Raw genomic sequence first — 57,671 nt, 5'->3', positions numbered from 1 at the left:
CGCGCAGCATAGCTTTATCTTCAAATCCCGCCATTTTGGGATCCAGCCATTCGACATGGAGCGGATCAGCGCTGTTGCCAGCCCGCAGCGTTTCCGGGAAATCCGGGTCCTCGGTAGATGTGGATAAAGGATGAGACCGCATCGGCATCATCACGTTTTGGCCCAGCGTACCCTGGAACATAACGGGACGCGATGTTGCCAAGCCAATGCGCGCTGCGACGACAGTCTGCGGCAAACCGGTCAAGTTGATCCCGCCAATCTCAATGCGTCCAGACGTTGGCAGCATTTCCCGGGTCAGCAACTGTGTCAGGGCATGACGGTCTTCTTCGCTGGGCGCAGAGATACCGATGGTCTTGCCTGCCGGAAACGTCAAATCCAGGTCGTCTAGCACCTGATTTCCATCCATGTCACGAACAGATACCTGATCCAGTACAATGTCTCCATTCAGATGCGGGAGTTCCTCTGGCTTCGCATCAAAGAGGTTTTCATCAACCATGCCATCCGGAGCGAAGCGATCAACCACTACGTCCCACCGCAGAGACATATCCTGCGTCTGATTGTAATAAGTCAGCAGCTCTTTCCAGGGTGAACTCAGGTCCTTGTACGCTGCCAGCGCAGCCACAAGCGCACCCAGCGAAACCGATCCCTGCAACACCAGAAGGCCGCCAACCAGATAGAACATGAACGGCGTAAGCTGTGATATGAAGTTATTGATGAACTTCATAAAGAACTTTTTCTGGTAGATCTCGAACCGGATACCGAACAGCCGCCCCAATTGATGCGAGATCATTGCCCTCCGGTAACGCCAGCCACCATTGGCGCGCAGGGTTGAGGCTCCGGCCGCGTTCTCGCCGATCTGGGCGGCCAATATGCGCACTTCCTGAATGCGTTTCTTATTCAGCAGATTGATCTGGCGCTGCAATTTGGGGATCAGCCACGCCTGAAGCGGGATCAGCGCAACCGCAGCCAATCCGAACCAGACGCTTTGCAGAAACAGGAAGGACAGGATCGTGATCATCTGCCCGGCCTGCAGGACCGGCTGGCTGATCGCATCTCCCATCAAACCGCCCATCGGCTCGCTTTCGGCGGTGATCATAGAAACCATCTCGCCCTGGCTTACCCGTTCAAAATAAGGTTGCGGAAACCTCAGCGCCCGGTTGATCAACTGATAGCGAAAGCGGCGCAGCATTCGCTCGCTCAGAACACCCTTCATGGTGTTGATGCGCATTTTCATCAATCCGTGCGCCAGCACAGCAGCCAGAAATGCAAAGCATAGGATCATCAGAAATGTGGTCTGCTGAAGGCTGTACCCCCAAACATTAACAATCTGGCTGGTTGCACCGATCGCGTCATTGATGATCCGCTTGGGCAGTTCCAACGTCAGATACAGCAATGGAAACAGCGTTGCTGTCACGGCCAGAAGAATCAACTGATCGCGTTTTGAATATTTCCAGATGAACTGAAAGATCGTTCGTTCTATTGAACCCGCCCCTACTATCGATCCGCCGCTTAAGTCACTGATTTTGGCGTGAACACAACGGTCCGAATTTACCGCAATCGTGTCCTCGGACGCAAATGAAATTCCGAATTGCGCCTAATTTGGGTTGTGTGAACAAGTTCATTTGCGCGTCAGGCCATTACCCCCTAGTCTTCTGATTCAGGACGATATCGGGAGGATTCATTTGCCTGCCAGTTTTGGCGCTGTGTTTTTGTTGCTTTGCCTGCTTCAGATCAAACACATGTTCGCCGATTATTATTTACAAACGCCCAAGATGCTTTCAGGGCGAGGCACGTATTTCCATATGGGACGCGCGCAACATGCGGCTGTGCATGTTGTGGGTTCGATTGTGATTTTTGCGCTTTTTCGGGCTCCGATTGAGTTCATACTTATCATCGCCGCGCTGGAGTGGATTGTTCATTTCCACATAGATTTTGCCAAGGCCAGCTATTCTGATCGCAAAAAGTTACAGCCCAATCAGGCCGCTTTCTGGCGCGCCGCAGGTCTGGATCAGTTGTTTCACAACCTGACCTATATTGGCATGGCTTGGGCTTGGGTTGCATTCGCGACCTGAGCTTCAGGGGACGACCGGTCGGTTCCGCTTGATCGTGCGCAGGACAACATTGGTCTGCGCGCTGGCAACAGCGGGAAGCCGAAACAGGAATTCTTCCAGAAACGTGTTGTAAGCCGAGAGGTCCCGGCACAAAACCCGAAGGTGATAATCAGCCTGCCCCGTTGTGGCGTAACATTCCTGTACCTCAGGGCTGATTTCGACCGCTCGAATGAAATCAACGATTTTATCCGGGTCGTGCCGTGTCAGATGCACATGCACGATTGCCTCAAAGGTCAAACCCATCGCCGGTGGGTTCACCAACGCGCCATAGCGCTCGATTACCCCAGCCTCCTCCAGCGCCCGCACCCTGCGCCACAGGGCCGAGGATGACATGCCCACAGCATCCGCCAGCTCGGCATTTGAAATCCGGCTGTCATTCTGCAGCAATGTCAGTATCCGGCGATCTCGATCATCAAGAGAAGTCATCTTGGTTGTTTTCTCCAGAATCTTAAAAAATCTAGGATTTATCTACCACAAATCTCTTTATTCGCACACACTCTGGAACAGTTACCCAGCAGCTAGAGGTTAAAATCACCGGGAACCACAGGCAAAACCCATGGACCCACGACGATGAGCCATCACGACCCCGCACCTCGCACTTATCAACTTGAAGACCGCTACGCGCTGACCCAGGGCCGGGTCTTTCTGACCGGCACGCAAGCACTGGCACGGATCATGATGGATCAAGCCCGGCGCGACCATCAGGCGGGGTTGAATACGGCAGGATTTATCTCAGGCTATCGTGGATCTCCGCTTGGTGGGCTGGATCTGGAACTGTGGCGCGCAAAGGACCGGCTGGAGACGGATCACATCACCTTCATGCCCGCCGTGAACGAAGACCTTGGCGCCACAGCGGTTTTAGGTGCACAGCAAGCCACGCTGGACCCGCATTGCGAGGTCGAGGGCATCTTTTCCATGTGGTACGGCAAGGGCCCTGGTGTCGATCGGTCCGGCGATGCCTTGAAACATGGCAATGCCTATGGATCTGCGCCGAAAGGCGGTGTGCTGGTCGTTGCCGGTGATGACCATGGCTGCGTCAGCTCTTCGATGCCGCATCAATCGGATGTGGCTTTCATGGCCTGGTTTATGCCCACGTTGAACCCGGCCTCGGTCGAGGAATATCTGGAATTCGGCGAGTACGGGTTTGCTCTGTCTCGTTTCTCAGGCACATGGGTCGGGTTCAAAGCGATCTCCGAAACAGTCGAAAGCGCACGGTCGGTCGAACTGAACCCTGACCGCAGCTTTATCCTGCCGCAGATCGACCTGCCGAAACGCGGCTTGCATGTGCGCACTGCCGACCTGCCCTCGCCCGAAATCGAAACGCGCATTCAGCACAAGCTGCGGGCTGTGAGGGCCTTTGCGGAAGAGAACCCCATCGATCGACGCATCTATGACATCGACAATGCAAAGTTCGGCTTTGTCACCACGGGTAAGGGGCATCTTGACCTGATGGAGGCGTTGCGCCTGCTGGAACTGGATGAAGCAGCTTGCCGTCGCTTGGGAATAGACATCTATAAAGTCGGGATGGTCTGGCCTTTGGCGCGGCGCAACGCGTTGCGCTTTGTGAAAGGCAAAGCTGAGGTACTGGTCGTCGAGGAAAAGCGCGGCATCATCGAAAGCCAGTTCAAGGAATATTTCTATGACTGGCCCGGTGATAAACCCCACAAGATGGTGGGGAAATATGACAGCCACGGCGAACCGCTGATCCCGTGGACCGGGGAACTCAGCCCCTTGATGCTTGTTCCCATCGTCGCCGCCCGGCTGAACACGTTCTTTCCAGAAGAAAACCTGCCCGCTAAAGCGCAGGCTCTGACCGAGACCCCTCCACCTGTGATCAGCGTCTCTGGCGCGACCCGGACTCCTTATTTCTGCTCGGGCTGCCCTCACAACACATCGACCAAGGTGCCAGAGGGCTCGACCGCAGCCAGTGGGATTGGCTGCCACGTCATGGCATCGTGGATGGATCGCGAAACGGTCGGCTATGCGCAGATGGGGGGCGAAGGTGTGCCGCATGTAGTGGCTTCGCAATTCAATGGCGGCAAGCATATCTTCCAGAACCTTGGTGAGGGGACGTGGTACCATTCGGGCTCGCTCGCGATCCGTCAGGCCGTCGCCGCCGGGACAAACATCACCTACAAAATCCTGTACAATGATGCGGTCGCAATGACCGGAGGGCAACCGGTTGACGGGCCCGTCAGCGTCGCGGGCATTGTCCAGACTTGTCGCGCCGAAGGGGTCGAGCGGATCGCGCTGGTCTCGGACGATATCACCAAGTTCCGCCGTGCGGCATTCCCGTCCGGAACCACGTTTCATGACCGGACTGAGATGGACGGGCTGCAACGCGAATTGCGGGACATTCCCGGCGTCACGGTTCTGATCTATGAACAGACCTGCGCCACCGAAAAGCGTCGCCGCCGCAAGCGTGGGACTATGGAAGACCCATCCACATTTGCCTGGATCAACGATCTGGTCTGTGAGGGCTGCGGCGACTGTTCAGTGGCATCAAATTGCCTGAGCGTTGAGCCGCGCGAAACCCCGCTGGGACGCAAACGCAAGATCAACCAGAGTTCTTGTAATAAGGATTTTTCATGCCTGAATGGGTTCTGCCCAAGCTTCGTGACTGTGGAAGGTGCCGCCCGGCGCAAGCGCAGCATGGATCTGGACCTCGATACGCTCGAGGCTGGTCTGCCAACGCCCACCCTTCCATCTTTGACAAAACCCTTCGATCTGCTGGTAACCGGCGTCGGTGGCACGGGCGTGGTCACGGTCGGGGCCCTGATCACTATGGCGGCACATCTGGAAGGCAAAGGGGCCTCGGTTTTGGATTTCACCGGCTTTGCCCAGAAATTCGGAACAGTGCTGAGCTACATTCGTCTTGGCGCGGCACCTGATGCGCTCAATCAGGTACGGATTGATCAGGGGGCAGCAGATGCTGTGATTGGCTGCGACATCGTGGTCAGTTCGGCCCCCAAAGCCTCTGCCCATTACACACATGGCACACAAGTTGTGCTGAACCGCGCCGAGATGCCCACAGGTGATCTTGTACTGCGACGCGATGCGCAACTGCGGGTGGATGCGCGGGAGCAGGCCATTGCCGATGTGGTTGGGGCTGACAATCTGTCCAGCCTAGATGCAAACGCCATTGCCGAGGCGATGTTGGGTGATGCGGTTTTTGCCAATGTCATCATGTTGGGCTACGCGTGGCAAAAGGCGTTGGTTCCGGTGTCGAACACTGCGGTAAACCAAGCCATCCTGCTGAATGGCGTAGCGATTGAGAAAAACCGGCTGGCGTTCGCAATTGGTCGGTGCCTGGCAGCTGATCCCGGCAGGGTACAAGGGTTGGCACACCCGTCTGACACAGGTGAGACGCCGGACCAGATGATCGCGCGTCGCGTGGCGTTTCTGACGGACTATCAGGACGCTGCATATGCTGAGCGCTATAAGCAACAGATTGAAGACATACGCAGGTCCAAGCCCGAGATATCCGACCGGCTCGTTAAATCCGTCGCCCGCAGCCTGTTCAAGTTCATGGCTTACAAGGACGAGTTTGAAGTGGCTCGGCTGCAAACGTCCTCAGCCTTCGCAGACGAACTTCGGGGGCAATTCGAAGGTAATTTCAAAACCAAATACCATTTCGCTCCGCCCATGCTGAGTTGGCGCAAGGATGAACGCGGAAGGCCGCTTAAGTTCACGTTGGGTCCGTGGATACGACCGGTACTTCGCGGGTTAACACTGCTGCGCGGGCTACGAAGATCAGTATTTAATCCCTTCGGATATCACGCGGAAGCGCGTTTACATCGGGATTTGCTGAGATGGTATGAGGGTTTGCTGGACCAACTGCGGGCATCCTACTCCACTGAAAATGAGACCATTTGGTATGAGCTGCTTTCCTGCGCCGATGAGGTCCGAGGTTATGGTCCGGTCCGCATCGAAGCTGCCCGTGCCGCGCGGCTGAAAGCGGATGAAGTGTTAAAAACACTGCCCAGTCATGCAACTTGATCAAGGCATGAGGATCGATAAGCCGTAAGCCACAATCGATCCAGCCAATCGATCTCAGCTGGGTCAAATCGTTGGTCCACCTCCCAATAACGCCCGGACGGGACAAAGTACCCCAACTCGGCTTCACGCTTCAGCGCCGGTCGCATCGCAGAGATATCTGGCAATGGCGCGGCGGATAGTTCTCGCCGCGAGATTGGTGGAAACACCAACCGGCTATCCCCGCGCGACAACCGGGCAACTCGGCATCCCTGGGCCGCGCCAAAAAGAGCAAGCCGCGCCGATTTGGCCTCAAGCGAACGGAGCGTGATGTCGTCTCGCAACGGATCGGCAGTACCAGTGCCATAGAAATGAGTTTGACCCATCTTTGGATAAACCATGTCACAACCAAAATAAGCCAGCGTCGCTGGGCGCAGGGCGGCCAGCGCCCAATAGCCTGCGGTGAAAGCCATCGTCCCACCGGCATAGACAAAACCGCCATATTGATTTTGCAGCGGCACATAGTCATTCGCTGTGATTACGATTTTGTCGGCCGTGATTTCGTGAGGATGGTTCTCAGGCGGAAAATCCTCGGGGTGGATCAGGTAGTCCCAGTCGTTTCGGATACGCCACGCGTTGTTAATGGCAATGATATGCGTGAAAGGCGCGCGCGGCCAATCACGCGCCGCCATGGCCGAGGGTGCACTGCCTAGGATCAAAACGTGCGGGGATTGATCTGCCATAAGAACGGCCCTCTTTCCGGTTCATCGGAAATCTAGGTCGTTCCACTCTGTCGTCTAGCCCAGCACCGAGAAACTGCTTTCGTTATTGATCGGGCGTTTACGCGAGTAGAACCCGACATCAATGCTGCGCCCGATATAGGGCAGTTCGAACTGCAGCGGTTCTGCGTCGTGGTCTGCCCCGCCTTCGCAATAGCCGATCAGGGCCGCCATCATCTTGCCCGCAATCGGGGCGTTCTTGTACTGGTTTCCACTGGTGCCGCAAGCCATGTAGAACCCTGGCAGACTGGATTTGTCATAAATCGGAATCCAGTCGGTTGACGCATCATAGAGATCGACAACCCCGCGAGTTTTGGATGGAATGCCAAGGCTTGGAACCCGTTGTGCATATCGCATCGCCTGCGTGGTCCACTGATCCGTGAAATCGTGGATGTAAGTCTGATCGTCCTCGCACCACTGATGTGGATCACATTCCGGGTCTTCCGATCCGATCAGAATGTGATTGCCATGCTCAGGCCGACAATACAGTGAAATATCGCTGTCGGATACGATCGTGCCTTGGTTTTCGAAATCAAAGCCGTCGGGAGCGGGAACATGAACCACTTCCTGCCTCAAAGGGCGGGTTTCAATGGTCATGTCGTCCAATACACCCGCCATGCTGTTGATCATGGCCGAACCAGGACCCGCGACATTCACAACTACCTTCGCATGGATTTCTTCGCCCGATGCCAACCTTACACCCGAAACCCGTCCAGCTTCGGTGAGGATTTCAATCACCTCGGTCCCCGTACGCACGACTGCACCGTGCTGCTTGGCTGCGTCCATCAGGTTTTGCGCGGACAAGGCCGGGTCTGTCACATATCCCGCTTTTGGCCAGAATACCGCACCCTGAACTTTCGCCCCGTTTGGTTGCCCAAACTCGGGGTCATCCATGCGCTTCGCCGGGGCGAAGCTTTCGAGCGAATAGATCGGTAGATGCTGCTTTATGTCCTTTGGTGTCCATTCTTCGAACGGGCAATCCAATTCGGTGCTGTTGGTTTTGTGTTTTTCCAGATATCCGTTGGCTTCGGTTTTCATCACCAGGCAGCCGGTTTGCCGGAATTGCGCCAGGTTTGCATCCTCGGGCAGCCCGAGATACGAGGCCCAATCGCGCCAATAGTGATAACCCTCCCACGCGAAGGCAGTACCATCAAAGGTCGAATAGTGCATTCTGATGATGGCGCAGGACCCAGCTGTCGAGCCATGTCCAACCTGTGAATTGCGGTCCAGCGACAGGGTCTTCCATCCGACCTTTGACATCTCAAACGCGATGGCCGCACCAATCACGCCGGTGCCGATGATAATTGCATCTGGTTGGCTCATGAGGGGTCTCCTTCCCAATGGGCTCGAGAATAGGCGCTGAATTCTTCGACTTCCTCGTCGCGCGGTTCGACCCCGGTGAAAACATAGAGGTAGTGCGGAACCATCGCGATCCGTGCCGAGATGGGTTCGTTCAATTGCGCAAGGTCGTAACCAATCTGCATATAGTACAGGACACGCGCGCGGGTTTCGGCTTCAACTTCGGTATAGCCGTAGCGCGTGAACATTGCGCACAACGCTTCAAGCCGTCGTGCATCGGACTGGTCCAGTGCGCGTCGCACCTTGCCGGATTTGCGCGCCCAATCGCGAATGGCAAAATCGAGCGCGGTGTCGAACAGATCATTGTTCACCACGCAGCGATGCACGTTGCAGACCGCGCCTGTTATAGTCTCGGCCGGCGCCTCGGCCTGCGCGACCAGAGCCGCCGTGTTCATCGCCTGCCAGCGTGCAAGCAATGCGTCCAGCAGCTCCTGCCGAGATTTGAAATACCAATAGAAAGATGACCGCGACACGGCCATCCGTTCGGCCAGGTTCAGAACCTTGATTTGATCCACGCCGTCCGAGATTAACACGTCCATAGCCACGTTCAGCCAGTCGTCACGCGTTACTTTGACGTTACCGACAAGCGGCTCGGCCTTTGGGTCATCACGGTGGAGGATGGGTTTGGTATTCATTCAGCTCTCCGGTGGTGCTCCGCCCTCTTCCGTGCGGCGTGCGATAAACTCTTTCATGGCGCCAATGCGATCCGAATCTGACGACGGTGCCTTGAAATTTGCCAGGATGTCTTTCCACACGCCCGTTGCACGGTGATTGGCATCGATCGCGCCACGCTCGGTCCAGGTGCCGAAATTGGCATAATCATGCACGTGAGGTTCATAGAACGCAGTATTATAGCGCTCCATCGTCTGGCTGGTGGCAAAGAAATGACCGCTGGGCTCTACTTCGCGGAGGGCAGAGTCAAAGCCAATCTCTGCCCCACCGGCCTGCGCCCCGGCGCACAGCTCGGCCACCATGTTCAACACTTCGGCGTCACAGATCATCTTCTCGAAGGATACCGTCAGCCCCCCTTCTAGCCAGCCGGCTGAGTGAATGATCACCGTCGCCCCGGCCATCAAGCAACCCCATAGCCCGAACTGGTTTTCATTGGCCGCCTGCACGTCGTTGATGTTGGCCGCAGACCCGGCTGCTGATCGCCAAGGTAGTCCGAGATGACGGGCCAATTGACCGGCAGCCAGTGAGGCCTGGAAATGCGACGGGGTCCCGAACGCAGGTGCACCGGATTTCATATCCACGTTGCTGGTAAACGTTCCATAGCACACTGGCGCACCCGGGTTCGTCAATTGTGTCAGGGTCAAAGCTGCCAGCGCCTCGGCGTGTGACAGGGTAATGGCTCCGGCAACGGTGATCGGAGCCATCGCCCCCATCAGGGTAAAGGGCGTGATGATCGACATCTGCCCATGGCGCGCAAAGTCAATTAGCCCCTGCGCCATCGGAATATCCAAGGTTCTGGGGCTGTTGGTGTTGATGATCGTATAGCAATGCGGATTGGCCCGGAAATCATCGTCGCTGAGGCCGCGTGCGATGGACAGCATCTCAAAACTATCCATCACCTGCGGTGTTCCGCGTGAGAAGAAGAACGGGAACTTGTCCGTCAGCTCCATCTGCGCCTGCGTCGTAAAGTAGTGCCTCACATTGGTCGGCACGTCCTGCGGCTCGACCTGGGGTGAGATCATCTGAAACACATCAAAGTGGTGCGTGAGCTTGAGAAACTCCAGATAGTCCTGAGCGCCCGCCGCTCTGCGCCCGCGTTCCAGATCGGTCGCGTTCGGCGCCCCTGCCCCGGGCTGAAATACCAGCGAGCCCAGTTCCAAGGTGAAATCCCGCCGTCGCGCGCCCGCACGACAGGCAATGGATTTGGGGGCTGAGGCGACTGCGGCCTCGACCATATCCCGCCCGATAAAGACCATCTCGCTGGCTTCATCCACGCGCGCACCACCCTGCGCATAAATCCGACGCGCCTCGGGCAACAAGACCTTCACCCCCAGCTCTTCCAGTGTGCGCAGGGCTGTTTCGTGCATGTCCGCGATCTGATCCGCCGGGAACACTTCCATCTGCGGGAATGGATTGCGAAGCTGGCGATAATTCACGTCACGACTTGGTTGTGGGGCCGCCTCGGCCCCGCGCGCCCGACGACGACGTCTTCCGACCTCTGCCTCCATGATCAACCTCGCATCGCTTTGCCCTGAGGGTCATAGGGCGACGCCGCAATCACACGTGCCGGGCGTTCGACGCCCACAACATGGACCGATAGCTCTGTGCCCGGTTCGACCCTGTCGCGATCGACCAAAGCCATAGCCAGCGACTTGCCGGTATAGTGGCCGTAGCCGCCCGAGGTCACAAAGCCCACACGCTGATCACCGGCCCAAATCGGCTCATACCCGCTGGCGTCAGCATCTTCTGCATCGACCTCAATCGTTACTTGAATCTGCGCCGGGCCATTGCCATCGCGTTCTGCCAGCGCGGCCTCTTTGCCCACAAAGTCTTTATCCCAGTCGATCCAGCGATCCATCCCGGTCATGCCCGGCGTGTAGAGCTGAGTGAACTCGGCCGACCAGATGCCAAAGCTTTTCTCAAGACGCGTAGAAAGCATGGCATTGAAACCGCACTCGCGAATGCCCTCGTCAGCCCCTGCCTCCAGCAGCATGCGGCGCAGTTTGATATGATCGCCATAGCGGCAGTTGATCTCATACCCTTTTTCGCCGGTCACCGACATCCGCGCAACGCGGGCACGCACCAGACCGATGTCGAAGTTGCCGCAGCCCATGAATTTCAGACCCGAGATATCCTGTTCTGCCAGTTTCTCGACGACTGCCTGCGATTTCGGGCCTACCACGGCAAAGCCGCAATATTCCTCGCCCAGATCACGGACAGTGACGCTGTCCATCATGTGATCGTCGAACCAACGCATATGCCAGGCGCGCAGGTAATAGCTGCCCATGATCCACCAGGTGCCATCACCCCAGTTCAGTACAGTCAGATCCCCTTTGAGCCGTCCATTTTCGCCCAGCATCGGGGCCAGCTTGGCCCGACCCGGCGCAGGCAGTTTCGACGCCATGACTTTGTCCAGCCATGCTTCGGCATTGGGTCCGGTGACCTCGAACCGCGAAAAGCCCGAGATATCCAGCAAGCCCACACCTTCGCGGAGTACCTTGCATTCCTCAGCCACAATATCATGCGCGTTCGAACGCTTGAGTGTCGGCGTTTCTTCAAACCCTTTCGGCGCGAAATAGAGCGGCACTTCGAGGTCCCAGCTGACACCCCATTTGCACCCTGCTTCGGTCATCGCGTCGTGCGCGGGTGCCATTTTCAGTGGACGACCAGCGGGCAGTTGCTCGTTCGGATAGGTCATCACGAAACGGCGGGAGTAGAATTGCCCCGTCGTCTCGCGGATGTAACGCTTGTTCTGCGCAAAATCGCCATAGCGTGCCACGTCCATCGGCCAAGCGTCTGCCTCTGGCTCGCCGTGGATCATCCACTCGGCCAATGTTTTACCAACGCCGCCGCCTTGCAGGAACCCGGCCATCACGGCACAAGCCGACCAATAGCCGCGCTTGCCCGGCACTGGGCCAACCAGCGGATTGCCGTCGGGCGAGAAGGTAAATGCGCCATTCACCCATGTTTTGATGCCAACATTCTGGATCGATGGATAACGCTCAAAGCCCAGCGTCAGCTCGTTTTCGATCCGATCGAGCTGTTCCTGAAACAGCTCTTCGCCATAGTTCCACGGCGCACCGTCCATGGCCCAGTGCTCGTGATCGACCTCGTAGATGCCAACCAGAACGCCCTTCTGGTCCTGCCGCATATAGGTGAAACCTTCGAGATCCACGGTCATCGGCATCTCAAAATCCGCCTCAGCCACCTCCGGCACCGTGTCGGTGATCAGATAGTGGTGTTTGAGTGGCGATACCGGCAGTTCCACCCCGGCCATGCGCCCGACCTGCTTGGCCCAGAGACCCGCGGCATTGACCACATGCTCACAGGTAATGGTGCCCTTATCGGTCACGACTTCCCAACCATCGGCAGTCTGCGTCAGACTTTCGACCTTGGTTTCCTCGTAATACTCGGCGCCCCGCTTCTTGGCGGCGGTTGCATAGGCCTGCACGGTCCCGGTCGTATCGATATAGCCTTCGCGATCCGCCCACATCGCGCCTAGAACACCATCGGTGGACATGATCGGGCAACGTCTCTGCGCTTCTTCCGGGCTGAGCAATTCGCAATCGTCGATGCCGATGGACTGGAAAATGCGGTAATTGGCCTGTAGCCACTCCCACCGCTCAGGCGTTCCCGCCAATGTAAGGCCGCCGGTCATGTGCAGGCCGATGTTCTGCCCCGATTCCTTCTCGATCTCGCTCAGCAGGTCGATCGTGTAGGCCTGCAGGGATGCCATGTTTGGATCAGCGTTCAGCGCATGGATGCCGCCAGCGGCGTGCCAGGACGAGCCTGAGGCCAAACGCCGCCTTTCAAGCATTACCACATCCGACCAGCCGAACTTGGCCAGATGATACAGAACCGAGGCGCCAACAACGCCGCCACCGATGACTACGACACGATACTGAGATTTCATCTCGCGCTCCCCTGAATGACTCGCAAAGGACGCTAGAGGTACTGTTCACTTCTGTCTAGACATTTCTGTACAGTTCAGGTTTGACGCCGTGCAAAATATCAAATCTGCGCACTCGGCCGCGCCTGAATTGCGTTGTACCAAGCCTGTGTCGCCGTATTTTCTTCAGGGATGCGCATCTTGATGACCCGCGCGAAATCGACAAATACAAACGTGGTGATATCGGCCAGAGTGAACTCATCCCCGGCCATGAAATCATTTTCGCTTAGATGGGGTTCCAGCAGATCAAAGAAGACGCTCAGACGCGCTTTGCCCCGTTCCGCCAGTTCGGGGATTTGTTCATAATTCTTGGGCCCAATGATCGCGCGGCCTTTGAACGCGGGATGCGTGTTGCGCAGCGCATCTGCGATAGGGGCCCCGCATTGCTGTTCGGCAATAGCGGTCCACATCAAAACCTTGCCCTTCTCATCCGCAGTTCGCCCCATCAACGGAGGTTCTGGAAAGCGCGCCTCCAGATACGCTGCGATACCTAGGTTTTCGGTGAGCGTCGCGCCCTCATCTGTGACCAGTACCGGGATCGTCGCGCCTGGGTTTACGGCGCGAAACGCGTCGCTCATCTGCTCGCCCTTAGCGATTGAGATGTCTCGGGTTTCAATCTGCAGCCCCTTTTCCGCGATAAACATCCGGGCGCGCCGGGGGCTTGGCGCGGTCGAGCAATCATAGAACAACATGTTTACGGTCCCTTCTGAAACTTCATGTCTCAGACGTTAGACCGGCCCACCGTCGCAGCGCGAGTCAGATCGCAAAATGACCCAACGGCAGATCAGCGCTGATAGATGAAACAGCGCCCTTCCACCGCGCCTTCGGGCAGTGGCAATTCGGTCAGCGCGTCAAAATACATGCGATCACTGGACACCATGAGCCCACCCTGCGCCAAAAGTGGTTCGATCAATGGCGAAACGAGGCGGGCAAAGGCATCGTTCTTTTGTCGGTTGTGCCCACCAAGGTCGGCATGGATCAGACTGGCAGTCGCGCCAAATCGCGCGACAGACGCAGGCAATGTCTCACGCACATCACCAAGAATCACCAGATCATCTGGCGGCGTCGAATCGGGATGAGACGCAACAGCCCGTTCGAAAACATATACCGGCCGGTCCTGAATATGCTGCATCATGTGGTGATAGGTGCGTCCATTGCCCAGCCCCAGTTCAAACACCGGGCCGGGCTGGTCCGCTGTTTGAGCGATCGCGAAATCCAGACAAGCGCGTTGCGAGACCATGCGGTCGATGAACAGATCCAGGCGACTTTGAACTTCCGGCACAGCTATAACCTCTATCTATTGAAACGACACCTTATCTGTGCCCTGCGATCTGGTAGTGGCAAATTCTCAAGGGAATGTGTAGCCGCGCCGCAAAGAATTCACGAATTCGCGACAATTCGGGTAAAGAAGGTGTTTGACTACGCCGCCCCAACCGCGCGAGACTGCGCAAAAAAGACAGGGAGTTCACAAAGCCGATGTTTTCTAACGGCCAGACGGGTGGAAAACCCGCATGAGTGCGTTGTTGTCCGTTCGCGATCTCAGCATCGGCTTTGGCACGGGTCCTTCCGTTGTCCAGGATGTCAGCTTTGAGGTCGAGGCCGGACAGACGCTTGCATTGGTTGGAGAATCTGGATCGGGCAAGACGATCTCATGCCGGGCTGCGTTGCGCATTCTACCGCGCACGGCTCAGATCCGCAGCGGAACGATCACGCTGAACGATTCCAAAGGCACGGCTAATCTGACCGAGCTAAGCGAACGACAGATGCGCAGTATTCGCGGCAATCGGGTCTCCATGATTTTTCAGGAACCGATGCGATCCCTGTCGCCGCTTCATAAAATCGGAAATCAGGTCAGTGAAGTCCTTTGGCTACATCGCGGTGCATCCGAGGCACAGGCCCGCAAAGAAGTTCTGACCCAGTTTGAGAGGGTTGGTTTCCCCGACCCCGCCCGCGCCTATGACAGCTATCCGTTCGAGTTGTCCGGTGGCATGCGGCAACGGGCAATGATCGCCATGGCCATGGTGTCCAAGCCCGAATTGCTTATCGCGGATGAACCAACCACGGCGTTGGATGTGACCACCCAGGCGCAGGTTCTTGGGCTTATCAAAGAGCTGCAGCGTGAAACTGGTATGGCTCTGATCCTGGTCACCCACGATCTGGGTGTCGTTGCCAACATGGCCGAACAGGTTGTTGTTATGCACAAGGGCCGCGTGATGGAGGCTGGTCCGGCTGCGCCCATTTTGAATGATCCGGCCCATCCCTACACGCAACAGCTGTTCGACGCTGCGCCTGAGATACCGGATCAGGATTCCGTTGGCATTCCGATGCCCGAGGAAGACTTGATTCTACAGATGACCGGGGTTTCAAAGACCTACACGATGCGATCCAGCAAAGGCTGGAAGGCCGATAAACTGATCCATGCCTGCCGGGGCGTCGACATGAAGCTGGCGCGCGGCAAGACGCTTGCGATCGTTGGCGAAAGCGGGTCTGGCAAGACAACCGCCGCCCGGATCGCCTTAGGCGCTGAACTGCCCGATCCCGGCGGCGAAGTTTTGTTCCGAACAACCAAAGACTCCGAACCGATTACGGTTCACAAGATGACCCGGGCTGAACGCACCGCCTTTCAGCGCAAGGCGCAAATGGTGTTTCAGGATCCCTACAGCTCCCTGAGCCCACGGATGCGCATTCAGGATGCCATGACCGAGCCGATGGAAATACATCGCATCGGCACCGTATCCGAACAGCGCGACAAAGCGGCCGAAATGCTGCAGCGTGTCGGGCTGAACGCCGATATGCTGAAACGCTATCCGCATGCGTTCTCAGGCGGGCAGCGGCAACGTCTGTCTATCGCAAGAGCGATGATGCTGGACCCAGCCCTGATCGTTTGTGATGAGCCGACCTCGGCCCTGGATGTCTCCGTTCAGGAACAAATCCTTACGTTGCTTGAAGATCTGCAAGACAGTTTGAACTTGTCTTATCTGTTCATCTCACACGATCTCGCTGTCGTCGCGCGTATCGCCGACGAAGTCGCTGTGATGCGCAGGGGTCTTGTGGTCGAACAAGCTCCGCCCGAAACTCTGTTCTACAATCCACGTCATCCCTATACCAAAGCGCTGATTGCCGCCCAGCCTGAGCCGGATATCAATCGCCCGATCGACCTGAAACTGGTTGCACTGGGCGCTGGTTCGCCCGACAGTTGGGATGACGCCTTTAGATTTTCCGACTCCGTGATACCTTCTTTGGTAGAGTTGGAGCCTGGCCATAAGGTACGCTGCCATGTTTAAGACCACTCACCGACTGTTTCTCGCTGCATCTATTGCCATTGCAGGGATGTTGCCCGCCGCTGCGGAAATTCCATCCAATCTTCAGGAAAGCACGTTCTGGCAAAGCGACGTTGAAAGCGGCAGCCTTCCACCCATTGCCGAACGTATCCCTCAAGACCCGCTGATTGTTGACTTGGCCGCGAAAGGACGCGAATTCGGCGCGCCCGGTGGTACGCTACGTACGATGGTCACCCGATCAAAAGATATCCGGCAGATGGTTGTCTATGGCTACGCAAGGCTGGTGGGATTTGATCAGGAATACAACATTGTACCCGATCTGCTGGCGTCATTCGAAAACGACGGCAATCGTAAGTATACCTTGAATCTGAGACCCGGCCACAAATGGTCGGATGGTACTGCGTTTACGTCTGAAGACTTCCGCTATTGGTGGGAAGACGTGGCAAATAACGAATTGCTCAGCCCCTCAGGTCCTCCGGACTTTTTGTTGGTTGAAGGCAAGTCCCCTAAGGTAACCTTCCCCGACGAAACAACCGTTGTGTTCGAGTGGGACGAACCCAATCCAGACTTTCTGCAATCTCTTGCTCAGGCACGTCCGCCGTTTATTTACCGTCCGTCGGAGTTTCTCAAAAAATATCACGAGAAGTTCGCTGATCCTGAAGAACTGGCATTTCAGGTCGAAGATGCACGGGTCAAAAGCTGGGCAGCCCTGCACAACAAACTGGACAACCTGTATAAGTACGACAACCACGAGCTGCCAACATTGCAGCCATGGCTCAACGCCAGCTCGGGCAAGAAAATCCGGCACAACTTTATCCGCAACCCCTACTACCACCGGGTGGATTCAAACGGGGTGCAGTTGCCCTATATCGATGTAGTTGAAATGGAAATCGTCGCGCCGGGTCTGGTTGCGGCCAAGGCCAACGCGGGTGAAACCGACTTGCAAGGTCGTGGGCTGGCCTTCCGCGATGCCTCGATCCTGAAAAAGGGCGAGGCCGAAGGTGGCTACAAGACACTCTTGTGGAAAACAGGCGTGGCATCACAGATCGCGATCTATCCTAACCTGAACTACACCGACGATGCATGGCGGGACGTTCTGCGTGACGTACGCGTGCGTCGGGCGTTATCGCTGGCTATTGACCGCAACACGATCAATCAGGCGCTTTATTTCAAACTGGCCCAGCCCGGAGCCATGTCGGTTCTGCCTGCCTCGCCTTTTTACGACGAAGCCAACGCAAAGGCCTGGGCGCAGTATGACGTCGAAATGGCAAATGCTTTGCTTGATGAGGCCGGTTTGGCCGAGCGTGACAAGAATGGCATCCGCTTGTTGCCCGATGGACGTCCGATGGAGCTGATCATCGAAACCGCGGGCGAAAGGCAAGAGGTTGAAAACGCACTTCAGATCGTCACGGATACTTGGCGTGAGATTGGTGTCGACCTTGTCATGCGCCCGTTGGACAGGGATATCCTGCGCAATCGGGTCTTCTCGGGCAATACCATGGCTTCAGTCTGGTTCGGCTGGGATGACGGCATTCCGCAAAGCCACACTTCTCCTGCCTATCTTGCGCCGACCGATCAAGTCTTTCTGGCCTGGCCTAAATGGGGCCAATACTATCAGACCAACGGCGGATCGGGTGAGCCGCCAGACATGCCTGAGGCGGAACTCCTTATGAAGCTGGCCCATGATTGGGAGATCGCAACCAGTGACGAAGAACGCGAAGCTGTCTGGTCCGAAATGCTGAAGATCCACGCGGACCAGCTGTACGCCATCGGCATCCTGAACGGCGCGCCGCAGCCAATCGTCGTGTCGAACCGTCTGCGCAACGTGCCTGAACAGGCCATGTGGGCGTGGGAACCCGGTGCGCATTTCGGCATTCATCGTCCGGACGAGTTCTTTTTCGCCGACTGATCAGGAGCAGCTAAATGGTCATGCTGCGCTATGCGGTGTATCGCTTTTTCACGATGCTGCTGACTCTGTTGGTGGTTTCGGTTCTGATCTTTGTGATCATCAACCTTCCGCCCGGAGACTACCTGAGCAACCAGATTGCCGAACTGCAGGCTTCGGGACAGTCCGCCGGTGTCGCCAAGGCTGAATTTCTGCGCAAAGAGTATTCTCTGGATCGGTCCCTTCCGGAACAATACCTGATCTGGATGGGCTTCTGGCCAGGCCCACACGGGTTTGAAGGCCTGTTGCAGGGTAATTATGGCTGGTCCTTCGAATTTGACCGCCCTGTGCGCGAGATCGTGGGCGATACGCTGTGGTTGACGGTTGTAGTCAATCTGGCTGCCATTCTATTCGTCTACGCCGTTGCTTTGCCTTTGGGAGTCATCGCTGCGGCCAGATCACGGACCTGGATCGATTATACTTCAGCTTTTGTAGGCTATCTGGGCCTTGCGACGCCGAACTTCCTGCTGGCGCTGATCCTGTTCTACTATGGCCATCGTTATTTCAACCTCCCTATCGGCGGCCTGATGGACCCATCCTTTGAAGGCCAGCCCATGAGCTGGGAAAAGCTGAAATCCATCCTTGTCCACTTGATCGTTCCGACCTTCGTCATCGGCACCTCGGGTGCGTCGGCAATGATGCAACGTCTGCGCGCCAATATGCTGGATGAGCTGGGCAAGCCATATGTCGAAACAGCCATTGCCAAGGGTATGTCGCCATCGCGGATGCTGACAAAATACCCGTTGCGCGTGGCCTTCAATCCCTTTGTCGCGGATATCGGCAACCTGCTGCCATCGATGGTCTCAGGATCGGTTCTGGTTTCTGTTGTTCTTGGCCTTCAGACCATCGGCCCGACCTTGCTGACGGCACTAAAAACCCAGGACCAGTTCCTTTCAGCATTCATCCTGATGTTCGTGGCCCTGTTGACCCTGATCGGCACCATGATTTCGGATATCCTGTTGGTCATGCTTGACCCACGAATTCGGTATGAGGGGCGCGAAGCATGAACAAACGCCCCGACGGTCGCTATGTCGACGAAGCCCCATTTGACCCGCAAGCCTCAATCCAGCAGCTTGAGCGCGCGGACCTCGACGCTCCCAACTGGGTGCTGGTCTGGCGCAAGTTCAAAACCCATAAGCTGGGCCTGATTTCAGGCATCTTCCTGCTATTTTGCTACCTGATGCTGCCATTTGCAGGGTTTGTTGCCCCGTACGGACCCAATGACCGGAACGGAGAGCATCTCTATGCCCCGCCCCAATCCGTTAACTGGTTCCATGAGGGCAAGTTCATCGGCCCCTATGTATATCCCATTGTGGCGGAGGCGGACCTTGAAACGTTCCAATGGAAATTCGTCCCCGACACCGAAGACCCGCGCCCGATCCGTTTCTTCTGTGAGGGGTCTGAATACAAGCTTGCAGGTCTGATCAAATCCGACACCCACCTATTCTGTGCACCCGAGGGGGCGACGCTGTTCCTTTGGGGCTCGGATCGACTGGGCCGTGATGTGTTCAGCCGAATCCTCTATGGCGCCCAACTGTCGCTCACCGTGGGTCTGATCGGCATTTCAGTCTCGTTCTTCCTTGGCATCCTGTTTGGATCAATGGCCGGGTATTTCGGAGGGCGCATCGACTGGACCATCAACCGCGTGATCGAAATTCTGCGCTCGCTGCCGGAATTGCCCCTATGGCTGGCCCTATCCGCAGCGGTGCCCTCGAATTGGAGCCCCGTTGCGGTGTTCTTCATCATCTCGATCATCCTTGGTATTCTCGATTGGCCCGGCCTGGCCCGTTCGGTGCGCGCCAAATTCCTGTCGCTGCGTGAAGAGGAATATGTTCGAGCCGCTGAGATGATGGGCGCAAGTTCAGGCCGGGTGATCCGTAAGCACCTGTTGCCCAACTTCATGTCGCACCTAATCGCTTCGGCCACACTTTCAATCCCAGCGATGATCCTGGGTGAGACGGCCCTCAGCTTCCTTGGCCTTGGCCTGCGCGCGCCAGCAGTCAGTTGGGGGGTTATGCTGAATGATGCACAAAACCTTGCCTCGATCGAAATCTATCCCTGGACTGCGATCCCCATGCTGCCGATCATCGTGGTCGTATTGGCATTCAACTTCCTGGGTGACGGTTTGCGCGACAGCCTGGACCCCTATCAACAATGAGTTTGCTTTCTGCTCTTCCCTCACCTGAAACCTATCAGGTTGTTGGGGAGGGCGCGCGACCCAGCGCCTTTGCCGTGTCCGAGCTTGCTACAGCAAGTTTCGCCACAGTGGGGCAAGAGCTGTCACGCCTTGTGACCGCCATGAACCTGTCGTCGGAACCTCCTGAAATAACCGTGGATCACCGTTTGGCCTCGCTGTGGTATGGCTATTCATTCAAACCCAAAGGCTGGGACATGCCCAACCTGTGGGACGCGATCGCGGGCGATTATCAGGGCGCAGATGGGTGGATCAGGTTGCACACAAACTTACCTCATCACCGCGCTGCGGCCCTCAAGGTCTTGCAGGTCGAAGCTGATCGATCAGCAGTGGGGCGTGCCGTCAGAGGGCGAGCCATCGCGGAACTTGAAGCCGCGATTGTGGCTGAGGGCGGTGTCGCGGCCGCGATGCGCAGTCGCGCGGATTGGCATGATCACCCTCAAGGGCGCATTCTGGTCCGTGAGCCCTTGATTGGATGGCAAGGCCCACGCAATGCCAAGCTACGAGATCGGCCTCAGGCCACTGCTGCGCGCCCACTTGCAGGACTACGCGTGCTTGATCTGACCCGTATCTTGGCCGGCCCGGTTTCAACACGGACACTCGCGGGTTTTGGGGCCGAAGTGCTGCGGATCGATCCCCCCGACTGGGATGAGCCCGGCGTCATCCCTGACATTTCACTGGGTAAGCACTGCGCCTACCTGAATCTGAAATCACCTGACGGAATAAGTCAGCTCAAAGAACTTCTGACCCAAGCGGATGTCTTTGTTCATGGATATCGCCCCGGAGCATTGGACGCACTTGGCCTGAACAAAGCCGCGCGCGACCAACTGGCGCCGAACCGGATCGAGGTCACGCTTGACGCCTATGGTTGGCAAGGCCCATGGGCTGCGCGCCGCGGCTTTGACAGCCTCGTGCAGATGAGCGCCGGAATCGCGCATGCGGGGATGGAGTGGGCTGGAGCTGACAAGCCAACCCCCTTGCCCGTACAGGCATTGGATCATGCAACTGGATACCTGATGGCCGCTGCCGTGATGTCCGCCTTGGCCGAGGCCGCATCCCGTCAGACTATCATGGACGCCCGGCTTTCGCTTGCAAGAACTGCTGAGCTCTTGGCGACCCTTGCCAAAGGCGACGCCGACAAAGATATCACACAAGCTCTGCCAACAGATTATGCTGATAAACTCGAATCCTCGGGCTGGGGGCCCGGTCATCGATTGAAACCAGCTCTGACAGTCGGAACTGCCCAGATGAACTGGACACTACCCGCATCCAAACTTGGAACGTCACAACCCGTCTGGCCATCGCTTTAAAATTAGACCAACCGCCGCGCGGCACGCGCGGCCCGGCCTAACGGTCGTCGCCTCCGGGTCCGATATCGTCCAGATAATCTTCGTCAATTGCAGCCTGCACAGCCCCTGTGACCGCCTCGCGCTGTTTTGGCGTCAGGTCTTCGGCTTCCTTGTCATCCGCCAGCCGCACTGTGACTTCCCGATGCGCAAACCGGATGCCTTCACGGGCAAACAGCTCGCGAATATCCTGATACACTTTCTTGCGAACCAACCACTGATCGCCCGGTTTGGTCATGAACTTGACCCGGATAATCATCGCCGAGTCCTGCATCTCGATCACGCCCTGTGATTTCAATGGCTGGATGAAGTTCTCACCGATCACCGGATCGCTCAGCAATTCCTGCCCCAGCTTTTTAATCAGCTTCCGCACTTTCTCAACATCCGTGTCGTAAGTCACCCTCAGCGGCAACTTCATGATCACCCAATCGCGGGAATAGTTGGTCAGCACTTTGATCTCACCGAATGGGATCGTGTTGAGAGCACCCAGATGGTGGCGCAGTTGGAATGACCTGACCGAGATCTTCTCGACCGTCCCCTTCACGTCGCCAATATCGATATATTCACCCTTCCGGAACGCGTCATCCATCAGGAAAAACGCGCCCGAGAAGATATCCCGCACCAAAGTCTGTGACCCAAAGCCGACCGCCAGGCCAACAACACCAGCACCCGCAAATAGGGGGCTGACATTGATCCCCAACTCCATCAGCACGATCAGCGCGATGGTCACAACCACTACAGCCAGAATAGCGCCGCGGAACAGCGGCAACAGAGTGGCCAAACGGCTCTGGCCACCTTCGCCTCCCTCGTCACCCAATTCGGCTTCTGCGCCGCCATCATCCGTTTCTTCCGCGATCTTGCTGTCGATCCAGACGCGAAAAAAGTGAAACAGGATATAGCCGATAAACAGGATCACCATCACATCCAACGCCCGCTCGATCGGCAGATCTTCGGACCAATTGGCCTGCGGGTTCCAGATGACCACCAGCGCATAAAGACCTACGACAAACGCCAGAATGCCTGCCACGCGGCGGGCGAGGTCTTCATACGTAATAATCGCATGTTTGCGCTTTTCGGCTTGCGGCGTCTCGACTACGGCCTCATCTTCGATCAGCTCTGCCTGATCGGAATCGGCATTCAGGGCCTCAATCTGGCGATTGCGGTCAAAGTACCGTTCGAGCAGGTAGTTCATCGCACCGTAGGCCACGACGACCGACATGAAGATCGCATAGCTGCTTGCCACGATTGGTATGGAATCCTGAACTTCCAGCACCAGATCAACGGCCAGCTTGAACCAGCTAAACACCATGTAAAGCACGAGAACAGGCGCCCAGGCGAAAGAGATGAATTTCAAAATCCATGACACCTGATCCGGGGCACGCCCACCGCGAATTGCATTGGAAATCGCACGCGCATTGAACAGGATCATCAGCACGTTGCCCAGCGCCCCAACCAGCGTCAGACTGCCATAGACCAACGCATAGACGTTGTAATTCAGCCCAAAATCCGCCACCCAGGTCGCAAACAGCACAACCGAGATGTCATATGTCGCAAGCGCTGAAGCCCAAAAATACAGGCGCTTGGCGTCCCGGTCCGAAAAGGGTGGCAGGCGATACTGGCTCAGGTAGGGCGAAAGCACCATCCGCCAGAGATCGGAGACAGTGCGCGATAGGAAAAACGCCGTAAAGATCGCTGTGACAGTAAACTGGATCGAGATGTCTTCAGCTTCGCCAAAAAACAGATACCCCACGATCAACGCCATGAGCATTGCAAAGATCGTGCCACCAATACCCATCACGAAGCGATAAACCAGGAACGGCATCTTTTCGCGATAACCTACAGGGTTTTCCTTGATGCGTGCGACAACCCAGCGTTTTGCGATGCGCTTACCGTAGATTTCGGTTGATAACCAACGGCCAAACAACAGGAACAGAATGTTCAAAACCAAGACTTCGATATAAGTTTGGATGCGCCCATCTGGGCTTGTTTGCCTGAGGATGTATTGCACCTCGAATACCGAGTATGGCAGCGCCTCCATCCGCGAACGGACGGAATCACGAAATTTCGAAAACCGCTCCTGCGCTCTCATAAGCTGAGAGCCCGCAGCCATTGGATCGGCATTACTGGCGTCAGCGGTTGCACTGTCGCTATCGCCTGCCGCCGAAACCACCTGACCGGCGCTGTCGATGACGATAACGCTTGCACCCGCTTCGGTCGCTGAACGAATGGCGGCTGCCAGATCGCTATCCGAAGCCTCCGTGCTCTCTTCGTTGCTTGATCCGGTTGGGTATCCCGGAATAAGCGAGGTCTGCGCAGCCGCCTCGTTAACAAAGGCCAGCGTTGCCGCCCAAAACACCAGAAACAGCCCGGCCAGAACATTCATTTTCATCGTGTGTCGCATCCAATTCGCAATTGTGGCCAACCCTATAGAACCTCGGGGGGCTGTTCAAATCTTCCGCACATCCCTTATCAACATCGTGAGAGCACGTGTTCCCAGCGCAATGAATGGGATAAGGTGTTTCCAAGCCAACAAAAATTGAATATGACCGCCTAAGACGCCCAACATCCAACCTATCATGTGCCCCCATAGCTGTCGTACTGGGTGTGACATTGAGCGTCGGCTACTTGGGGTCGAATATGCTGTTGCCAATTCGCAATGTTTGGCGCATTTGGGCAGCAAAATATGTGCCTTTGGCAAGCGAGGGCCGTTAAAATACGATAATCAGGTGCAGACGCGCGGAGTAGCACCAGAACCGAAACAGGCGAAGGTATGAGCCTAGGTAGTAAAAACGAAAATCACATCCGCGCCCCGCGCATCCTGCTATACAGTCACGATACGTTCGGTCTCGGTCATTTGCGCCGCTCTCGTGCTCTGGCCGCCGCGATTACGCAAGCCGATCCAGCGGCCTCGGCTCTCATCCTTACCGGTTCGCCTGTCGCCGGGCGATTTACGTTTCCGCGGCGGGTTGACCACGTCCGCTTGCCCGGCGTCACCAAACGTGCCGATGGATCATATGCTTCTCAGACCATCGGGATGGGTATCGATGACGTGACCGAGCTGCGCGCAAGCCTGATCCAAACCTCGGTTGAACAGTTCCAACCGGATGTCCTGATCGTTGACAAGGAACCGACCGGTTTTCGCGGTGAGTTGCTGCCGACACTGGAGTATCTGGAAAATTCGGGCACAGCCAAAATGGTTTTGGGCCTGCGTGACGTCTTGGATGAACCCGAAGTGTTGGCCGCCGAATGGGATCGCAAAGATGCTATATCGGCAACCGAGCGGTTCTATGATGAGATCTGGGTCTACGGCCTACGCTCGGTTTACGATCCAACACAAGGCCTTCCACTCAACCGAGCAACGCAACAGCGCTTCCACTGGACAGGGTATCTGCGGCGCGATCTGGGACCTGTCGGCGAACCCCCTGAGCAGCCCTATATCCTGATCACGCCTGGCGGCGGTGGCGATGGCAAAGCGATGGTCAATCTTGTTCTGTCGGCCTACGAAAAGGACCCGGACCTGTCGCCTCGCGCAGTGCTGGTTTATGGGCCGTTCCTGTCGGGCGAGCTGCGTGAAGATTTCGAAACCCGCGTTGCCGCCCTGGATGGCCGGGTGACCGCGGTTGGCTTTGAATCCCAGATCGAAACGCTGTTCGCCGGGGCCGCCGGCGTGGTTTGCATGGGCGGCTACAATACGTTCTGCGAGGTGCTGTCTTTCGACAAGCGCGCCGTCATCGTACCGCGCACGACCCCTCGGCTTGAGCAATGGATTCGGGCCTCTCGCGCCGAGGATTTGGGGCTGGTGCGCATGCTGGATGAAAACCGCGATGGCCTAACGGCAGATGCTATGATCCAAGCGATCCGCAATCTTCCACATCAGCCGCTGCCCTCGCAAGCCATTCGTGCCGGGCTGTTGGACGGATTAAGTTACGTCACCCATCGCATCAACGCGTTGCTGGGCGCGGAACAAGAGCGCGCCACCGGATGACGACCACAGCCCCCAAGCTGGCGGTGCTGGTCAAAGGCTGGCCGCGCCTGTCCGAGACGTTCATCGCCCAGGAACTGGTGGCCCTGCAAGAGGCAGGGCATAGCTTTGATATCTGGTCGCTGCGCCACCCGACCGATACCAAGCGCCACCCTCTGCACGACCGCTTTGAGGGACGGGTGCATTACCTGCCGGAATATCTGTATGACGAGCCTGCGCGGTTGGCGGCCGCGCGTGAGATCGCTTCTCGCCTGCCCGGATACGCCCAAGCCTATCAGGTCTGGCGACAAGATCTTCGCCGAGACCTAACCCATAACCGAATTCGCCGGTTTGGTCAGGCTTGCGTATTGGCTGCGGAACTGCCCAATCAAACGCGAGGGCTGTATGCGCATTTCATGCACACCCCGTCTTCAGTTGCCCGTTACGCGTCGATCATGCGCGGCCTGCCTTGGAGCTTTTCCGCGCATGCCAAGGATATCTGGACCTCGCCAGACTGGGAAAAACGGGAGAAACTGCATCTAGCCACTTACGGTGCCACCTTCGGAGCCACCTGCACCGCCATTGGCGCCGCGCATTTACGCGATATGGCCGACGATCCGGAGCGGGTTGAACTGATTTATCACGGGCTGGATCTGTCGCGTTTTCCGGCACCTCCCCAGCGGGGCATACGTGCCGCGAATGCACCGTTTCACATGCTGTCGGTTGGACGATTGGTTGAAAAGAAAGGCTTTGACCGCCTTCTTCACGCTTTCGCGCTGCTTCCCAAATCACTGAATTGGCACTGGACCCATATCGGCGGTGGAAACCTTAGCAAAAAGCTGAGCGCGCAAGCTGAGGTCGCAGGTCTGTCTGATCGGATCACTTGGATGGGGGCTTGCAATCAACCCGAAGTCATTTCCGAGATGCGGCGCGCCGATCTGTTTGCCCTGCCCAGCCGGATTGCCGAAGATGGCGACCGGGACGGCCTGCCCAATGTGTTGATGGAAGCAGCGTCCCAACGCCTTCCGATCCTGTCGACACCCGTGTCGGCAATCCCAGAGTTCATCGAATCCGGCACACATGGCCTGTTGTCTTCCGATGACCCGGCCGCGCTGGCCGCCGCTATTGAAAGTCTCGCCCAGAATCCGACCAAGACAGCAAGGATGGCAGAGGCCGCCTATGACCGCTTGATCGCCGATTTCCGCATGGACCCCGGCATACACCGCCTGTCCGAACGGCTAGACATCTTGTGCGCGGACGGCCCCTGATGGCGCGGGTGGCCTTCTACGCGCCGATGAAATCCCCCGATAGTTCCAAGCCTTCGGGTGATCGCGAAATGGCCCGCAACCTGATGCAAGCGCTAGGGGCGGAGGGAGACGTGATTGAGCTCGCCTCTCAGTTGCGGATTTACGACAAAACAGGTGACCCAGCGCTTCAGAACGAGTTGTGCAGCCATGCGAAGGCCGAAGCGGCGCGGTTGATCGCAGACCTGCCGTCAGACACAAACCTGTGGGTGACTTATCACAACTACTACAAGGCTCCTGATCTGCTTGGCCCAGTGGTGAGCCGCGCCAGGGGGATACCTTATGTGCAGCTGGAAAGCACTCGAGCAACCAGTCGACTGAACGGTCCATGGGCTGATTTCGCCCAAGCCGCACATGACGCTTGCGACGCTGCTCAGGTAATCTTCTACCACACCGCCAACGATCTGATCACGTTAGAGCGGGAACGGTTTGGGACTCAGGCGCTGATCGAGTTGCCTCCGTTTTTGCCCATCACGGATGTGCCCCCTGCGTCGACCCGTGATGGTCCGATGCTAACGGTTGGTATGATGCGACCGGGGGATAAGCTGGCCTCCTATACCATTTTGGCTGATACGCTGGATTACCTGACCGCCGATTGGGCGCTGGATATCGTTGGCGACGGCCCTGCCCGATCCGAGGTTGAGGCGCTGATGGCACGGTTCGGAGCGCGTGTTCGGTTTCTGGGTCAGCTTGATCGGGATGCGCTGCAAGCCCAATACCACCAAGCATCCATATTCGTATGGCCCGGAGTCAACGAAGCCTATGGCATGGTCTATCTAGAAGCTCAGGCCTGCGGAGTGCCGGTTGTCGCACAAGATCGCCCGGGCGTTCGGGATGTGTTGATGCCTTCCGATCACCCCAACGTCGGATCAGGAGCCAGAGGGTTGGCCGCACGCATTCAGACATATTTGGGCGATCCTGACCTGCGCCAGTCTGAGGGCAATCGCGCCCGCGCCTATGTCGCCCAGCGCCATCTCATGCCATCAGCCACTGAAAGGTTCTGGACGGCGGTGCGGCCTTTGTTGGAGAAAAGCTCATGACCCGCCTCGCCCTTTTGCGCCATGGACACACAGATTGGAATCGCGCGGGTCGCATTCAAGGACGTAGCGACATTCCCCTGGACGCCGATGCCCGCACGGAACTTGCAGGCTTTTGCCTGCCGCCGCCGTGGGACGTGGCCTCGATCTGGTCCAGCCCACTGAGCCGCGCTTCTGAGACCGCACAGTTGGTGTCGGGCAAAGCGCCCAAAACATCCCCTGCACTGACCGAGATGAACTGGGGCGATTGGGAAGGGCAACGTGGTGTTGATCTGATCGAAATCCCCGACAGCGGCTATCGTCATATCGAGGATTGGGGCTGGGAGTATCGCCCACCAAACGGTGAAAGCCCGGCTGAGCTTTGGGCGCGGATCGCGCCTTGGCTGTCAGAGCTGGAAGGCGACATTCTGGCTGTCTGCCACATTGGCATCATGAGGGTTATACTGGCCAAGGCTTGGGGCTGGAACTTTTCAGGCCCCGCCCCGTTCAAGATCAAACGCAACCGGCTGTTTGTCGTAGACTTGGATAAAATGCGGCCAGAACCTGAACCTGTCCGTCTGCTTTCACGAGAGATCTGATCATGAAGGTAATGATCATCGTGACCCATTTGTTAGGCACCGGCCATCTAAGCCGCGCGCTCACCTTGGGGCGTGCATTCGCAAACAAGAAACATGAGGTTCTGGTTGTTTCGGGCGGCATGCCTGCGCCTCAATTAGACACGCGCGGGCTGTCATTGCTGGGTCTACCGCCGCTGCGATCAGATGGGACAAACTTTACGCGCCTGCTTGATCAAAATGGCCAGGTTGCTGACACCGGCTATTTCGATGCACGCACAACCGGGCTGGTCCAGGCGATACGCAGCTTTGAGCCGCAGATTCTGATCACCGAGCTTTACCCGTTTGGGCGTCGCTCGCTTACCGCAGAGTTCCTCGCCGCGTTAAAGACAGCCCGGGCGCTACCGCACGCGCCTGTTATTGTGAGCTCGATCAGAGACATTCTTGCGCCTCCTTCAAAGCCGTCAAAAGCAGTCCAAACCGACGAGGTCATCGCCGAGTATTTCGACGGCGTCTTGGTTCATTCCGATCCGAAAATAACATCGCTCGACGTCAGCTGGCCTGTCTCATCGCAATTGGCATCACGGTTGCATTACACCGGCTTTGTCGCCCCAACCGCGCCATCCAGCCACCCGGACGGGATCGGACAGGGTGAAATACTGGTGAGTGCAGGCGGCGGGTCTGTCGGCCAGCCGATCTTTCAGGCCGCCATCGAGGCCGCCCGAAAGATGCCCAACAGGCGCTGGCGCCTGTTGGTGGGCGGGCAGGACGCCAAAGCACGAATTACCGAGCTTTCGCGAATTGCTGAAGGCACTTCGGTCATTCTTGAAACGGTTCGCCCGGATTTTCGCCAGATGTTGCCCCTTGCCGCAGCATCGGTCAGCATGTGCGGATACAATACGGCGATGGACCTTCTGCAAAGCGGAACCCCGACCGTGCTGATCCCGTTTGATGATGGAAATGAGGTTGAGCAGGGGTTGCGCGCGCACTCGCTTTCGCAACTAGATGGAATTGAAGTGCTGAACAGTTCCAAATTATCCGGCGCCTCGTTGAGCGAGGCTTTGGACCGCGCCTTAGCGGCAGCCATCCGCCCCGCTTTGCGAGAGGGTTTTGATGGCGCACACCGCTCAGTTGAGATCGCAACGGGCTTGTATGAGAACAGCCGATGAAACCTGATTGGCACCCATTGCATATCGAATTGCAGCGTTGGCATGATCAAGGGCTGACGCTGCCAATATGGTGGCGCGATGACGACGCGATCACGGTTACTCCGCAGCTTGAAATCCTCGCTGATATGTCCGCTGAACTTGGGCTTCCCGTCCATCTGGCGGTGATCCCACGCGACGCAGAGAAGGCGTTGGCGGATTATGTTGCAGATCACCCCAACCTGATCCCAGTTGTTCATGGCTGGGCCCATTTGAATCATGCACCCGATGGCGAGAAGAAGGCCGAGTTTCGGCTGCACCGGCCTCTTACTTCTGTCGTTTCAGATGCAGAGAACGGGCTATCCCGCCTGCAAGCCCTGTTCGGCGATCAACTCCGCCCGATGTTTGTACCCCCGTGGAACCGGATTGACCCGGATGCTACGGCTCACCTTTGCGGGCTCGGCTATAAGGTTCTGTCCACCGCAACACCCCGAAAAAAGCCACAAGCCGCACCCGGACTTGAGCAGGTAAACTCGCATCTCGATCCCATCGATTGGCACGGAACACGCGGTTTGATTGAACCTCAGCAACTGATCACGCAAACGGTTGAGTTGCTGCAGAACCGGCGCGCAGGACGGGCTGACAATGCCGAAGCATTTGGGGTGTTGACGCATCACTTGGTCCATGATCAGGACATCTGGACATTTACACAGAATCTGTTGCGCAGGTTGCTTGATGGACCGGGTGTTCCCTGGACTGCGCCGCGCAACTGAACTCGCAAGGAGAGCCCGAATGAGCCGATTGGATTCCATGCTGCGCCGCCTGACAGCGCAACGCGATGGGCTGAACTGGGCTGCAGCGCAAATCGATGGGATGGACGGAGACGTTCTGGATCTGGGGCTGGGTAATGGACGTACCTACGACCATTTGCGTGAAATCCTGCCCGCGCGCCGTATTTGGGTGATGGACCGCGTCTTACAATGTCACCCTGACAGCACCCCGCCTGCAGAAGATTTCTTGCAGGGCGAGGCCGAGCCAATGCTGCAGAAACTGGCAGAAGCTGGGCGAACAATCGCGCTGGCGCATTATGACTTCGGCCGCGGGATCAAAGCGGAAGACGTCGCCGAGGCCTCGCGCCTCAGCCCGCTGATCGAAAAGGTCATGCGGCCCGGAGGCTTCCTGATTTCAGGACAGCCTTTAGTGGGTTTCGCTCAGGTACAAGGCCCTGAGACGATCGCGCCAGATCGGTATCTGTTCTATCGAGTCTGAACAGGGTTTGAATTCTACCACGTCGCGGATATACGCCATCGCAACCGCACATCTACATGAGGCCTATCATGAGCTTTGACCGTTCCATCAAGATCGCTCCTTCGATCCTGTCCGCCGATTTTGCCAATTTCGGGCAAGAAATTCAGGCTATCGAAGCACAAGGCGCAGATTGGGTTCATGTGGACGTAATGGACGGGCACTTTGTGCCTAATCTCACCTTTGGTCCCACTGCGGTCAAAGCGTTCCGTCCGCATGTGAAGACGGTCATGGATGTGCATCTGATGATCTCCCCCGTCGATCCATATATCCAAGCCTATGCCGATGCAGGTGCGGACATCTTAACCGCACATGTCGAGGCTGGGCCACACGCACACCGCACACTGCAAGCCATTCGCGCGGCAGGAATGAAAGCCGGCATTGCACTGAACCCGGGCACACCAGCCGAAGCGGTCGAGCATCTGCTGGATCTGACCGATCTGGTATGTGTCATGACCGTCAATCCCGGATTTGGCGGGCAGAAATTCATCGACATGACCTCCAAGATTCAGCGCTTGCGCCAGATGATCGGAGACCGCCCGGTGCATATTGAGATCGACGGCGGCGTCGACCCCAAAACCGCGCCACTGGTGGCAGCAGCGGGCGCAGATGTGCTGGTCGCCGGATCGGCAGTGTTCAAGGGTGGATCAGTTTCAAACCCCGAAGTCTATGGTGAAAACATTCGGGCCGTCCGTACCGCTGCTGACAGCTCGCTAAACTAAGCGCTGGCCCTCCCGCCAGTCATCGATGTTTCTGACGAAACATCTCTTCCTGTTGGGCCCGGCATCGCGCAACGCGCGATGCCGGGCCCAAGGTGGCTAGCAATATTTGCGAAGCAAATGTTGCGCGGGCGCGGGAGCATTCACCCTACGCGGTCAGTTTGCTTTGTTTAAATCATCAAAGCAGCGGCTTTCAGAGACCAACTGTTCCAGCAAAGGCGCAGGTTGCCAGTAATAAGCGTCTTCCCCGGACCACTTATAGATATCATCCAACACGTTCGACAAACCCTGCAAATCAGCCCATTTCAAAGGCCCGCCCCAATAGCGCGGAAAGCCGTAGCCGTAGAGCAAAGTGACATCTACATCCAGCGGTCTGCGCGCGATGCCGTCGCCAACCACTTTCGCCGCCTCATTCACCATCGCAACCATATACCGGCGCACAATTTCGGCGTCTGTAAACTCCCGAGGAGATATATTCTGCGCAGCACGCTCTGCCTCGATCAGACCCAATACTTCGGGGTTTGGCTCGCCACCGCGTTTGCCCTTTTCGTAAACGTAGTAGCCCTTGCCCGTCTTCTGACCAAAGTGCCCGGCCTCACACAGCTTATCCGCATAGAAGCTGTCACGTACTCGGGGATCCTGTCCCGCCTCCCGCTTGCGCTTGCGCGCGGCCCAACCGATGTCCAATCCGGCCAGATCAGAGACTGCATAGGTTCCCATCGCAAATCCAAATCTGGTCAGTGCGGCATCGATCTGAAATGGGCTCGCACCGTCCAACACCATATGATCCGCACAGGTCCGATAGCTGCTTAAGATGCGGTTTCCGATGAAGCCATCACAAACGCCAGCCCGGACCGACACTTTTCCCAATCGCTTGCCCAACGCAAACCCAGTCGCCACGACCTCTGGCACCGTGCGGTCCGCCACAACGATCTCGAGCAGTTTCATCACGTGAGCAGGCGAAAAGAAATGCAGACCAATCACATCACCCGATCTGTCAATAGATGCCGCAATTTCATTGATGTCCAAATACGAGGTATTGGTCGCCAAGATGGCCCCGCCTTTGCAGACCGCGTCAAGCTGCGCAAATACTTGCTTTTTGACGTCCATGTCCTCGAAGACTGCTTCGATCACCAGATCAGCCCCGCTCAGTGCGTCGTATTCGGTGGCCAAGGTCAGCCGGTGCTGCAGTATCTCCGCATATTCTTGCGGGCTCAGTTTGCCGCGTTTGACGGCACCAGTCAGATTGGCTTCGATCCGGTCTTTCGCCGCTTGAGCAGCTTCGCGCGACATCTCTAGCAGGACCACGGGTAATTTCGACAGCAAAGCAGACGTCGCGATCCCTGCACCCATCGTGCCTCCGCCGATAACACCGATCTGGTCGAGAGATCGTGGCTCTACGCCCTGTAGCTCTGGCAGCTTAGAAACAGCACGCTCTGCAAAAAAGGCGTGGATCAACCCTTTGCGCTGATCCGACTCCATTAGCTCCATGAACAATTCCCGTTCACGTCGCTGTCCAGCGGCAAAATCTTCGGCTTCACAACTGGCCTGAATCGCACGCACGGCTATCGCAGGAGAAAGCTGACCTCGCCCCTTCTTCAGTACTGCGTCATAAGCGGCGTCAAAATCAATTGGTCTGGGTCGGGGCATATCACAAACCGGTCGGCGAGGAGCACCAGCGTTGAGTAAATCCGTTGTATACGCCAAACCAATTTCCCGCGGATCACCTTCCTGAACCTTGTCTAAGACCCCCAATTCCAGCGCCTCCGGTGCCTGAACATGCCGTCCTGTCGTTATCATGCTCAAAGCAGCCTCAACCTCTGCGACACGCGGCAAACGCTGAGTTCCCCCTGCTCCAGGAATGATACCCAGATTGACCTCGGGCAATCCCACCTTCGCTGAAGGTACGGCAATGCGGTAGTGACAAGAAAGCGCAACCTCTAGCCCTCCTCCAAGGGCCGTGCCATGCAAAGCCGAAACAACCAACAACGGGGACGCTTCGATGCGATCACAAAGGGCAGGTAACCAAGGGTCCTGCGGTGGCTTACCAAACTCGCGAATATCTGCGCCGGCAAAATACGTCCGGCCCTCGCCATATATCAAAACAGCGCGCGCGCCCTCTGCCTCGGCGCGTTCGATCCCCGACAACAACCCACGACGCACATCCACGCCAAGTGCGTTAACGGGTGGGTTTTGCGCCGACAACACAACAATATCACCCACTCTTTCAAACCCGATAACCTGGGACATGTGCTCGTGACTCCCTCAACGAATTGTATAGCTGGTCGCGGTTTCAGAATTTCCTGATGTTCAGGCATCCATAGAGTGGCCCGATATGTGCTCATATTCAACTATATTTTCGACCGAACGTTCGGTTTATGTGATTTTTCTCTAAAGTGGGCCCATGGGGCACAGACCAGCTCCATATTCGAAGGACTGCTGTGCTTGATCCATCGGCATGCGGAGTAACATAGCAAGCACCAGCTGGTCGCACGGTGCCGTATTATCCCAAAGATTTGCCTGAGATGATTTGGTAGCGGAGGAGACTGCCAAACTGACTTATCGTTGCAATCCATGTGATCTCATTTGATATTGTTAATAAACAATAATATCACCGTTTCCTTCTCATTCCCTTTCATTCAATCCCAAATGGTACTAGTCATTTTGATGGGACAAATGATGGGATAAAAACGCGATGCCTTCTCTGACAGCACGGAAAGTTCAAAGCCTCAACGAGCCGGGAATGTATGGCGATGGCGAAGGGCTGTATTTGCGCATCGGCAAAGCCGGGGGAAAATCTTGGATACTGAGAACCGTCGTGCATGGGAAGCGAAGAGATTTGGGGCTTGGCTCCGCTTCTCTGGTCGGTTTGGCAGAAGCGAGAGAACTGGCGAGAGAACTCAGAAAAGTAGCCCGCTCCGGCGGCGATCCGGACACGATCAGGAAGCGTGAAACTCTCACGTTCCGAGAAGCTGCCCAGCGCACACATGCAAATCTCCTGCCCACTTGGCGCAGCAAGCGGCACGCTGAAATTTGGTTGTCGGCAATCGAACGGTATGCCTTCCCAAGATTTGGAAACCGCCCAATTGAAACTGTCGGGACATCTGATTTGATGGCGGTACTTCAGCCAATTTGGGTCGAAAAGCATGAAACCGCAAACAGGGTAAAGCAGAGGCTGGCAAATATCTTCGACTGGGCAAAGGGTGCTGGGCACTATCCCCACGAAAACCCAGTGAACGGCCTGAAGAAAGCGCTTCCAGCAGTTAAGAACATCGCAGTACACATGCCTGCATTGCCATGGCAGGACTTACCCAAATTCATGTCTGATTTGTCGGATCGTGAGGGAACATCGGCGTTTGCGCTTCAGTTTATTATTCTTACTGCTGCACGTTCGGGAGAGGCGCGGGGAGCGCGATGGGCAGAAATCTCTGATGATGTTTGGACGATCCCGGCAGAGCGGATGAAGGCGGGAAAGGAACACCGTGTGCCGCTGACAAGGGAGGCGCTTGCCGTGCTTGAACAGGTTAAAGGTTTGGATGCCGAATTTGTATTCCCAAGCCCAGCCAGAGCCAAAAATGGCGATGCAAAGCAGATGTCAGACCCAGTGTTCAAAGCACTGATGAAGAGAATGAAATACGATGCCATCACCACACATGGGTTTCGCTCCACTTTCCGGGACTGGTGCAGCGAAAGCGCTCATGCTGACCGCGAAGTTTCCGAGGCTGCACTGGCACATTCCTTCGGAAACAAGGTCGAAAGAGCCTATGCGCGATCCGACTTGTTTGATCGTCGGCGTACATTGATGGAGGCATGGTCACGGTACGCAAATGGTGCATCGGGCGAAGTTGTGGAGATGGTGCGAGCATGAAGTGCGACATAGCTTCAGCAATTGAGTTCACAAATGACGCGGTGAAAACTCACCTAGAAAAACACCCGAAGAACAAACCAGTTATTGAACTCGGGCCAGAAGGTGAGCGGGCTCTACTTGACGCCGGTGTTGCGTTTGTTGTGCAGCCGGATACAACCGTTGTTCCTAAGATCGTTGAAAATATAGCATTCGAGAATTTTGTAGCTGCCGCAGGCAATGGGGATTGGGCAGCATTTCGCGCCGCAAGTTTTCTTGCCGCGACCTACCTTCGAAATGGGCTTTCGCCACCGCCTACCCTATCCAGTTTTGCGATAAGTGTTCTTGAAGGCGCTGTTAGGGAACCAAAACGGCCAAGCAGTGGTAAACCAAAAGGATCTAATTGGGGGCGAGACCTATTTCTGTTCCACTTGATGCAAAAATTGACGAGTTCCTTCGGCCTGCATGAATATCCCAATGACGAGGTGCTTGAGAACTCAGGGCGACGGCCTACCGCTGCCGAAGTCATCTCTGAAGTCTGCAATGCGCACGGCTGGGGGATAACCATTCGTACTGTCAAAGAAGTTTGGACTAAGAAAAAACCGTTTATTTACTATTACAGAAACTGAAACGTTTGAGCGCCCGAATCTCAGCCAATCGAGTGCACAGTCTTAGCAAGACCGTGCGTAAATATGTTACACCAAAAGCGGCCATTGATGCACCGCGTAGCGAACGACCGCTCCGAGCCCATACCTACCAAATGCTGCGCATAGCGCGAGTGACTGCTTTGGACTTCCTACGCTCGAATCTCTTCACGCATAAACTCGACAAAGGACTTAACACGCGGCTTTCGAAAGGCCGAAGGCAACTGCACGCTTTGGATCGGCAAAGTGCGGGAATGGAACTCCGGAAAGAGTTGCACAAGACGTCCGGTTTCAAGGTCGTCCCCCAAAAACACATCTGGGCATATGAAGATGCCGCTCCCTGCGCGCGTCGGAACGAGGCAGGCGGGAGGACTGTTTGCGAGAAATGGGCCAGAGACAGGCACCTGCACGGTTTGCCCTTCGATCTGGAAGGGCCAGCGGTTTGGATCCGGGTTGTTCGCATCTCGAATGCAAATGTGGTCCGAGAGTTCCGCAGGATGTGAAGGTGCGCCATGTTCTTCAAGGTAGGAAGGGGTCGCGACGACTTTCATATGCGTTTCACCAAGCTTGCGAACGACCAAACTGGAGTCACTGAGCGCGCCGATCCGTATTGCGATATCGAAACCGCCCTTGGCCAGATCGGCATAATGATCCGACAAGTCCAATTCGACCGTGACGTTCGGGTGTTGCTCTACGAAGCGGCTTGCTGCTTTAGCCACCGCCGTGTCGCCATAGGTAAGGGGCGCGGCCACACGAACGATGCCCTTCAAGCCCTCTGAAGCGTCAAACTCAGTCTCCAACTGCTCCATCTCAGCCAGCACTCGTCGCGCTCCTTCCAGATATCGCTCCCCCTCGTGGGTCAGCGACATAGACCTGGTGGTGCGATGGAGAAGATTCAGCCCAACCATGTTTTCGAGCTGTGCGACACGCTTGCTGACCAGCTTGTTTGAAATGCCAAGCCGTTGTCCGGCGGCGGCAAAAGAACCGGATTCCACAACAGCCACGAAGCTCTGCATCCCGTCGATCCGGTCCATAGAATTGTCTCCATTTGCGCGATACACACTCGCTCTTATCGCCATTTCATGGAGAAAAGACCATCGCTAAGTTCCTCTCAAGCTTAATCGCAGGAGAAAAGAACATGGCAGCGTCAGACGCCCCCATCTCAATAGGTCAGGTCGCCCTGACGGTGCGCGATCTGGATAAGACCGCCACCTTCTATGAAGACGTGATTGGCCTCGGCCTGATCGAACGCGACGGTGAAAGCGCCTACCTCGGCACCGAGGCTGGAACGCTGATCGAGCTGCGCCAGGACCGAAACGCCAAACCCTTTCCTAAAGAGGCGGGGCTGTTTCACACGGCATTTCTGTTGCCTTCCAAACAAGACCTCGGCGCATGGCTGATCTACGCGGATGAGCGCGGTGTTCGCCTGGACGGGGCATCCCACCACGGTGTCAGCGAGGCGCTTTATCTGAACGATCCCGAAGGAAACGGCATCGAAATCTATCGTGACCTGCCTCGCAAAATGTGGAAACGCGAGGGCGATACCGTCCACATGACAACGCACCCGCTCGATCTGAAATCACTCACAGAAGATGCCACACAGTGGCAAGGCGCACCACAAGGCACAGTCATCGGACACGTTCATTTACGTGTCGGTGATGTCAGCAAAGCAGCGAAATTCGTTACTGACGAACTGAGTATGGTTCAGACCTTTGAGCTGCCCTCAGCCCGCTGGTTCGGGTCCGGTGGCTACCATCACCACCTAGCTACAAACGCTTGGCAATCCAAGGGAGCAGGCTCGCGCTCTGCTGGGGCCACTGGTCTCACAAGTGTTGAGCTGTTGGCAGACCCCAAAACTCTCACGCCCGGCCGCAAGGTCGACCCGTGGGGCACTGAATTCACGATCAACTCGGCGCAAGCCTGCGCCGCGTGAATATCGTCAAATCAAACCAAGAGAGGACAACAACAATGACACCTAAAGAGCTCGTATTGGAGGCTGTAGCCGCCATTTTCGTCAACTTCGACGCAACCGCAGCCGAACAACTGCTGGCAAATGACTACATTCAGCACAACCCTGCTGTACCCACAGGTGCCGCTCCAATCCTGGGGTTTATCCCCGGTCTTAAGGAAAGCGGGATCGAGGTGGACATCCACCGGGTCATCACGGAGGGCGATATCGTCGTCCTGCATACCACCTACAACAACGCCCAGGCGTTTGGTGCAGACACCTTGGTTGGCTTTGATGTCTTCCGCGTCGAGGACGGAAAGGTTGCAGAACACTGGGACAACCTGACACCAATCACACCGCCGAACCCGTCGGGTCATACTCAGACCGATGGTCCAACTGAGATAACCGATCTGGATAAGACCGCTGAGAACAAGGCGCTGGTCACAGACTTTGTGCACACCATCCTGAAGGATGGCGACGTTGACCGGATAACCGAATTTCTGTCGACGGAGACCTACATACAGCACAACAGCAACATTGCTGACGGTCTGGACGGTTTGGGTGCGGCTCTTGCAGGCATGGCCGAGCAAGGCATCCAGATGATCTACACGGACGTCCACATTGTTGTGGCCGAGGGCAACTTTGTCTTCACCGCCTCCGAGGGCACGTTTGCCGACAAGCCGACTGCCTTCTATGACCTGTTCCGCGTCGAAGACGGCAAGATCGTTGAGCATTGGGACGTAATCGCGGACATCCCGTCCGAGATGGCCCACGACAATGGAAAGTTTTGATCGGGTGCCATCATGAAAGCGTTCTTGATCACCCTGATAATGCTCGTAGGAGGTAACGCAATGGCACAAGACGTCGGCGTCATTGAAATTGTGACGATGGACCTTGCTGAAGGCGTTACACCGCAAGAGTTCGAACCTGTTGATAAAGTCATCGAAGATGAGCATGTCAGCAAACAACCAGGCTTTGTCTCGCGCCAAGCTGCATTCACAGATGGCAAATGGGCAGTGGTAGTTAACTGGGAAAGTGCCGAAGACGCCCAAGCGTCCATGGATAGCTTTGCATCAGCACCCGCTGCTGAACGATTCATGAGCATGATCGATGCAACCACAATGTCGATGACACGCTACAATTTAGCGCGATAGCAGACAAACAGAAGGGCGGCACTACGAGGTAGTTGCCGCCCTCCCCTGGTTGTTGTCGCGTTGTTCGGGATGCGCACTCACATGGCACGACATCTCGTTCTCGATAGCGAACTGTTAGGGCGCTAAATTGACAGTCTATCACTCCATAAGTTCGATCTCGCCCGGGCGCCACGATCCGTCGAACCAAGGCTCGAGAGGGCCATACAATCGCAGTACGGTCGACCAAGATTTGCCCGGCATCGTCTGTATCCAGTTGCCCTCTTTGCCTTCAGGCGCTTCAGGCGCGAACCAGACAGTGTAACTTCCGTCTTCATTCGCTTCCAATGTAGCTTGGTTGCTGTCGACCCCTGCGAGTTTCTGATCAGTTTCGAGCAGTGAACGGGTTTGGGTGTCGTAAACGACGAAAGACCAGTAATCCTGCGCGGGCGGATTTGGCGGGATGGTGACGGAATAGGTGTTGCTCCCATCGAAGTAGTTCCCGTCACTGTCCCGGTTTGCCAGCGCATATTGCGACCCGACACCAACCTTTTGTGCAACCATGGCAGGCGTAATGCCAGTCGCGTAGTAGTGGAACAGGGTCCGCGCATCGAGGATTTTCACGTCCCCCGCCTGGAACTCATGATTGCCACCGACGAACGCCGTCTTCCAATACCCTTCGTCATAGTAGAATGGCGCACGCGAGCGAGGAGCAAAATTCAACGACTTAGCCGCCGCCGTGCCCAATGCGACTGCCTCTGTGAGCAGCAGCCTCAGTTCGTCATCGGGTTCAAATGGTTCACCTTTTCGGATACCCAGCGAGAACATTGCTCCCATCAATTCATCGGGAAGTGCTCCTTCCGCTTCGTTGTCTACAACGGCCTTCATCTCTTCAAAGAAGGAAAAGTCATTGGCGTGTATCGTGTTGAACTGAAGATCAGTCAGGTTCACAAATTCCTGATCGGGCGGCGCGTCGCGGTCTTCCCACCGGTAAACACGAAGAGTTTCCTTCACACGATCCACTGCGGCTCCAACGCCGTCTTCCCCATAAAACGCACGCAACAGAAACCAGTTCCGATAGCTTGGCGGCTTCACAATATAGTAACCGTCGTCCGGCAACTCACCTTCATAGTCGGGCGGAACGATCAAGAACTTCCCACCCTCGCCAGCGTCAGGCCCAGCGTTCCCGATGTCAGTGACATAACGCATATAGGCATCGTTCACGAACCCCAGCATGCCCGGCGGCACGTCGTAAACCACTGGCCCTTCGGACAGGTCCGTACAGTTAAGAATGTAGATTGTCGTGGTGTTCGGCGTGAGAAGAAGCGAACGGGCGTTATACAGGTCTTCAAAGATCCCGATCTTCATCGGATCAACGCCAGCGCCCTCTTCGAGCCCGTGACACATTGCATATGTTGAGGCTGCAGGCATTCCATCCATGAATACCTGCATGCCACGCATGAAATTTAATGCGTTATACGACAGCTTAGCTGTATCCGGCGTCGGCAAGCCGTCAAAATATTCCAACGTTCCAAATCGTGTCTCCACCTGATCCGGTACGATTATGCTATCCGGAACTTCAGCCTTGTACTCTTGGGCTGGAGATTGCGATGCGAGTACCAGGGCGGTCAGCACGGCTAACGACTTTGTTTTCATTGTTCACTCCATTGGGAATTTTTGTTTGTTTTGATCAGTTTACTTTTTCTAGATCGCCCAGCATCCAGCCACTTTCCAACCATCCGTCTTGCGGCCCATATAGACGGAACAAAAGGAAGTACGGCTCTGTGGTTGGTATCCAGTTGCTTTCCTTGCCTTCCGGTGCCTCCGGTCCAAAAAAGATGTCGTAAGAACCGTCTTCATCGGCTTGCATAGAGTCTGTGTCGCGCTCGGACAGACCCACTGGATCAACGTTCCGGATGAAGCTCTTGGTCTCCATCGAATAAACAATCACGGACCAGAAATCGTCGGCAGGTGTGTCTGCTGGCACGTTAAGTCTGTAAGTCTGATTGTGGTCGTACATGTCGCCGTCGCTGTCGCGAAGGCCCGTCAGATAAAAGGTACCGCCACCGAGTTGTTTCGGCAGGTACGTGATCCAGAAGTAGCTGCCGCCAGCACGCGCATCCACAAGTACCTCTGTCTCAGTCTCATACGGGAAGCCTGCCTCGGGTTGACCTTCGGCAAAGTCCCATATCAGCCACTGGCTTTTCATCTCGCCGCTATCGTCGACCCAGAGCGGTATCATGGCTTTGCCGGGCGTAACAAAGTAGTTCTGCATAGAGGCATACGCCAACAACAAACCCTCATTCATTGCTTTCAACTGAATTTCCGATGGTTCGAAAGGTTTTCCCGTTTCGATCCCGAGATCCTTCAGGAAATTTACCATGACCTTGTCTTGTTGTCTGACGGGGTTGTTTTGAACGTAATCATTCAAGTCCTGAAAGAAGGTCTCGTTGTAGTATGGAAGCGAGTCGTACGGCACTTCTGACGCTTCGAGATAGTTGTTGGGTGGTGGATTGTCAGCCTCAGACAGGTAGTACACTTTGATCGTCTGAGCGTACTCGGCCGCATCGGTGTCCGTTCCGCCATTCGTCAGTTTTGGCCGGAACGAAAAACCATATTCGTAGGTATCTGTTTCAAAGGGAAGGTATCCCGCTTCAGTTAATTCCTCCAGCGACATTTCCCCTTCGTAGCCTGGGGGTAGCATGAGGTACTTGCCGCCGGCACCTTCATCGAAACCATCGGGACCTACGTCCACAATAGGAACATCCCAAGCATTCACGATTGTACCGAAGTAGTTCACCTTGTCGGTGGCAGCGGGCACTTCAATGACAAGGGGACCGGGTTCGGAGGTCATTGAAGCCCAAGCATAGGCCGTAACATCGTTGGCCGTAAGAAACCCATGTTTGGAGTCGAACGGCTTGTTGAGATAAATGATGTCATTGTAGTCGCCACCGAGGTCGCGGCGAATGCCCTTGAGGAAATCGATCATACCGGCGGCAGGCATTCCCCAGATGGCCGTCTGGGTGGCACGCTGCACCATAATCTTGTACTCGATGTCCTCGACCTCGGCTGATCGTGCAAGGATGTCGCCCGTGTCGTTGAAGGACTGGGAGAAAACTGGTGAAGCAGAAATACCTGCGCCGAGCACCATTCCCAAAAAATGCATCGAAAAACCGCCGTGTAATGGCCGAAGTATTTTCATATTGCAATGCTCCCTGCTGTTTAGGGAAAGCTTGCACATCCGTTCAGCCGATGCGTATCATTTCACGACACGCGGGCGAACAAGCGGGTTGACGGATTGAACCTACCACCGATGATTTCGGCTAAGGCCTTGGGCGCGATGCCCCAGTTTGTGCTTGAGGCCGCTGGGGAAAGACGCTTGTTGCGTGCTTTTGACTCTGCCGATCTTCCTGTTCACTTCATTGAGGAAAGAGGCGGTTACATCTCGGAGCATGCCTTGGCGACCTTTGTGCACGAAGCCGCACGATCCACGGGACAACAAAACATCGGATTGTTGTGGTCACCGTATCTCACTGTCGCTGACTACGGCGCCTGGGGGAGTTACGTTCTTTCTGCTCCAACGCTGGGGGCAGCGCTAATACGAGCTTCTGCCGTCATGCCATTTCATTCGTCTACGGATCGCGCGTGGCTTGAAACTTCGGGCACAAGCGCGCGCTACTGTTATCGTTTTGGACTTCGCTCGCATTTCGCGTATCCGGACATCGGCTTCTCGGCCGTTGGGGTTTTTTTGAGCATATTCCGCGCGTATTTAGGAAGCGACTGGAAGCCATCTGCCGTGCTCTTGGACTTCCCGAAGGTTCCTGGATTTGTCGAGGCAGAAGACACCTACGCTTGTCCTGTAATCTGGAACGCCTCCCGGCTTGGGGTTGATTTTGATGCATCGGCTTTGCGAGCCGAAACCACGCCCAAAAAACTTACCGGCGGCTCGACAACCGTCGGAGATATTTCTCGCGAACGATTGGGCGGCCCACCTCAAACACTTAGAGGACAAGTCGAGGAAGTGGTTTGGCAACAACTTCATCGGGAGGAAATGTCGATTGATGCCACCGCGCGTTCGCTCGATCTTGGCGTTCGCACACTACAACGGAAGTTAGCAACCGAAGGGGTTCGTTTTCGCGAAATCGTCAACGATGTCAGGGTAGCAAGGGCCGAGGAACTCCTCACAGATACGCGCGAGACAGTCTCCAGTATCTCCTCCATGCTAGGATATGAAACCGCAAATAATTTCAGCCGCGCATTTAGGAAGGTGACGGGACTGACGCCCTCTGACTATCGCAAGATGAACTCCGACAATAGTTGACTTGTGGGTCGCGAGAGCAATCTTCCAATGTCTGCTTTGTCCGCAACGCAGACGTTGGCTCCTTATTGTGAACTTCGAATGTCTGCTCCGAACCCAGAACGTTCGATGCTGCACTCTGTACGAGTGTTAGCTTTGGGTCGGGTTCTGATCTTGTCACGTTGAGGCTTCTTCGAGACGTGTTTTGAGACGGTCAACAACATTTTGCGCTGTCGCAATATCATCTGGCGACAGGCCTTCCGAGAGTTCATTCACCCATGGGATTTGCCTCGCAATTGCGGCTTCGTACAACACCTGCCCCTTTTGGGTCAGTACAACTAGGTGTGCCCGCTTGTGGTGTGGGTTCGGCTGAAACTCCACTATGCCTTCTTTGCTCATTTCATTGATGATCCGTTGAACGCCCTGCCGGTGAACGCCCATCGTCCGTGCATGCCAGGCAACGGATTCCGGTCGATCAGAATAGGCGATGGCGCCAAGGATCTGCCATCGGGCACTTGTCAGACCAAGTTCTGATACGAGGCGATCACCGGCAAGCTGCAATCGACCGTTCAGCCGAAACACATCCAGTATCAGCGTTGTCACGGCTTCTCCTGCTTCGGTCCTTTGCTCGTTAGGCATATCGGCTCCTCATTTTATTTGACAACGTGTTGTCATTGTGTTTGATGCATCCTAAACATGACAACATGACACCAAAATGAAGCTACTTTCAAGGAGCAGCGAAATGGTCAGTTTCAAACCCCTCGACCCCGAGTTTCCAATTGAACGGCAATTGGGCATCGACGCTGGACCCGTCGTTCTCGTCAATCTCTTCACAGTCGATCCCGTTGACCAAGTCGCCTTAGTCGAAGCCTGGAAGAGCGATGCCGAATGGATGAAAAAGCAGCCTGGTTACATCAGCACTCAGCTGCATAAGGCAATTGGTGACGGCAGCATGTATCTGAACTACGCGGTCTGGGAGTCTGTTTCGGACTTCCGCGCTGCGTTTTCAAACCCCGAGTTTCAGCAGCAGCTCAGCCACTATCCCTCAAGCGCTGTGACCGCCCCCCATCTGTTCGAGAAGGTTGCCGTGCCGAATTGCTGCACGGCCTGACGAAATCCTTTCCAAAAGCCAATTTGAGTGAACCGCTATGAAAACAAAGATTCACGCCATCGCGGGCGGCATCGGCTTTGTGATGATCCTCCTCTTCTGGACATCAACAGCCACCAGCGAGCTCTTTGCGAGCCATGAAACAGTCGCGACCGTCAAGGCATTGATCCTGAAAGGCATGTTCATCCTCATCCCGGCAATGGCCATCGCTGGCGGATCGGGCATGGCAATGGGCAGGAAACGCAAAGATGCGCTTACGAAAGCCAAGAAAACCCGAATGCCTATCATTGCGTTGAATGGTTTGCTGATCCTCGTACCAGCCGCCTGGTTTCTGGCCGGCAAGGCTGCCGCTGGCGAATTCGACAGCACATTTTACACGGTACAGGTGATCGAATTGATCGCTGGGGCAACCAATCTCACGATGATGGGACTGAACATTCGTGATGGCTTGCGAATGACCGGCAAAATTCGAAGGTCTCGCTGAAAGCTCGATGCTAGTCCAACCACTGGCGAAATTGCCGAGATTCGAGCAAATGCAGCGAACTAATGCTATGTCCGCTTGTCGGGATTTGCAAAGTTCAGTTTGGAATGTCCGATTAGGGCTGCTCCAGTCACTAGAGCGAACAGTGGTGAACGCGGCTTCGAGCCTAGCGCCGTTAATTCGCTGGAGCGATAAACCCTCCATTCCGAAGTTTTATTGGGCCGCAGCCAGCGGTGATGCCGCCACGGCCCGCGTGGTAAAACGTCAATTCGTTGGGGTCACATCGACTAACGTTGGTTCGCGATCACCGCTGGTTTCAAAGACGATCATCTCGTCTCCCATAGCTCCGAAGTCAATCTGCTTCATATCGACCATGTGCACCGTTCTGTCGTACATCGTGTGATAGTAGTAGACGAGGTTGAGGGAGTCCGCAGCGGTCGTGATCTGAGTTGCGCTGTAAAGCAGGTCGTCCGACTGCACATCGTCTTGAGCGCCCTCCGCTGCATCGGCCGGAATGTTGAAATTATCCAGAATGCGAAACGCCTCGCGCACGGTGTCATAGCCACCTTGCGTCTCCCGCGCCGTCTGGGAAAAGGCGACTGCGCGGACAAACCGGGATGGGGGTGTGAAGTCGCCTGGCAGCCCTATCATTCCACTCCCAGCGCCAAGGGGCGCGAAAGTAACGCCACTTGCCTCAACTTCCGGAAGCCCAAGGGCCGACAGGTTTACGTAGTTGTTTAGGTTCGTCATGTGCCAATCGTAGTTTGGCGAATTGGTGATCACGCCAAGCGGAGCATCGAAAATCGTCAGTTCACCGTCAATGTACTCGACAACGATCCTGCCGCCGAACCGGTCAGCAACCAACATATGAAATGGGAAGGGAAATCCGAGAGTCTCATCTACGACCCCGACAACACGGACATTCGCCAACCCGGTGGCAGCCTCTTCAACTGTCTCAAATTGGGAAAGAACATAGCTGGCTAGCAAATCGCCGGGAATCGTGTTGTCGGAAAGGTCAGGGTCGTACTCCTGATACTCAGTAAATCCGGGCAGATAAAACAGCCCGGCGGTCAACCCAGCTTCGTTGATGCCATCTGCGGGAGCCCCATGATCCAACATGCTGATACCGACCATTCCAAATCGGCCGGTCCAGTTTGCTCCGTCTTGCCCATCTGGCATTTCGCCTGCGGTATACGTGAAACCTCGCGGAATAATGTTGATCTTTGTCTCAAGATCGAACGGCCCCCATTCGGCGGTCCTTGCGCGAACGATGCTTCCATCCTGCCCTGTCAACATGATGCCAGTGCATCCCCAGGCCATCGATACTGAAGCCACAAAGGCTATGGTCGCCTTTGGTAATATCCGAAATAATTCGATATGACGCATGGTCGTTCTCCAATTGGAATGATCTGATCTCATGAACTCACTCGACCAAGCTACCACACCGGTTCTCAAGTTGAATGAAGTTTGCATGATCTTCAAATAGGCAAGAAAGTCCGCCTATTCCGTCCCTCGGACTTTGCAAAGTCTATTTGTGAATGACCGGTTTGGGCTGCCACCTGTCATTAATGTGAAAAGTAACGAAAGGCGACAACGAGCCCCACTTCAACCGATGCTGCGCGTTGCTCGAACGTCAGCTTTGCGCTGAGCATTCTAGGTGCGTTGTCAGGCTCATAGATTAGTTCCAGAAACTGGTTCTAATGGTTCTAATGGTTCTAATGGTTCTAATGGTTCTCACCCGTTGGAATCCCAGTACTAGCTGCCACTACGATAGCGTTGTAGTGTCTGCGGATAGTTCGGCGGAAAACTCCAGACAGCTTCGCCCGGAGCGCGCACAAGCCCGCGCGCTTCAGGATCTCGGTCTGTAAGTAGAGAAATGAACAGGTCGCTGCTGGCCCATGGCGAAGATCGGAAATACCAATGCCCGTTTCCTGTATCGGCCGCTTCGGCCTTGGTCACGTCAATGATATGTAGGGTTTTCATCTCAGACAGTCGGCGCTGGAACAGAGACCCATTTATTGCTTCATCGGAAACCTGACCCAAACGGTCGCGGCCGAAGACCAACCGTGACATCGCCAGCGCTGAATCGGTCTGCGATTGATAGAGTGTCACATCTGTAACGGCATCCAGAAGGCCGTCTTCTATTGATTGCAAAAAGTAGCTTCGATCAAGATCGCTGCTGATCAGGATCAGCCGTCCCAGCCGCGGCTTTGGCCCAGGCCGCAGAGCAATCTGATAGGCGGCTTCAAATGCGAGCCTCGAGCCTGCGCTGTATCCTATGAGATGAATTCGTCGGGCGTTAGTGTTTTCCGACAGGTATTCGATAAGAGACCGCAAATTGCGGCGCGTCGCCAATGCAGATTCCTGATCCCGGAAATACGCCAGGCGATTGGGTGTAGCGGGCCAGTTGTAGCTGATGAAAGCGCCCTGATAGCCCAGAAAGTGCTGCAACTCTTTGGAAACAAGGGTCGAGTAATCAAAATCGACATTGTAGCCATGGACATAGATGAAAATGTCCTTGTTGCGAGAGGCTGCAAGGTGATCGTCAACCCGTTGGGCAAACCGAAGACCGGCTGTCTTCATCTCCTGTTGTGAAGGTGGATCGTTCATGTAGTGCGTGACGCTGAACGGCATGACACCAATCTCTTGTACGTCGGATACGCTGAGCGTGTATTCCTTAGCGCGGTCGCGCGTCATAGTAACGTGGCGAAGCTTTTCCAGCGTCGCCAGTGGGGGGGTGCTTTGCACATCGGCAACGCCGGTGCGCAGAATGTGACCGCGCTCATTATTATAATAGGCTTGTGGGTCGCCAGGAACCGCAGGCAGCCGATCTGTGGCGTAGAATAGCTGCGAACGCTGAACGAAATTGTCTGCCGTGATGTCCGTGTAAGGGTCAAAAGCAGCCTCGGCATAGACCGTTGGGGAGGGCATCAGTTCAATTTCGTCGTAGACATTTGGCCCGCAGGCAGCGAGGACACAGAACGAACACACGGTTGCCGCAGGCAAAGCCCTGGTAGTCAGTTGCCTCGTCGTTCCTTTCCTCAATTGCCTTTGTCCGTCTGTTCGCATCCGGCTACAATTGTCTGTCCCAAGCCTGTCGGTACCGCTGCTCGCGCCTTGACGCAACTTCGCTACTTCAAACCTGTTTGTGTTAGGCATAGCCGCTTTTCGCATGGTGCCCTTACTCAGAAGCTGTAGGTCACACCCAACACGGGTCCGGATTGTGAGAGCTTGAACCTGCTGTCACCTTCACCTTTGTCGACCATGATGTAGCGATAACCTGCGCGCAAATTCCACTTTGGAGTGATGGCATAACCCACCGTAGCTACAAATTGCGCCGTTTCGCGATTTGAGCGAAATCCGCCGTAGTCAGCCAGGGCAATTGCTGACCAGCGGTCATTGATCTGATACCGGAGGCGAGCTGCAATCAGGGGGTCGATCCAATCGTCACTTGTTCTTGCACTTGGTGCCGGGCTGGGGCCACCGACCAGAGTGATTGTGCTGCTGGTATCAAACCAACGAAACCCACCCCCGAGATCGACGTCCAGAGCTTGGTCCTGATAGACCGTGTACGCCGCATACCCGCTGAAGAACTGTGTCTTCAGGATGGTTTCTGCGCCGCTGAACACCGGGCCAGGGGTGTCGCCTTTAAATGTCAGATCTGTGCGCATGTAGTCTGCGATCAGTGACCATCGACCGTGTCGCGCCTCAACCGTGCTCATAAAGGCGAGGTCTAGATTATCAAGTGCGTCGCTGAAGCTCAGTTCCGACTCTAAGGGGCCAATAGTTGTCTCGGTATCTGCGCCATAGATGTAGAAGCTGCCGTAAAAGCTCCAGCCAGAGTCCTGAGCCACTGCTGGAGATCCGTAGAGCAGCGTAGTCGGCGCAACTAGAAAGCTGCACACGATACTCCTTACCTGTGTGAATTCCACGATCTGCTCCCCTTTTTTGATCCCAAGATTGAAGCGCGGCAAAAAGGTGAGCCGCGTCGTATTCCTGTTACGTTTCACAATCGCATTCGACCGGGTCGAGTATCGGAACAGATGCCTTAAGGCTATTCATTTCACGGGTTCGAAACTCTGAGGGTGTCTGACCCGTCCATTTCTTGAAGGCCCGTGTCATGGCCGTCGCGTCAGAATACCCCAACTGAGCCGCGATATCGCCCATTGAGATTTCAGACTTTGAAAGCAGGCGCTTCGCCCGGTCACATTTAGCTTCGATAACGATGCGAGACAGTGATGTCCCATAGGCAGCAAGCCGTCTGTTGAGAACCGCGCCTCGAAAACCGCATGCCTTGGCGAGCGTCGTAACCGACAACTCCGTGCGCCCGACCATTGAGTAGGCAACGCTTTGGATCGAACTCAGCAAATCTGTAGGCACTGGGTTTTTTTCGTCCTGAGTGGTCGACACGTACTCGGTTGAGGTTCGGTTAACCAGTTCAAATAAAAGCCAAGCACTTGGGAAGCGGATGGAATACCCGTCTGAGCCCGCACCTATCGCCCGGATACCGTAGAAGTAAGACGGGAGAAGATCAGGACGGTTCACACGCACAAGAACCTTATTTGCTTCCCAACGCTGACCTGCAGTTTCGTGCAGCAACGTAGCCCATCGGCTGATCTGAAACGCATCCATATAGGCGGGCGAACAGCATGGCGTGAATCTGCGTTTGGCGGACAGCACGGCGAACTCGCCAGAGACATCAAGTGTCATGGTGACCGCATTTGTGTTGTTTCCCGCATGAACGCAGAACCTGGCAATGAAATCAGCCAGCGATTTTGCGACGCGAAAGGCCTGTCCGAATGGGGATGCAATCGTCGGATCTGAAGTTTGACCAACAAGTGCTGGAAAGTCTGGGGATGTCTTTTGTGCGACGGCTTCAAACACGGCATAGACAGTGTCGTGCGGAATGAAACAACTCGGAGCGCTCAACTCCGAGAAGGATAGATCGAATTCCGCAAGGAGACTTTCTACAGATTGACCGGATTCTTGAAACGCAAGCAAAAGCGGGACGATGACCCGCCCGCGTGTAAGCGGTGGTGTTCTGTGTCGAGCATGCGCGTCCTGCCCTGTCATCATAACTCCCTTAAGACACCGCAATTGAAAGGCCGGGCACGTCAAGCATAGACCAGCGCGGCTCTGTGTCCCTGACCTGCGTCAAAGCCGAAGACACTTTTTTGAATGAAAAAGTCAGGTGCCCGCTCGCAGAGGCTCAATGGAATTAAACCACGCCAACTGCAGAGAGCAGTCTAGCAAACTGGCACCACTGCATGAACGATAGGCCCGCCGCCGGGTCAATTTTAATAGAGAGCCTCTAGTTGTTGGCCAAAGTGCTATCGCTACCTGTCATTTTTGACCAGTTTTCGGAGGCGGTCGCTCCAATCTGTCAGGGCATACATTCGAACTTTGTGGTTTGTTGGAGAGAGATGGCCAAGGCTCCGATTGTAGCATTTCAAAAAACAACACAATGAGAGGCGCGAGAATGCGCCCTTGATCAGGTGCCGGAACCATCAAGCAATGCATTTCTGTAATTGGCTAGTGGAGCGGGCAAACTATGAATCTCACGCACAAACACTGGAAACTTGCTGCTTTAGCTGTCCTGATTGGAAGCACAGCGACCGCTCAGAGCTTTGATACCACGGTCGATGCACTTGCAGAGACATACGAAGTGCCCATTACCATAAACAACTTTGTTCGGGCTGCTACAGACAACGAACTGAAGACGTACAATGGCCTGGCCGGAGGCGTAAATCAGTTCTTTCATTTCAAAGAACCCACCCCCATCGACAATCAGCCAACCATTCGGATGAACCGCGACACGCTCTACAGCGTTGCGGTAATTGATATCAGCAAAGGTGCAACCTTGACTCTGCCCGATGTGGGCGACCGATACATGACGACGATGGTGGTCAATCAAGATCATTTTATCAATGAAGTGTTCGACGGTGGCGGTGTGTTCCAGCTTGACATGGATATATTCCATACCCCTTACGTACTTGTTTTCATGAGAATACTTGTGGATGCCGAGAGCCCCAAGGATGTTGCGACGGTTAATGCAATTCAGGACGGTTTCACCATTGATGCCGCCTCCGTAACGCCCTTCGAGATGCCCAATTACGACGCGGAGAGCTTTGAGGCGCTGCGCCAAGCCGCAATTGAGCTGGGCAGGTTCGCCACAGACAGCGTCCGGACTTTTGGTACGGCAGATCATGTAGACCCATTACGCCATTTCCTTGGCACAGCAGTCGGCTTTGGTGGACTGCCCGAAGACGAGGCGTTTTATCTTAATATCGAGCCCGGCCTGCCGCTTGGAGAATACAAAATCCAGGTCCCAGCGAATGTGCCGGTGAACGCGTTCTGGTCCGTGAGCCTCTATAATGCAGACGGGTTTTTTGAACTCAATTCCCTCGACTCGTATGTGGTCAATTCGGTCTCAGGCACCAAGAATGATGATGGCAGTGTGACCGTGCATTTCGGCAGCTGCGACGACGGACGCATGAACTGTCTCCCGATCATGGATGGCTGGAACTATGCCGTGCGCCTTTATCAGCCGGGCCCAGAGGTCATCGACGGAAGCTGGGTCTTCCCCTCCGTAGAAACCGCAAACTGAACAACAGGATGCTTACGATGAAAAAGCTTCTTCTGACAGTCGCGCTTACGCTCCCGACAGGCGTTTGGGCCGAAGACATTGTCGATGTGACCGTCGACACCCTTGTGCGCGCCGAGACAGATCACATGTTTCGCACCAACATGGCCAATCTCGGCCTCGCTGTTGGCGAATTGGGGCATATGCGCGAAGCCACGACACCGGACAACCAGCCGGTTATCCGCATGAATCAGGACACGCTCTACTCCGGCATTCTGCTGGATTTGAGCGAACCCGTTGAAGTGACGCTCCCCGAGGCGGATGGCCGCTATATCTCGATGCATGTCATCAATCAGGATCACTTCATGTACGCCGAGGCAAAGCCCGGCACCTACCAAATCACTAAGGAAGACCTAGGCACACCTTTTGGTTTCATCGCGTTTCGCACATTCGTCGATGTGACTGACCCGGATGATATTGTCGCCGCGCAAGCGGCACAGGATGGAATTGTCGTCAGCGGCGGTGGAACGGGTCCATTTGACGCGCCGAACTGGAACACCGAACAGCTTGCCACTGCGCGTCAGGCGATAAACGACCTGTCCTTGCTGGGCACCGATTCAGCCCGTGCCTTTGGCAGAACAAAAGACGATATTGATCCGGTTCAGTTTCTGGTCGGCGCCTTCTCGGGCTGGGGCGGTCTTCCGCCTGAGGCCGCGATCTATCTGTTGGACGCGGTCGATCAGAATGACGGCGAAACACCGCATGCGGTAACCGTCAAGGATGTGCCGGTTCGGGCGTTCTGGTCGGTGACTGTCTATAACGGTGACGGCTTTCTGGAAGCCAATGATCTGGGCGTAAACAGCTACAACGGCTACACAGCCGAAGCAGCAGAAGACGGCTCGGTCACGTTGCATTTCGGCGGGTGCGACGATGGCCGCGTGAACTGTCTGCCGATTACTCCGGGCTGGAACTACGCGATCCGCCTCTATGAGCCCGAGGGTGCAATCCTGAACGGCACTTGGACCTTCCCGAAGCTGGAGCCGATCAACTAGGCCACTCGCCCAAATCGCATCTCAAAAGGAGTACACGGCTATGCGTCGATCCCATACTCTTATGGGGCTGCTTTTTACAGCCAGTGCCGGAACCACAACCGTTGCAGACGAGGCATCCGATCTGGCACAGGAACTGGCCAACCCACTTGCGGCAATCGTCTCGGTTCCGTTTCAATTGAACTATGATGAAAATCTGGGCGTCTCTGATCAGGGCTCGCGCACCACGCTGAACTTTCAACCAGTCGTGCCCTTTCAACTGAACGATGACCTTAACCTGATCACCCGAACTATCATTCCTTACATCTGGCAGGAAGACGTTGTGCCGGGCACACGCCAGGAGGGGTTCGGAGATATCCTGTTCTCTGCGTGGTTCTCGCCAATCGGAACCGAGGACATAACGTGGGGCGTGGGTCCCGTTGTGCGCTTGCCAACCTTTAGCGACGTATCGAGTGATACATGGGCTGCTGGGATCACCGGCATTGCACTGCGACAGACCGGGCCGTGGACCTATGGTGCGCTGGCCAATCATCTGTGGGATCTAGAAAGCAACCCCGACACCCCCACGAATGTGAGTTTTCTCCAGCCCTTTCTTGCTTATTCCACCGAAGGCGCGTGGACCTATTCTCTGCAAAGCGAAAGCACCTATGACTGGGAAACTGAAGCCTGGGCTGTGCCTATAAACGCTTCGGTCTCCAAGCTGGTCCAATGGGGGGCGCTGCCGGTCAATCTGCAAGCGGGGGCGGGCTATTGGCTGGAAGCGCCCGAGGTGGGCGCGGAGGGCTTTCGCTTGCGATTGCAGGCTCAGGTCGTCTTGCCCAGAGGGCGCTGACGTTTGGCTGAAGTATTGTTCATGAAACGTCGACAATAGGGTGATCTTGATGGCCGATCAGATGCAACGCAATGCGCAAGCGCATGTCGAGCTTGACCCAGACCATGAGGATCTGATTGTCAGAAGCTGCAATCGGATCATTCGACACGCCGTTCGGGTGATGTCTTTGTTCATGGTCGTTGTGATCGGATTTGCCGTCATCGACGCCGGTTACTCGTTCTATATCAAGCTTATAAGTCCGCCGGTCCTGGTTCTTGACGTCAGTGATCTGTTGGAGGTTTTTGCGGCCGCGCTTGTCGTACTGATCGCCATCGAGATTTACACGAATGTTACGCTTTACCTGACGGCCGATGTCATACATGTTAAGCTGGTAGTTGCAACTGCCCTTATGGCCGTTGCCAGAAAGGTCATCACACTCGACACGACGGACCTGGAGCCGCTTTATTTCGTTGGGTACTCTGGACTCGGTCTGGCGTTTGGCGTCACGTATTGGTTGTTGTGGCGTGGCAAGTAGGTATTTCACAGAACGCCTATATCGACGCTGGCAAAAGAGAGATCGCCGACATTGGTGCTTTTGAAGCCGCAATCGCCTCCTTATTCAGCCAAAGAAGAAACGGACGAAAATCTTAAAAATCTAGAAGCTGACCTTGGCACTTGCTCGGCGAAAGATCACTATGTCCGCACAGCAGACTATGAGGAGCCGCTCGGCTAAGGTCTCCTTCATGCGACAATTGACGACAGTATAGTCCTATAGGGATTGGACGGCAGAGTTATTGGGACTCGCGCGGCAATCATCTGGGAATACGCAACCATTGAGTATCATCCCTCTGACCGCAAAACGCTTAATTGGCTAATTATGCGCCACGACAGAATAGTCGATGTGGGAGAAGGTGAGGTCATCCGAAATTACTGAGGATTGACCTATGCAAGATGAACTGATCCGAGATGAAGAAGTAGCAAAGCGGCTGAGTTGTGGCAAATCCACAGTGTGGCGCTGGGCGTCTGAGGGCATCATACCAAAGCCAATAAAGATCGGTGGTGCGTCCCGTTGGCGGCGCTCCGAAATTGATGCCACCATCAATTCGGCAACAACCACCAGCTAAAGCAGTAAAAGCTGGATGATTTTTACACCCAGTCTCCCAAGCAATAGGAACGCGAAATGAGCAACAAGAACATGTCGAAAACCAAAACTCTCGCACCCGAATACATGGCCACGCTCACAAACGGCAAGACGAAACGGTACGTAATGATGCGTCCTGACCCAGAGAACCCTTCGCAACCGGGAAAGATTGAGTTCGTAAAAGGTGTTCCGGTGCCCGTGGATCAAGCCACGAAAGAGCATCTGGAGAAACATGCAACTTATTCGAAAACCGCGCACTTTCCAGATGGTTCACTTGAGCAAACAACACATTGTTCTTTTCAGTTCACGGCTCTGACTGTGGACGAAATAGATAATGATGCAGAGCCAGTCACCTAAGAAAACACCCCACCCTGAATATACAAAGGCGGGGCGCTATTACCGAGAAGTTTAAGTGACTTAAGTATAGCACCCCCGCCTCTTTTTCACCATAGGAAAATCAAATGACCAACGGCAAAAGCTGCCGGGGAATGCAGAAGTATTGCGCAATTCCCCCCCTCCAAAGAAGTCCAGCGCCCAGCGCAAACTCAACCCGGGAATGCTCCGACTACTACAACAGAATTCTGAAGGTATCCGGCTCTTATCGGGTGATTGTCTGCCGGGATAACGTCCAGTGGATTTTGCAGCGTCGCAGGGATGGAAATCCGGGCGCTGGGCGGGCGTGGCAAGCAATTGGCTACATCACCCAGCCCGAGACACTAAAGCGCCTGTGGCGCGAGAAAACTGGCCAGAGCCTACTGTCACCCATTGCAACAGTTGCAACGCCCAGAGCGAAAGCGATTTGAGCCATGGGTCGCGACAAAAAGAACGAGAAACGAGTAGGCCAGTTCGCGAAGTTGCTACAGATGGAAGTCATATTGGAAGCATGGAAGAGGCTTAGCCCATCCGCACAAGTGGCTTATTTGCACCTCATTTTTCGGTGTTGGTCGGAAGGCAGGAAACTTCACTATAACAACAATGGTGAGGTAGCCTTATCCGCGCGGAAGCTGGCCGATGTCATGGGGATTGCGCCCAAAACGGCAATGTCGGCAATGGCCGATCTCCAAGCAAAAGGCTGGATTATCTGCACCAAGCGTCATCAGAAAGGGGTTGAAGGCCGCGCGCTTGCCCCAGAGTGGCGGCTCACAATGCGCCCCACTGGCCTCGGAAAAACACTTCGCCCCCCAACACGCGAGCCTGAGCGGTGGCAGGAGGGTCAAGACTACGAGGTTGTCGAATACGCGACCAGCAAGAGGCCGGGTCACGCGCGAGGTGATGCAAGCAGATTTCAGCAGGCTCCTACTCCGGTAAACGTCATTGCACTACGGGCGCGTTGAAATGAAAAAACCCGATGCAAACTTTGACGCAGACCTGCTGCAAACTCTGATGCAGGCGCGACCAGAATTTCGATTTACTGGTGCAAACTCTGACACAGAAAACGGGCCTTTTTGGTCAGTTCCTGTTGCAAAGTCTGACGCACTTGTAGGTAGCCATACCCACCGGTCAGAAGCGGTACTCCGCCATAGGCACGGGCATCTATATCAAATCCTCAAAAGACCACCGGCAGGAGCGAATGCGAACTGCCCCGGCAGCCTTTGGCTGACGGCTCCACCTCTAACAGAAAGGGAAACATCATGAACGAAGAAACTTCCAATCAAGATCAAATGCAAACGCTGGCACAGTCGCCCGCTGACATCCCGGAAGGCCAATAACCCCATTGGAAGGTGCGACCGTCATGGGGCTCGTAGAGCAGTACAGGCGGGTGCTGGAGACGACTGAATTGGAGCAACGTATCGCAGCATTGGAGGCAGTCAGATGAGGCTGGAACACAGGCTGAAGGCCATTGAAGGCAAGCTCAAACTCAAAAGCTCAACGCAGTTTGGAGCAACTGAGGATCTTTCTAAGCATCTTATCGAGGTTGCTGAGAGGCTGAGGGAAACACCACTTTCAGAAGCAATCAAATCCGCCTCACCGGCGACCATCGCAGCTTTGGCACTAGATGGTCGTGTGAGTAATGACGTCGCCGAGAAGTGCGCTGAATATGCCCGGAGCGAAGGAGCAGTCGGAGAGCTATTCACGGCTATTCTGGAGAATGCCCAATGAGCAGAGAACGCAGAGTGCGCAAGCTAGAGGCCCGGTCCCCAATTGTCGAAACACCAATAATCGCTTTCTTTCAGATTTACGGCATTAAGGAGGGCACTGAGGAAACCACTAGAATTATCGAAAAGTCGCTTGGACCGGCGAGTATCCATGGCCTCGGATTCGAACTGCTAGAGCCCGAAGATGGTGAGACCGAAATTCAATTCAGGCGGCGCGTCCATGCCATCAGAGCGGGTGGAAAACTCACCGAGGACATGAATGCGGAAGAGCTGGTGGCAGCCTATGCGGTCGCGGATCAGGAAATGAAGGACGACAACTATGACGATTAAGAGCAGATTGAAGAAGTTGGAAACCAATTCGCCTTCGTCTCTACCGGACCTGGTGCTGTTCAAGCGCATTGTATCGGCGAAAGATGGGCGTGAGTACGGCCCATCCAAGATTAAACTAGCCACTATCATTGGAACCAATTTGGGGACGTTTACTCGAGACGAGGACGAGTCTGAACTTGATTTCAAACGCCGTGTCTATGCCGCCAAGGCAATTGGCAAAGTTGTTGAAGACATGACCAATGAGGAGCTGACCAAGGCCTACGCGATTGCGGATCGAGAAGTGAGGAGCGAAAGCAATGACGATTAAAAACCGGCTAAAGAAGTTGGAAACCAAACATGCACCCGGCAACACCAGCCTTCTACCGATTTTTGTGGAGTTCGATGACGAAGAAAGTGAGTGGGCTATAGTTCCTGGTCATGGCGGTGAATTACGTAAGGTCGACAACGAAAGCCAAGGCGAATTTTGCCAACGCGCGTACCATGCTTACGTCGAAGCAAAAGGGCTGGGCAACTACCGAGCGGAAGAACTCAGCGATGAAGACCTTCAGTGCATCGTGGCCTCAAGTAGCTCGA

At 55.5% G+C, this 57,671-nt stretch carries 53 protein-coding genes (1 of these 53 running past the window's edge); 34 read left to right on the top strand and 19 right to left on the bottom strand.

Going from position 1 to position 57,671, the window contains the following annotated elements; all coding sequences use genetic code 11:
• Positions 1–1,468 carry the beginning of a cyclic nucleotide-binding domain-containing protein gene (locus ACR0NN_RS07800; protein ID WP_170721841.1) on the bottom strand. It extends 1,529 nt beyond the left edge of the window, so only the first 1,468 of its 2,997 coding nucleotides appear in the window; it begins with the start codon at positions 1,466–1,468; the stop codon falls past the left edge of the window.
• A 214-nt stretch (positions 1,469–1,682) separates the two neighbouring features.
• Here ACR0NN_RS07800 and ACR0NN_RS07795 point away from each other — a divergent pair, with 214 nt between their 5' ends.
• Positions 1,683–2,072, top strand: a complete 390-nt coding sequence (locus tag ACR0NN_RS07795; RefSeq protein WP_170721481.1) for a DUF3307 domain-containing protein — start codon at positions 1,683–1,685, stop codon at positions 2,070–2,072.
• 3 nt (positions 2,073–2,075) lie between these two features.
• Here the strand turns inward: ACR0NN_RS07795 and ACR0NN_RS07790 are convergent, their stop codons facing one another.
• A complete protein-coding gene (locus tag ACR0NN_RS07790) occupies positions 2,076–2,537 on the bottom strand; it encodes an Lrp/AsnC family transcriptional regulator (protein ID WP_170721484.1) in 462 nt (153 codons plus the stop codon).
• Between the two features lie 144 nt (positions 2,538–2,681).
• On the opposite strand from ACR0NN_RS07790, the gene ACR0NN_RS07785 reads away from it, so the two are divergent.
• Positions 2,682–6,110: an indolepyruvate ferredoxin oxidoreductase family protein gene (locus tag ACR0NN_RS07785; protein WP_480684366.1), complete on the top strand. Its 3,429-nt coding sequence runs from the start codon at positions 2,682–2,684 to the stop codon at positions 6,108–6,110.
• Here the strand turns inward: ACR0NN_RS07785 and ACR0NN_RS07780 are convergent.
• The 7 genes from ACR0NN_RS07780 to ACR0NN_RS07750 form a co-directional block, all read right to left on the bottom strand.
• Positions 6,098–6,829: a hypothetical protein gene (locus tag ACR0NN_RS07780; protein ID WP_170721491.1), complete on the bottom strand. Its 732-nt coding sequence runs from the start codon at positions 6,827–6,829 to the stop codon at positions 6,098–6,100. The genes ACR0NN_RS07785 and ACR0NN_RS07780 overlap by 13 nt on opposite strands.
• 54 nt (positions 6,830–6,883) lie before the next feature.
• Positions 6,884–8,188: an FAD-dependent oxidoreductase gene (locus tag ACR0NN_RS07775; protein WP_170721493.1), complete on the bottom strand. Its 1,305-nt coding sequence runs from the start codon at positions 8,186–8,188 to the stop codon at positions 6,884–6,886.
• Positions 8,185–8,859 (bottom strand): TetR/AcrR family transcriptional regulator, encoded by a 675-nt coding sequence (locus tag ACR0NN_RS07770; RefSeq protein WP_170686092.1) that lies wholly within the window; start codon positions 8,857–8,859, stop codon positions 8,185–8,187. The genes ACR0NN_RS07775 and ACR0NN_RS07770 overlap by 4 nt, the downstream gene beginning before the upstream one ends.
• Complete coding sequence (locus ACR0NN_RS07765; protein ID WP_480684364.1) at positions 8,860–10,404, bottom strand: trimethylamine methyltransferase family protein; 1,545 nt, start codon at positions 10,402–10,404, stop codon at positions 8,860–8,862.
• 2 nt (positions 10,405–10,406) lie between these two features.
• Positions 10,407–12,809: a GcvT family protein gene (locus ACR0NN_RS07760; protein WP_170721505.1), complete on the bottom strand. Its 2,403-nt coding sequence runs from the start codon at positions 12,807–12,809 to the stop codon at positions 10,407–10,409.
• A 98-nt stretch (positions 12,810–12,907) separates the two neighbouring features.
• Complete coding sequence (locus tag ACR0NN_RS07755) at positions 12,908–13,537, bottom strand: glutathione S-transferase (protein WP_170721509.1); 630 nt, start codon at positions 13,535–13,537, stop codon at positions 12,908–12,910.
• Positions 13,538–13,629: 92 nt separating this feature from the next.
• On the bottom strand, positions 13,630–14,127 hold the full coding sequence (locus ACR0NN_RS07750; protein WP_170721513.1) for a class I SAM-dependent methyltransferase: 498 nt from the start codon (positions 14,125–14,127) through the stop codon (positions 13,630–13,632).
• 229 nt (positions 14,128–14,356) lie between these two features.
• Here ACR0NN_RS07750 and ACR0NN_RS07745 point away from each other — a divergent pair, with 229 nt between their 5' ends.
• Genes ACR0NN_RS07745 through ACR0NN_RS07725 form a run of 5 tightly spaced genes read left to right on the top strand, consistent with a single transcriptional unit; the run spans position 14,357 to position 21,575 of the window.
• Positions 14,357–16,129, top strand: coding sequence for an ABC transporter ATP-binding protein (locus ACR0NN_RS07745; RefSeq protein ID WP_170721517.1), 1,773 nt, complete (start codon positions 14,357–14,359; stop codon positions 16,127–16,129).
• Positions 16,122–18,035, top strand: a complete 1,914-nt coding sequence (locus ACR0NN_RS07740) for an ABC transporter substrate-binding protein (protein ID WP_170721520.1) — start codon at positions 16,122–16,124, stop codon at positions 18,033–18,035. Before ACR0NN_RS07745 ends, ACR0NN_RS07740 begins: the two co-directional genes overlap by 8 nt.
• Positions 18,036–18,049: 14 nt before the next feature.
• The gene (locus ACR0NN_RS07735) at positions 18,050–19,078 is read left to right on the top strand and encodes an ABC transporter permease (RefSeq protein ID WP_170721530.1); all 1,029 of its coding nucleotides are present in this window, start codon (positions 18,050–18,052) and stop codon (positions 19,076–19,078) included.
• The gene (locus ACR0NN_RS07730; protein WP_170686099.1) at positions 19,075–20,229 is read left to right on the top strand and encodes an ABC transporter permease; all 1,155 of its coding nucleotides are present in this window, start codon (positions 19,075–19,077) and stop codon (positions 20,227–20,229) included. Before ACR0NN_RS07735 ends, ACR0NN_RS07730 begins: the two co-directional genes overlap by 4 nt.
• On the top strand, positions 20,226–21,575 hold the full coding sequence (locus ACR0NN_RS07725; protein WP_170721532.1) for a CoA transferase: 1,350 nt from the start codon (positions 20,226–20,228) through the stop codon (positions 21,573–21,575). The genes ACR0NN_RS07730 and ACR0NN_RS07725 overlap by 4 nt, the downstream gene beginning before the upstream one ends.
• Positions 21,576–21,612: 37 nt before the next feature.
• Here the strand turns inward: ACR0NN_RS07725 and ACR0NN_RS07720 are convergent, their stop codons facing one another.
• Positions 21,613–24,012, bottom strand: a complete 2,400-nt coding sequence (locus tag ACR0NN_RS07720) for a mechanosensitive ion channel domain-containing protein (RefSeq protein ID WP_480684360.1) — start codon at positions 24,010–24,012, stop codon at positions 21,613–21,615.
• Positions 24,013–24,381: 369 nt separating this feature from the next.
• Between ACR0NN_RS07720 and ACR0NN_RS07715 the strand changes: the two genes are divergently transcribed.
• The 8 genes from ACR0NN_RS07715 to rpe all read left to right on the top strand — a co-directional run bounded on the left by ACR0NN_RS07715 (position 24,382) and on the right by rpe (position 31,639).
• The gene (locus ACR0NN_RS07715) at positions 24,382–25,596 is read left to right on the top strand and encodes a glycosyltransferase (protein WP_170721534.1); all 1,215 of its coding nucleotides are present in this window, start codon (positions 24,382–24,384) and stop codon (positions 25,594–25,596) included.
• The gene (locus ACR0NN_RS07710; RefSeq protein WP_170721536.1) at positions 25,593–26,840 is read left to right on the top strand and encodes a glycosyltransferase family 4 protein; all 1,248 of its coding nucleotides are present in this window, start codon (positions 25,593–25,595) and stop codon (positions 26,838–26,840) included. Before ACR0NN_RS07715 ends, ACR0NN_RS07710 begins: the two co-directional genes overlap by 4 nt.
• Complete coding sequence (locus tag ACR0NN_RS07705; protein ID WP_170721550.1) at positions 26,840–27,916, top strand: glycosyltransferase family 4 protein; 1,077 nt, start codon at positions 26,840–26,842, stop codon at positions 27,914–27,916. Before ACR0NN_RS07710 ends, ACR0NN_RS07705 begins: the two co-directional genes overlap by 1 nt.
• Positions 27,913–28,491 (top strand): histidine phosphatase family protein, encoded by a 579-nt coding sequence (locus ACR0NN_RS07700; protein ID WP_170721553.1) that lies wholly within the window; start codon positions 27,913–27,915, stop codon positions 28,489–28,491. The genes ACR0NN_RS07705 and ACR0NN_RS07700 overlap by 4 nt, the downstream gene beginning before the upstream one ends.
• A gap of 2 nt (positions 28,492–28,493) precedes the next feature.
• Positions 28,494–29,636, top strand: coding sequence for a glycosyltransferase (locus tag ACR0NN_RS07695; RefSeq protein WP_170721558.1), 1,143 nt, complete (start codon positions 28,494–28,496; stop codon positions 29,634–29,636).
• The gene (locus ACR0NN_RS07690; RefSeq protein WP_170721561.1) at positions 29,633–30,385 is read left to right on the top strand and encodes a polysaccharide deacetylase family protein; all 753 of its coding nucleotides are present in this window, start codon (positions 29,633–29,635) and stop codon (positions 30,383–30,385) included. Before ACR0NN_RS07695 ends, ACR0NN_RS07690 begins: the two co-directional genes overlap by 4 nt.
• A gap of 19 nt (positions 30,386–30,404) precedes the next feature.
• Positions 30,405–30,881 carry a class I SAM-dependent methyltransferase gene (locus tag ACR0NN_RS07685; RefSeq protein ID WP_170721563.1) on the top strand — a complete coding sequence of 159 codons (477 nt, stop codon included), beginning with the start codon at positions 30,405–30,407 and terminating at the stop codon, positions 30,879–30,881.
• A gap of 68 nt (positions 30,882–30,949) precedes the next feature.
• Positions 30,950–31,639, top strand: coding sequence for a ribulose-phosphate 3-epimerase (gene rpe, locus ACR0NN_RS07680; RefSeq protein WP_170721568.1), 690 nt, complete (start codon positions 30,950–30,952; stop codon positions 31,637–31,639).
• Between the two features lie 153 nt (positions 31,640–31,792).
• Here the strand turns inward: rpe and ACR0NN_RS07675 are convergent, their stop codons facing one another.
• Complete coding sequence (locus tag ACR0NN_RS07675) at positions 31,793–33,886, bottom strand: 3-hydroxyacyl-CoA dehydrogenase NAD-binding domain-containing protein (protein ID WP_170721571.1); 2,094 nt, start codon at positions 33,884–33,886, stop codon at positions 31,793–31,795.
• A 445-nt stretch (positions 33,887–34,331) separates the two neighbouring features.
• On the opposite strand from ACR0NN_RS07675, the gene ACR0NN_RS07670 reads away from it, so the two are divergent.
• Together ACR0NN_RS07670 and ACR0NN_RS07665 are read left to right on the top strand one after the other, a co-directional pair.
• Positions 34,332–35,504, top strand: coding sequence for a tyrosine-type recombinase/integrase (locus ACR0NN_RS07670; protein WP_480684357.1), 1,173 nt, complete (start codon positions 34,332–34,334; stop codon positions 35,502–35,504).
• Complete coding sequence (locus ACR0NN_RS07665) at positions 35,501–36,109, top strand: hypothetical protein (RefSeq protein WP_480684355.1); 609 nt, start codon at positions 35,501–35,503, stop codon at positions 36,107–36,109. The genes ACR0NN_RS07670 and ACR0NN_RS07665 overlap by 4 nt, the downstream gene beginning before the upstream one ends.
• A 167-nt stretch (positions 36,110–36,276) precedes the next feature.
• On the opposite strand, the gene ACR0NN_RS07660 is transcribed toward ACR0NN_RS07665, so the two are convergent.
• Positions 36,277–37,158, bottom strand: a complete 882-nt coding sequence (locus tag ACR0NN_RS07660; RefSeq protein WP_170379999.1) for a LysR family transcriptional regulator — start codon at positions 37,156–37,158, stop codon at positions 36,277–36,279.
• A 104-nt stretch (positions 37,159–37,262) separates the two neighbouring features.
• Here ACR0NN_RS07660 and ACR0NN_RS07655 point away from each other — a divergent pair, with 104 nt between their 5' ends.
• Genes ACR0NN_RS07655 through ACR0NN_RS07645 form a run of 3 tightly spaced genes read left to right on the top strand, consistent with a single transcriptional unit; the run spans position 37,263 to position 39,226 of the window.
• Positions 37,263–38,057, top strand: a complete 795-nt coding sequence (locus tag ACR0NN_RS07655) for a VOC family protein (protein ID WP_170380000.1) — start codon at positions 37,263–37,265, stop codon at positions 38,055–38,057.
• A 35-nt stretch (positions 38,058–38,092) separates the two neighbouring features.
• On the top strand, positions 38,093–38,863 hold the full coding sequence (locus ACR0NN_RS07650; protein WP_170380001.1) for a nuclear transport factor 2 family protein: 771 nt from the start codon (positions 38,093–38,095) through the stop codon (positions 38,861–38,863).
• 60 nt (positions 38,864–38,923) lie between these two features.
• Positions 38,924–39,226: a hypothetical protein gene (locus ACR0NN_RS07645; protein WP_214648679.1), complete on the top strand. Its 303-nt coding sequence runs from the start codon at positions 38,924–38,926 to the stop codon at positions 39,224–39,226.
• 138 nt (positions 39,227–39,364) lie between these two features.
• Here the strand turns inward: ACR0NN_RS07645 and ACR0NN_RS07640 are convergent, their stop codons facing one another.
• Together ACR0NN_RS07640 and ACR0NN_RS07635 are read right to left on the bottom strand one after the other, a co-directional pair.
• Complete coding sequence (locus ACR0NN_RS07640) at positions 39,365–40,858, bottom strand: DUF1254 domain-containing protein (protein WP_170380003.1); 1,494 nt, start codon at positions 40,856–40,858, stop codon at positions 39,365–39,367.
• 34 nt (positions 40,859–40,892) lie between these two features.
• Positions 40,893–42,404, bottom strand: coding sequence for a DUF1214 domain-containing protein (locus tag ACR0NN_RS07635; RefSeq protein ID WP_480684354.1), 1,512 nt, complete (start codon positions 42,402–42,404; stop codon positions 40,893–40,895).
• 96 nt (positions 42,405–42,500) lie between these two features.
• Between ACR0NN_RS07635 and ACR0NN_RS07630 the strand changes: the two genes are divergently transcribed.
• A complete protein-coding gene (locus ACR0NN_RS07630) occupies positions 42,501–43,523 on the top strand; it encodes a helix-turn-helix domain-containing protein (RefSeq protein ID WP_170469388.1) in 1,023 nt (340 codons plus the stop codon).
• Positions 43,524–43,676: 153 nt separating this feature from the next.
• Here ACR0NN_RS07630 and ACR0NN_RS07625 read toward each other — a convergent pair whose 3' ends face one another.
• Positions 43,677–44,138, bottom strand: coding sequence for a MarR family winged helix-turn-helix transcriptional regulator (locus ACR0NN_RS07625; protein ID WP_480684352.1), 462 nt, complete (start codon positions 44,136–44,138; stop codon positions 43,677–43,679).
• 103 nt (positions 44,139–44,241) lie between these two features.
• Between ACR0NN_RS07625 and ACR0NN_RS07620 the strand changes: the two genes are divergently transcribed.
• Both ACR0NN_RS07620 and ACR0NN_RS07615 read left to right on the top strand, forming a co-directional pair.
• Positions 44,242–44,610 carry an antibiotic biosynthesis monooxygenase family protein gene (locus ACR0NN_RS07620; RefSeq protein ID WP_170565544.1) on the top strand — a complete coding sequence of 123 codons (369 nt, stop codon included), beginning with the start codon at positions 44,242–44,244 and terminating at the stop codon, positions 44,608–44,610.
• 37 nt (positions 44,611–44,647) lie between these two features.
• The gene (locus ACR0NN_RS07615; protein WP_170403736.1) at positions 44,648–45,091 is read left to right on the top strand and encodes a hypothetical protein; all 444 of its coding nucleotides are present in this window, start codon (positions 44,648–44,650) and stop codon (positions 45,089–45,091) included.
• A 261-nt stretch (positions 45,092–45,352) separates the two neighbouring features.
• Here the strand turns inward: ACR0NN_RS07615 and ACR0NN_RS07610 are convergent, their stop codons facing one another.
• The 4 genes from ACR0NN_RS07610 to ACR0NN_RS07595 all read right to left on the bottom strand — a co-directional run bounded on the left by ACR0NN_RS07610 (position 45,353) and on the right by ACR0NN_RS07595 (position 50,161).
• Complete coding sequence (locus ACR0NN_RS07610) at positions 45,353–46,474, bottom strand: linear amide C-N hydrolase (protein ID WP_170403733.1); 1,122 nt, start codon at positions 46,472–46,474, stop codon at positions 45,353–45,355.
• Positions 46,475–46,843: 369 nt separating this feature from the next.
• Positions 46,844–48,019, bottom strand: a complete 1,176-nt coding sequence (locus ACR0NN_RS07605) for an alpha/beta hydrolase (protein ID WP_170511138.1) — start codon at positions 48,017–48,019, stop codon at positions 46,844–46,846.
• A 254-nt stretch (positions 48,020–48,273) separates the two neighbouring features.
• Positions 48,274–49,020: an outer membrane protein gene (locus ACR0NN_RS07600; RefSeq protein WP_480684349.1), complete on the bottom strand. Its 747-nt coding sequence runs from the start codon at positions 49,018–49,020 to the stop codon at positions 48,274–48,276.
• A 67-nt stretch (positions 49,021–49,087) separates the two neighbouring features.
• Positions 49,088–50,161: an AraC family transcriptional regulator gene (locus ACR0NN_RS07595; protein ID WP_170678369.1), complete on the bottom strand. Its 1,074-nt coding sequence runs from the start codon at positions 50,159–50,161 to the stop codon at positions 49,088–49,090.
• A gap of 478 nt (positions 50,162–50,639) precedes the next feature.
• Between ACR0NN_RS07595 and ACR0NN_RS07590 the strand changes: the two genes are divergently transcribed.
• The 11 genes from ACR0NN_RS07590 to ACR0NN_RS07540 all read left to right on the top strand — a co-directional run.
• Entirely contained in the window at positions 50,640–51,695 is a 1,056-nt protein-coding gene (locus ACR0NN_RS07590; RefSeq protein WP_480684346.1) for a DUF1214 domain-containing protein, read from the top strand.
• 17 nt (positions 51,696–51,712) lie between these two features.
• Positions 51,713–52,723 (top strand): DUF1254 domain-containing protein, encoded by a 1,011-nt coding sequence (locus ACR0NN_RS07585; protein WP_170511132.1) that lies wholly within the window; start codon positions 51,713–51,715, stop codon positions 52,721–52,723.
• Between the two features lie 40 nt (positions 52,724–52,763).
• A complete protein-coding gene (locus ACR0NN_RS07580) occupies positions 52,764–53,552 on the top strand; it encodes a transporter (RefSeq protein WP_170511127.1) in 789 nt (262 codons plus the stop codon).
• A gap of 49 nt (positions 53,553–53,601) precedes the next feature.
• Positions 53,602–54,066: a phosphate-starvation-inducible PsiE family protein gene (locus ACR0NN_RS07575; RefSeq protein WP_480453936.1), complete on the top strand. Its 465-nt coding sequence runs from the start codon at positions 53,602–53,604 to the stop codon at positions 54,064–54,066.
• Positions 54,067–54,475: 409 nt separating this feature from the next.
• Entirely contained in the window at positions 54,476–54,655 is a 180-nt protein-coding gene (locus ACR0NN_RS07570) for a helix-turn-helix transcriptional regulator (protein ID WP_480684345.1), read from the top strand.
• A 56-nt stretch (positions 54,656–54,711) separates the two neighbouring features.
• The gene (locus ACR0NN_RS07565) at positions 54,712–55,029 is read left to right on the top strand and encodes a hypothetical protein (protein WP_480684343.1); all 318 of its coding nucleotides are present in this window, start codon (positions 54,712–54,714) and stop codon (positions 55,027–55,029) included.
• Positions 55,030–55,721: 692 nt separating this feature from the next.
• Positions 55,722–56,006 carry a hypothetical protein gene (locus tag ACR0NN_RS07560; RefSeq protein WP_480684342.1) on the top strand — a complete coding sequence of 95 codons (285 nt, stop codon included), beginning with the start codon at positions 55,722–55,724 and terminating at the stop codon, positions 56,004–56,006.
• A gap of 478 nt (positions 56,007–56,484) precedes the next feature.
• Positions 56,485–56,772: a hypothetical protein gene (locus ACR0NN_RS07555; RefSeq protein WP_480684340.1), complete on the top strand. Its 288-nt coding sequence runs from the start codon at positions 56,485–56,487 to the stop codon at positions 56,770–56,772.
• Complete coding sequence (locus ACR0NN_RS07550) at positions 56,769–57,098, top strand: hypothetical protein (protein ID WP_480684339.1); 330 nt, start codon at positions 56,769–56,771, stop codon at positions 57,096–57,098. The genes ACR0NN_RS07555 and ACR0NN_RS07550 overlap by 4 nt, the downstream gene beginning before the upstream one ends.
• Entirely contained in the window at positions 57,088–57,405 is a 318-nt protein-coding gene (locus ACR0NN_RS07545; RefSeq protein WP_480684338.1) for a hypothetical protein, read from the top strand. Before ACR0NN_RS07550 ends, ACR0NN_RS07545 begins: the two co-directional genes overlap by 11 nt.
• A partial coding sequence (locus tag ACR0NN_RS07540; RefSeq protein WP_480684336.1) for a hypothetical protein occupies positions 57,395–57,671 on the top strand: 277 nt, incomplete at its 3' end. The genes ACR0NN_RS07545 and ACR0NN_RS07540, both read left to right, overlap by 11 nt.

It is taken from the genome of Ruegeria sp. BA2 (genome assembly GCF_056539605.1).
This window is presented reverse-complemented; position numbering and strand designations above follow the sequence as displayed.

Coding starts and splice junctions, on each gene's coding strand:
- ACR0NN_RS07640 (WP_170380003.1), bottom strand. CDS start 40,858: ATGAAAACAAAGTCGTTAGCCGTGCTGACCGCCCTGGTACTCGCATCG.
- ACR0NN_RS07665 (WP_480684355.1), top strand. CDS start 35,501: ATGAAGTGCGACATAGCTTCAGCAATTGAGTTCACAAATGACGCGGTG.
- ACR0NN_RS07760 (WP_170721505.1), bottom strand. CDS start 12,809: ATGAAATCTCAGTATCGTGTCGTAGTCATCGGTGGCGGCGTTGTTGGC.
- ACR0NN_RS07545 (WP_480684338.1), top strand. CDS start 57,088: ATGACGATTAAGAGCAGATTGAAGAAGTTGGAAACCAATTCGCCTTCG.
- ACR0NN_RS07745 (WP_170721517.1), top strand. CDS start 14,357: ATGAGTGCGTTGTTGTCCGTTCGCGATCTCAGCATCGGCTTTGGCACG.
- ACR0NN_RS07710 (WP_170721536.1), top strand. CDS start 25,593: ATGACGACCACAGCCCCCAAGCTGGCGGTGCTGGTCAAAGGCTGGCCG.
- ACR0NN_RS07695 (WP_170721558.1), top strand. CDS start 28,494: ATGAAGGTAATGATCATCGTGACCCATTTGTTAGGCACCGGCCATCTA.
- ACR0NN_RS07675 (WP_170721571.1), bottom strand. CDS start 33,886: ATGTCCCAGGTTATCGGGTTTGAAAGAGTGGGTGATATTGTTGTGTTG.
- ACR0NN_RS07625 (WP_480684352.1), bottom strand. CDS start 44,138: ATGCCTAACGAGCAAAGGACCGAAGCAGGAGAAGCCGTGACAACGCTG.
- ACR0NN_RS07770 (WP_170686092.1), bottom strand. CDS start 8,859: ATGAATACCAAACCCATCCTCCACCGTGATGACCCAAAGGCCGAGCCG.
- ACR0NN_RS07615 (WP_170403736.1), top strand. CDS start 44,648: ATGAAAACAAAGATTCACGCCATCGCGGGCGGCATCGGCTTTGTGATG.
- ACR0NN_RS07740 (WP_170721520.1), top strand. CDS start 16,122: ATGTTTAAGACCACTCACCGACTGTTTCTCGCTGCATCTATTGCCATT.
- ACR0NN_RS07580 (WP_170511127.1), top strand. CDS start 52,764: ATGCGTCGATCCCATACTCTTATGGGGCTGCTTTTTACAGCCAGTGCC.
- ACR0NN_RS07590 (WP_480684346.1), top strand. CDS start 50,640: ATGAATCTCACGCACAAACACTGGAAACTTGCTGCTTTAGCTGTCCTG.
- ACR0NN_RS07755 (WP_170721509.1), bottom strand. CDS start 13,537: ATGTTGTTCTATGATTGCTCGACCGCGCCAAGCCCCCGGCGCGCCCGG.
- ACR0NN_RS07670 (WP_480684357.1), top strand. CDS start 34,332: ATGCCTTCTCTGACAGCACGGAAAGTTCAAAGCCTCAACGAGCCGGGA.
- ACR0NN_RS07565 (WP_480684343.1), top strand. CDS start 54,712: ATGAGCAACAAGAACATGTCGAAAACCAAAACTCTCGCACCCGAATAC.
- ACR0NN_RS07775 (WP_170721493.1), bottom strand. CDS start 8,188: ATGAGCCAACCAGATGCAATTATCATCGGCACCGGCGTGATTGGTGCG.
- ACR0NN_RS07655 (WP_170380000.1), top strand. CDS start 37,263: ATGGCAGCGTCAGACGCCCCCATCTCAATAGGTCAGGTCGCCCTGACG.
- ACR0NN_RS07715 (WP_170721534.1), top strand. CDS start 24,382: ATGAGCCTAGGTAGTAAAAACGAAAATCACATCCGCGCCCCGCGCATC.
- ACR0NN_RS07780 (WP_170721491.1), bottom strand. CDS start 6,829: ATGGCAGATCAATCCCCGCACGTTTTGATCCTAGGCAGTGCACCCTCG.
- rpe (WP_170721568.1), top strand. CDS start 30,950: ATGAGCTTTGACCGTTCCATCAAGATCGCTCCTTCGATCCTGTCCGCC.
- ACR0NN_RS07550 (WP_480684339.1), top strand. CDS start 56,769: ATGAGCAGAGAACGCAGAGTGCGCAAGCTAGAGGCCCGGTCCCCAATT.
- ACR0NN_RS07735 (WP_170721530.1), top strand. CDS start 18,050: ATGGTCATGCTGCGCTATGCGGTGTATCGCTTTTTCACGATGCTGCTG.
- ACR0NN_RS07730 (WP_170686099.1), top strand. CDS start 19,075: ATGAACAAACGCCCCGACGGTCGCTATGTCGACGAAGCCCCATTTGAC.
- ACR0NN_RS07700 (WP_170721553.1), top strand. CDS start 27,913: ATGACCCGCCTCGCCCTTTTGCGCCATGGACACACAGATTGGAATCGC.
- ACR0NN_RS07570 (WP_480684345.1), top strand. CDS start 54,476: ATGCAAGATGAACTGATCCGAGATGAAGAAGTAGCAAAGCGGCTGAGT.
- ACR0NN_RS07605 (WP_170511138.1), bottom strand. CDS start 48,019: ATGCCCTCCCCAACGGTCTATGCCGAGGCTGCTTTTGACCCTTACACG.
- ACR0NN_RS07705 (WP_170721550.1), top strand. CDS start 26,840: ATGGCGCGGGTGGCCTTCTACGCGCCGATGAAATCCCCCGATAGTTCC.
- ACR0NN_RS07595 (WP_170678369.1), bottom strand. CDS start 50,161: ATGACAGGGCAGGACGCGCATGCTCGACACAGAACACCACCGCTTACA.
- ACR0NN_RS07685 (WP_170721563.1), top strand. CDS start 30,405: ATGAGCCGATTGGATTCCATGCTGCGCCGCCTGACAGCGCAACGCGAT.
- ACR0NN_RS07645 (WP_214648679.1), top strand. CDS start 38,924: ATGGCACAAGACGTCGGCGTCATTGAAATTGTGACGATGGACCTTGCT.
- ACR0NN_RS07765 (WP_480684364.1), bottom strand. CDS start 10,404: ATGGAGGCAGAGGTCGGAAGACGTCGTCGTCGGGCGCGCGGGGCCGAG.
- ACR0NN_RS07690 (WP_170721561.1), top strand. CDS start 29,633: ATGAAACCTGATTGGCACCCATTGCATATCGAATTGCAGCGTTGGCAT.
- ACR0NN_RS07560 (WP_480684342.1), top strand. CDS start 55,722: ATGGCCGATCTCCAAGCAAAAGGCTGGATTATCTGCACCAAGCGTCAT.
- ACR0NN_RS07575 (WP_480453936.1), top strand. CDS start 53,602: ATGGCCGATCAGATGCAACGCAATGCGCAAGCGCATGTCGAGCTTGAC.
- ACR0NN_RS07785 (WP_480684366.1), top strand. CDS start 2,682: ATGAGCCATCACGACCCCGCACCTCGCACTTATCAACTTGAAGACCGC.
- ACR0NN_RS07555 (WP_480684340.1), top strand. CDS start 56,485: ATGAGGCTGGAACACAGGCTGAAGGCCATTGAAGGCAAGCTCAAACTC.
- ACR0NN_RS07620 (WP_170565544.1), top strand. CDS start 44,242: ATGGTCAGTTTCAAACCCCTCGACCCCGAGTTTCCAATTGAACGGCAA.
- ACR0NN_RS07635 (WP_480684354.1), bottom strand. CDS start 42,404: ATGAAAATACTTCGGCCATTACACGGCGGTTTTTCGATGCATTTTTTG.
- ACR0NN_RS07720 (WP_480684360.1), bottom strand. CDS start 24,012: ATGCGACACACGATGAAAATGAATGTTCTGGCCGGGCTGTTTCTGGTG.
- ACR0NN_RS07650 (WP_170380001.1), top strand. CDS start 38,093: ATGACACCTAAAGAGCTCGTATTGGAGGCTGTAGCCGCCATTTTCGTC.
- ACR0NN_RS07660 (WP_170379999.1), bottom strand. CDS start 37,158: ATGGACCGGATCGACGGGATGCAGAGCTTCGTGGCTGTTGTGGAATCC.
- ACR0NN_RS07790 (WP_170721484.1), bottom strand. CDS start 2,537: ATGACTTCTCTTGATGATCGAGATCGCCGGATACTGACATTGCTGCAG.
- ACR0NN_RS07610 (WP_170403733.1), bottom strand. CDS start 46,474: ATGCGTCATATCGAATTATTTCGGATATTACCAAAGGCGACCATAGCC.
- ACR0NN_RS07585 (WP_170511132.1), top strand. CDS start 51,713: ATGAAAAAGCTTCTTCTGACAGTCGCGCTTACGCTCCCGACAGGCGTT.
- ACR0NN_RS07725 (WP_170721532.1), top strand. CDS start 20,226: ATGAGTTTGCTTTCTGCTCTTCCCTCACCTGAAACCTATCAGGTTGTT.